Annotated in this window: 57 protein-coding genes and 5 tRNA genes (2 of these 62 running past the window's edge); 25 read left to right on the top strand and 37 right to left on the bottom strand. The window is 58.6% G+C overall.

All coding sequences use genetic code 11. The features are described 5' to 3' along the window. The 18 genes from V6S97_RS01995 to V6S97_RS01910 form a co-directional block, all read right to left on the bottom strand. Positions 1-1499 carry the 5' portion of an NADH-quinone oxidoreductase subunit M gene (locus tag V6S97_RS01995; protein WP_003502393.1) on the bottom strand. Its footprint begins 13 nt before the window's first position, so the window shows 1499 of its 1512 coding nt (coding positions 1-1499); the start codon lies at positions 1497-1499; the stop codon falls past the left edge of the window. Then, positions 1499-3496 (bottom strand): NADH-quinone oxidoreductase subunit L, encoded by a 1998-nt coding sequence (nuoL, locus tag V6S97_RS01990; RefSeq protein WP_003502391.1) that lies wholly within the window; start codon positions 3494-3496, stop codon positions 1499-1501. The genes V6S97_RS01995 and nuoL overlap by 1 nt, the downstream gene beginning before the upstream one ends. A 7-nt stretch (positions 3497-3503) precedes the next feature. Beyond that, complete coding sequence (nuoK, locus tag V6S97_RS01985) at positions 3504-3812, bottom strand: NADH-quinone oxidoreductase subunit NuoK (protein WP_003502389.1); 309 nt, start codon at positions 3810-3812, stop codon at positions 3504-3506. Between the two features lie 29 nt (positions 3813-3841). Then, positions 3842-4456: an NADH-quinone oxidoreductase subunit J gene (locus V6S97_RS01980; protein ID WP_003502387.1), complete on the bottom strand. Its 615-nt coding sequence runs from the start codon at positions 4454-4456 to the stop codon at positions 3842-3844. A gap of 136 nt (positions 4457-4592) precedes the next feature. Then, complete coding sequence (nuoI, locus tag V6S97_RS01975; RefSeq protein ID WP_003502385.1) at positions 4593-5084, bottom strand: NADH-quinone oxidoreductase subunit NuoI; 492 nt, start codon at positions 5082-5084, stop codon at positions 4593-4595. 36 nt (positions 5085-5120) lie between these two features. Further along, positions 5121-6167, bottom strand: coding sequence for an NADH-quinone oxidoreductase subunit NuoH (gene nuoH, locus V6S97_RS01970; RefSeq protein ID WP_209787982.1), 1047 nt, complete (start codon positions 6165-6167; stop codon positions 5121-5123). A 13-nt stretch (positions 6168-6180) separates the two neighbouring features. After that, on the bottom strand, positions 6181-8262 hold the full coding sequence (nuoG, locus tag V6S97_RS01965; protein WP_041694373.1) for an NADH-quinone oxidoreductase subunit NuoG: 2082 nt from the start codon (positions 8260-8262) through the stop codon (positions 6181-6183). A 156-nt stretch (positions 8263-8418) separates the two neighbouring features. Continuing rightward, the gene (nuoF, locus tag V6S97_RS01960; protein ID WP_003502381.1) at positions 8419-9723 is read right to left on the bottom strand and encodes an NADH-quinone oxidoreductase subunit NuoF; all 1305 of its coding nucleotides are present in this window, start codon (positions 9721-9723) and stop codon (positions 8419-8421) included. 10 nt (positions 9724-9733) lie between these two features. Next, the gene (locus V6S97_RS01955) at positions 9734-10831 is read right to left on the bottom strand and encodes an NADH-quinone oxidoreductase subunit E (protein ID WP_035212386.1); all 1098 of its coding nucleotides are present in this window, start codon (positions 10829-10831) and stop codon (positions 9734-9736) included. Between the two features lie 16 nt (positions 10832-10847). Then, positions 10848-11108, bottom strand: a complete 261-nt coding sequence (locus V6S97_RS01950) for a hypothetical protein (RefSeq protein WP_003502376.1) — start codon at positions 11106-11108, stop codon at positions 10848-10850. Continuing rightward, positions 11108-12298 (bottom strand): NADH-quinone oxidoreductase subunit D, encoded by a 1191-nt coding sequence (locus tag V6S97_RS01945; RefSeq protein WP_112355727.1) that lies wholly within the window; start codon positions 12296-12298, stop codon positions 11108-11110. Before V6S97_RS01945 ends, V6S97_RS01950 begins: the two co-directional genes overlap by 1 nt. Before the next feature lies 1 nt (position 12299). After that, entirely contained in the window at positions 12300-12728 is a 429-nt protein-coding gene (locus V6S97_RS01940) for a GFA family protein (RefSeq protein ID WP_003502373.1), read from the bottom strand. Next, the gene (locus V6S97_RS01935; RefSeq protein ID WP_020810740.1) at positions 12725-13327 is read right to left on the bottom strand and encodes an NADH-quinone oxidoreductase subunit C; all 603 of its coding nucleotides are present in this window, start codon (positions 13325-13327) and stop codon (positions 12725-12727) included. The genes V6S97_RS01940 and V6S97_RS01935 overlap by 4 nt, the downstream gene beginning before the upstream one ends. Before the next feature lie 21 nt (positions 13328-13348). Further along, positions 13349-13933, bottom strand: coding sequence for a NuoB/complex I 20 kDa subunit family protein (locus V6S97_RS01930; RefSeq protein WP_003521524.1), 585 nt, complete (start codon positions 13931-13933; stop codon positions 13349-13351). Beyond that, entirely contained in the window at positions 13924-14289 is a 366-nt protein-coding gene (locus V6S97_RS01925) for an NADH-quinone oxidoreductase subunit A (RefSeq protein WP_003496469.1), read from the bottom strand. The genes V6S97_RS01930 and V6S97_RS01925 overlap by 10 nt, the downstream gene beginning before the upstream one ends. Before the next feature lie 437 nt (positions 14290-14726). Further along, positions 14727-14803 (bottom strand) — tRNA-Asp (locus tag V6S97_RS01920). 41 nt (positions 14804-14844) lie between these two features. Next, positions 14845-14921: transfer RNA gene (locus V6S97_RS01915), tRNA-Asp, on the bottom strand. A gap of 99 nt (positions 14922-15020) precedes the next feature. Next, positions 15021-15326, bottom strand: a complete 306-nt coding sequence (locus V6S97_RS01910) for a hypothetical protein (RefSeq protein ID WP_162691269.1) — start codon at positions 15324-15326, stop codon at positions 15021-15023. Between the two features lie 41 nt (positions 15327-15367). Here V6S97_RS01910 and V6S97_RS01905 point away from each other — a divergent pair. Next, positions 15368-15443, top strand: a tRNA-Val gene (locus tag V6S97_RS01905). A 321-nt stretch (positions 15444-15764) separates the two neighbouring features. Further along, positions 15765-15902, top strand: coding sequence for a hypothetical protein (locus tag V6S97_RS01900; RefSeq protein ID WP_020012322.1), 138 nt, complete (start codon positions 15765-15767; stop codon positions 15900-15902). Between the two features lie 196 nt (positions 15903-16098). Here the strand turns inward: V6S97_RS01900 and V6S97_RS01895 are convergent, their stop codons facing one another. The 5 genes from V6S97_RS01895 to clpP all read right to left on the bottom strand — a co-directional run bounded on the left by V6S97_RS01895 (position 16099) and on the right by clpP (position 24248). Beyond that, on the bottom strand, positions 16099-18297 hold the full coding sequence (locus tag V6S97_RS01895) for an esterase-like activity of phytase family protein (RefSeq protein WP_334425992.1): 2199 nt from the start codon (positions 18295-18297) through the stop codon (positions 16099-16101). Positions 18298-18647: 350 nt separating this feature from the next. After that, positions 18648-18923, bottom strand: coding sequence for a DNA-binding protein HupB (gene hupB, locus V6S97_RS01890; protein ID WP_003502360.1), 276 nt, complete (start codon positions 18921-18923; stop codon positions 18648-18650). Positions 18924-19212: 289 nt separating this feature from the next. Then, entirely contained in the window at positions 19213-21630 is a 2418-nt protein-coding gene (gene lon / locus V6S97_RS01885; protein ID WP_003502358.1) for an endopeptidase La, read from the bottom strand. 414 nt (positions 21631-22044) lie between these two features. Next, complete coding sequence (clpX, locus tag V6S97_RS01880) at positions 22045-23322, bottom strand: ATP-dependent Clp protease ATP-binding subunit ClpX (protein WP_003496489.1); 1278 nt, start codon at positions 23320-23322, stop codon at positions 22045-22047. A 293-nt stretch (positions 23323-23615) separates the two neighbouring features. After that, a complete protein-coding gene (clpP, locus tag V6S97_RS01875; protein WP_003502355.1) occupies positions 23616-24248 on the bottom strand; it encodes an ATP-dependent Clp endopeptidase proteolytic subunit ClpP in 633 nt (210 codons plus the stop codon). A gap of 452 nt (positions 24249-24700) precedes the next feature. Here clpP and V6S97_RS01870 point away from each other — a divergent pair, with 452 nt between their 5' ends. Continuing rightward, on the top strand, positions 24701-25948 hold the full coding sequence (locus V6S97_RS01870; RefSeq protein WP_334425990.1) for a GGDEF domain-containing protein: 1248 nt from the start codon (positions 24701-24703) through the stop codon (positions 25946-25948). Positions 25949-26020: 72 nt separating this feature from the next. Continuing rightward, on the top strand, positions 26021-27274 hold the full coding sequence (locus tag V6S97_RS01865; RefSeq protein ID WP_334425989.1) for a cytochrome P450: 1254 nt from the start codon (positions 26021-26023) through the stop codon (positions 27272-27274). Positions 27275-27294: 20 nt separating this feature from the next. On the opposite strand, the gene V6S97_RS01860 is transcribed toward V6S97_RS01865, so the two are convergent. Continuing rightward, positions 27295-28065 (bottom strand): SDR family NAD(P)-dependent oxidoreductase, encoded by a 771-nt coding sequence (locus V6S97_RS01860; protein ID WP_162266694.1) that lies wholly within the window; start codon positions 28063-28065, stop codon positions 27295-27297. Positions 28066-28154: 89 nt separating this feature from the next. Here V6S97_RS01860 and V6S97_RS01855 point away from each other — a divergent pair, with 89 nt between their 5' ends. Continuing rightward, complete coding sequence (locus V6S97_RS01855) at positions 28155-28469, top strand: ArsR/SmtB family transcription factor (RefSeq protein WP_060724092.1); 315 nt, start codon at positions 28155-28157, stop codon at positions 28467-28469. A gap of 20 nt (positions 28470-28489) precedes the next feature. Here the strand turns inward: V6S97_RS01855 and V6S97_RS01850 are convergent, their stop codons facing one another. The 4 genes from V6S97_RS01850 to V6S97_RS01835 all read right to left on the bottom strand — a co-directional run bounded on the left by V6S97_RS01850 (position 28490) and on the right by V6S97_RS01835 (position 31573). Then, complete coding sequence (locus V6S97_RS01850) at positions 28490-28831, bottom strand: cupin domain-containing protein (RefSeq protein ID WP_003502345.1); 342 nt, start codon at positions 28829-28831, stop codon at positions 28490-28492. Between the two features lie 168 nt (positions 28832-28999). Then, positions 29000-29512, bottom strand: a complete 513-nt coding sequence (locus V6S97_RS01845; protein ID WP_060726152.1) for a hypothetical protein — start codon at positions 29510-29512, stop codon at positions 29000-29002. 269 nt (positions 29513-29781) lie between these two features. Beyond that, positions 29782-31065 (bottom strand): O-acetylhomoserine aminocarboxypropyltransferase, encoded by a 1284-nt coding sequence (locus V6S97_RS01840; protein WP_060726151.1) that lies wholly within the window; start codon positions 31063-31065, stop codon positions 29782-29784. A gap of 73 nt (positions 31066-31138) precedes the next feature. Continuing rightward, positions 31139-31573: a CoA-binding protein gene (locus V6S97_RS01835; protein ID WP_003502339.1), complete on the bottom strand. Its 435-nt coding sequence runs from the start codon at positions 31571-31573 to the stop codon at positions 31139-31141. A gap of 894 nt (positions 31574-32467) precedes the next feature. On the opposite strand from V6S97_RS01835, the gene V6S97_RS01830 reads away from it, so the two are divergent. The 6 genes from V6S97_RS01830 to V6S97_RS01805 all read left to right on the top strand — a co-directional run bounded on the left by V6S97_RS01830 (position 32468) and on the right by V6S97_RS01805 (position 37430). Further along, on the top strand, positions 32468-33304 hold the full coding sequence (locus tag V6S97_RS01830) for an EamA family transporter (RefSeq protein WP_111780868.1): 837 nt from the start codon (positions 32468-32470) through the stop codon (positions 33302-33304). Positions 33305-33556: 252 nt separating this feature from the next. Then, entirely contained in the window at positions 33557-34021 is a 465-nt protein-coding gene (gene rplM / locus V6S97_RS01825; RefSeq protein WP_003502335.1) for a 50S ribosomal protein L13, read from the top strand. Between the two features lie 2 nt (positions 34022-34023). Next, positions 34024-34491, top strand: coding sequence for a 30S ribosomal protein S9 (rpsI, locus tag V6S97_RS01820; protein ID WP_003496509.1), 468 nt, complete (start codon positions 34024-34026; stop codon positions 34489-34491). Positions 34492-34620: 129 nt separating this feature from the next. Next, positions 34621-35574, top strand: coding sequence for an agmatinase (gene speB / locus V6S97_RS01815; protein ID WP_334425987.1), 954 nt, complete (start codon positions 34621-34623; stop codon positions 35572-35574). 70 nt (positions 35575-35644) lie between these two features. Then, on the top strand, positions 35645-36577 hold the full coding sequence (gene argC / locus V6S97_RS01810) for an N-acetyl-gamma-glutamyl-phosphate reductase (RefSeq protein ID WP_003502330.1): 933 nt from the start codon (positions 35645-35647) through the stop codon (positions 36575-36577). A gap of 7 nt (positions 36578-36584) precedes the next feature. After that, the gene (locus V6S97_RS01805; protein WP_112277763.1) at positions 36585-37430 is read left to right on the top strand and encodes an aminoglycoside phosphotransferase family protein; all 846 of its coding nucleotides are present in this window, start codon (positions 36585-36587) and stop codon (positions 37428-37430) included. Positions 37431-37535: 105 nt separating this feature from the next. On the opposite strand, the gene V6S97_RS01800 is transcribed toward V6S97_RS01805, so the two are convergent. After that, positions 37536-38639 carry a COX15/CtaA family protein gene (locus V6S97_RS01800; RefSeq protein WP_035212501.1) on the bottom strand — a complete coding sequence of 368 codons (1104 nt, stop codon included), beginning with the start codon at positions 38637-38639 and terminating at the stop codon, positions 37536-37538. A gap of 142 nt (positions 38640-38781) precedes the next feature. On the opposite strand from V6S97_RS01800, the gene V6S97_RS01795 reads away from it, so the two are divergent. Both V6S97_RS01795 and uppA read left to right on the top strand, forming a co-directional pair. Then, the gene (locus V6S97_RS01795) at positions 38782-38994 is read left to right on the top strand and encodes a DUF2842 domain-containing protein (protein WP_003502315.1); all 213 of its coding nucleotides are present in this window, start codon (positions 38782-38784) and stop codon (positions 38992-38994) included. A gap of 97 nt (positions 38995-39091) precedes the next feature. Further along, positions 39092-40318: a polysaccharide biosynthesis GNAT family N-acetyltransferase UppA gene (gene uppA / locus V6S97_RS01790; RefSeq protein WP_111793913.1), complete on the top strand. Its 1227-nt coding sequence runs from the start codon at positions 39092-39094 to the stop codon at positions 40316-40318. 7 nt (positions 40319-40325) lie between these two features. Here uppA and uppB read toward each other — a convergent pair whose 3' ends face one another. Next, positions 40326-42593, bottom strand: a complete 2268-nt coding sequence (gene uppB / locus V6S97_RS01785) for a polysaccharide biosynthesis protein UppB (protein ID WP_334425984.1) — start codon at positions 42591-42593, stop codon at positions 40326-40328. A 210-nt stretch (positions 42594-42803) separates the two neighbouring features. Here uppB and uppC point away from each other — a divergent pair, with 210 nt between their 5' ends. From uppC to V6S97_RS01755, 6 genes are all read left to right on the top strand, one after another. Continuing rightward, positions 42804-43376 carry a polysaccharide export protein UppC gene (gene uppC, locus V6S97_RS01780; protein WP_020012300.1) on the top strand — a complete coding sequence of 191 codons (573 nt, stop codon included), beginning with the start codon at positions 42804-42806 and terminating at the stop codon, positions 43374-43376. Between the two features lie 16 nt (positions 43377-43392). Continuing rightward, a complete protein-coding gene (gene uppD, locus V6S97_RS01775) occupies positions 43393-44535 on the top strand; it encodes a polysaccharide biosynthesis type 4 glycosyltransferase UppD (RefSeq protein WP_020810813.1) in 1143 nt (380 codons plus the stop codon). Positions 44536-44756: 221 nt separating this feature from the next. Further along, complete coding sequence (uppE, locus tag V6S97_RS01770) at positions 44757-46310, top strand: polysaccharide biosynthesis glycosyltransferase UppE (protein WP_111792366.1); 1554 nt, start codon at positions 44757-44759, stop codon at positions 46308-46310. Then, a complete protein-coding gene (uppF, locus tag V6S97_RS01765; RefSeq protein WP_080866082.1) occupies positions 46307-47548 on the top strand; it encodes a polysaccharide biosynthesis O-antigen ligase family protein UppF in 1242 nt (413 codons plus the stop codon). The genes uppE and uppF overlap by 4 nt, the downstream gene beginning before the upstream one ends. Positions 47549-47626: 78 nt before the next feature. Then, positions 47627-47776, top strand: a complete 150-nt coding sequence (locus V6S97_RS01760) for a hypothetical protein (protein ID WP_003496532.1) — start codon at positions 47627-47629, stop codon at positions 47774-47776. Positions 47777-47948: 172 nt separating this feature from the next. Further along, positions 47949-48593 (top strand): hypothetical protein, encoded by a 645-nt coding sequence (locus V6S97_RS01755; RefSeq protein ID WP_099085481.1) that lies wholly within the window; start codon positions 47949-47951, stop codon positions 48591-48593. Positions 48594-48664: 71 nt separating this feature from the next. On the opposite strand, the gene V6S97_RS01750 is transcribed toward V6S97_RS01755, so the two are convergent. Next, positions 48665-49201: a DUF1269 domain-containing protein gene (locus V6S97_RS01750; RefSeq protein WP_020012295.1), complete on the bottom strand. Its 537-nt coding sequence runs from the start codon at positions 49199-49201 to the stop codon at positions 48665-48667. A 229-nt stretch (positions 49202-49430) separates the two neighbouring features. Here V6S97_RS01750 and V6S97_RS01745 point away from each other — a divergent pair. The 3 genes from V6S97_RS01745 to V6S97_RS01735 all read left to right on the top strand — a co-directional run bounded on the left by V6S97_RS01745 (position 49431) and on the right by V6S97_RS01735 (position 50336). Then, positions 49431-49507: transfer RNA gene (locus V6S97_RS01745), tRNA-Pro, on the top strand. 139 nt (positions 49508-49646) lie between these two features. After that, positions 49647-49907: a hypothetical protein gene (locus tag V6S97_RS01740; protein WP_003502300.1), complete on the top strand. Its 261-nt coding sequence runs from the start codon at positions 49647-49649 to the stop codon at positions 49905-49907. A gap of 225 nt (positions 49908-50132) precedes the next feature. Continuing rightward, positions 50133-50336, top strand: coding sequence for a hypothetical protein (locus V6S97_RS01735; RefSeq protein ID WP_334425982.1), 204 nt, complete (start codon positions 50133-50135; stop codon positions 50334-50336). A gap of 217 nt (positions 50337-50553) precedes the next feature. Here V6S97_RS01735 and V6S97_RS01730 read toward each other — a convergent pair whose 3' ends face one another. Next, complete coding sequence (locus V6S97_RS01730; protein ID WP_162686136.1) at positions 50554-51108, bottom strand: dual specificity protein phosphatase family protein; 555 nt, start codon at positions 51106-51108, stop codon at positions 50554-50556. Positions 51109-51246: 138 nt separating this feature from the next. Continuing rightward, entirely contained in the window at positions 51247-51834 is a 588-nt protein-coding gene (locus V6S97_RS01725) for a YqaA family protein (protein ID WP_003502297.1), read from the bottom strand. Positions 51835-52356: 522 nt separating this feature from the next. On the opposite strand from V6S97_RS01725, the gene V6S97_RS01720 reads away from it, so the two are divergent. Next, on the top strand, positions 52357-53001 hold the full coding sequence (locus V6S97_RS01720) for an exopolysaccharide biosynthesis protein (protein ID WP_020012290.1): 645 nt from the start codon (positions 52357-52359) through the stop codon (positions 52999-53001). Positions 53002-53004: 3 nt separating this feature from the next. Here the strand turns inward: V6S97_RS01720 and V6S97_RS01715 are convergent, their stop codons facing one another. After that, a complete protein-coding gene (locus V6S97_RS01715) occupies positions 53005-53283 on the bottom strand; it encodes a hypothetical protein (RefSeq protein ID WP_020810808.1) in 279 nt (92 codons plus the stop codon). 176 nt (positions 53284-53459) lie between these two features. On the opposite strand from V6S97_RS01715, the gene V6S97_RS01710 reads away from it, so the two are divergent. Continuing rightward, positions 53460-53534: transfer RNA gene (locus V6S97_RS01710), tRNA-Asn, on the top strand. 101 nt (positions 53535-53635) lie between these two features. Here V6S97_RS01710 and V6S97_RS01705 read toward each other — a convergent pair. Beyond that, entirely contained in the window at positions 53636-54040 is a 405-nt protein-coding gene (locus V6S97_RS01705; protein ID WP_111792640.1) for a DUF2934 domain-containing protein, read from the bottom strand. Positions 54041-54210: 170 nt separating this feature from the next. On the opposite strand from V6S97_RS01705, the gene V6S97_RS01700 reads away from it, so the two are divergent. Next, the gene (locus tag V6S97_RS01700) at positions 54211-54450 is read left to right on the top strand and encodes a hypothetical protein (RefSeq protein ID WP_003502291.1); all 240 of its coding nucleotides are present in this window, start codon (positions 54211-54213) and stop codon (positions 54448-54450) included. Between the two features lie 58 nt (positions 54451-54508). Here the strand turns inward: V6S97_RS01700 and V6S97_RS01695 are convergent, their stop codons facing one another. Together V6S97_RS01695 and V6S97_RS01690 are read right to left on the bottom strand one after the other, a co-directional pair. After that, positions 54509-54952, bottom strand: coding sequence for a TIGR02594 family protein (locus V6S97_RS01695; protein ID WP_020810805.1), 444 nt, complete (start codon positions 54950-54952; stop codon positions 54509-54511). A 113-nt stretch (positions 54953-55065) separates the two neighbouring features. Continuing rightward, positions 55066-55350: the 3' portion of a methylated-DNA--[protein]-cysteine S-methyltransferase gene (locus V6S97_RS01690; protein ID WP_003502287.1), read on the bottom strand. The gene runs 273 nt beyond the window's last position; the window shows 285 of its 558 coding nt (coding positions 274-558); the start codon falls outside the window, past its right edge — the gene reads right to left on this strand; it ends in the stop codon at positions 55066-55068.

Raw genomic sequence — 55350 nt, 5'->3', positions numbered from 1 at the left:
AGCGCAACATTTTGCGCCGCCTGCAGTGCAGCCGTATAGTTGTTTACCAGAAGATCGACCGATGCGGCGGTGGCATCGAAAACCGGAGCCGGATAGACGCCGAAGAAGATCGTCAGAGCAACCAGCGGGTAAAGGATGACCTTTTCGCGGGTCGACAGATCGAGCATCGATTTCAGGCTTTCCTTCTCGAGCGCACCGAAGATCACGCGGCGGTAGAGCCACAGCGCGTAGGCGGCCGAGAGGATGACACCGGTTGCCGCAAACAGCGCGACCAGCGTATTGGCGCGGAAGACACCGATCAGCGTCAGGAATTCACCGACAAAGCCTGACGTGCCGGGCAGACCGACATTGGCCATGGTGAAAATCATGAAGGCGACGGCATATTTCGGCATATTGTTCACGAGACCGCCATAGGCCGAAATCTCGCGGGTGTGCAGCCGGTCATAAACCACGCCGACGCAGAGGAAGAGTGCGCCAGACACGATACCGTGCGACAGCATCTGGAAGATCGCGCCCTGCACACCCTGCACGTTGGCGGCGAAGATGCCCATGGTCACGTAACCCATGTGGGCAACGGAAGAATAGGCGATCAGCTTCTTGATGTCGTCCTGCATCATCGCCACCAGCGAGGTGTAGATAATGGCGAGAACCGACAGCGTGAAGACGAAGGGAGCGAAATAGTCCGACGCCAAGGGGAACATCGACAGCGAGAAACGGATGAAACCGTAACCGCCAAGCTTCAGCATGACGCCTGCCAGAATGACGGAACCCGCGGTCGGCGCCTGCACGTGCGCATCCGGCAGCCAGGTGTGTACCGGCCACATCGGCATCTTGACCGAGAAGGCGGCGAAACAGGCAAGCCATAGCCAGGTCTGCATGCCGGCCGGGAAGCCGTACTTCAGAAGTTCGGTCATGTCGGTCGTACCCGCCTGCCAGTACATCGCCATGATGGCGAGCATGGTCAGAACCGAGCCGAGAAGCGTGTAGAGGAAGAACTTGTAGGATGCGTAGACGCGATCCTTGCCGCCCCAGACGCCGATGATGATGAACATCGGGATCAGCGTCGCTTCGAAGAAGACGTAGAAGAGAACCGTATCCAGCGCCACGAAGACGCCGATCATGACCACTTCCAGAAGCAGGAAGGCAATCATGTATTCCTTGATGCGCTTTTCGATCGAATCCCAGCTTGCCAGCACGCAGAAGGGCATGAGGAAGGTGGTGAGGATGACGAACAGCATGGAGATGCCGTCGACGCCAAGATGATAGGCGGCGATGTTGCCGAACCAGGCATGCTTCTCGACCATCTGGAAGCCGGGGTTCGAATTGTCGAAACCGATCCAGATGAACAGCGACACGATGAAGGTGAAGACGGTCGTCAGCAGCGAGACATTGAGAATGTTGCGGCGACCATAGGGGCCGTTCTCATTCGTCAGAAGCAGCAGCACCACGCCGACGAGCGGCAGAAAGGTGACCGTTGAAAGAATGGGCCAATCGGTCATCAGAGGGCACTCCCGAGCATCATCCAGGTGACAAGCGCCGCGATGCCGATCAGCATCGCAAAGGCATAGTGATAAAGGTAACCGGATTGCAGGCGGACCATGCGGTTGGTCACGTCAACCACACGCGCTGCAATGCCGTTCGGTCCATAGTGGTCGATGACGGCGACGTCGCCCTTCTTCCACAGGAAGCGGCCAAGCGCCTTTGCGGAGCGAACGAAGAGGAAGTCATAGAGTTCGTCGAAGTACCACTTGTTGAGAAGGAACTGGTAGAGGCCGCGATGGGTCTCGGCCAGACGCTTCGGCGTCTCCGGCGACTTGATGTACATGTACCATGCGGTCACGAAACCAAGCGCCATGGCGAAGAACGGGCTCCACTTCACCCAAAGCGGAACATGGTGGAACTCTTCGAGGATTTCATTTTCCGGAAGCGTGAACAGGGCGCCCTTCCAGAATTCAGCATATTCATGACCGAAGAAATAACCTTCGAAGGCCACACCGGCAAAGATCGCGCCAACGGTGAGGATGAAGAGCGGGATCAGCATGACCATCGGCGATTCATGCACATGGTGCATCACGTCGGCCGAAGCGCGCGGCTTGCCGAAGAAGGTCATGAAGGCCAGACGCCAGGAGTAGAAGCTGGTGAACAGCGCGGCGATGACCAGCAGCGTGAAGGCGACGCCCGAGAGAACCGAATGGGACGCGTAAGCGGATTCGATGATGACGTCCTTCGAGAAGAAGCCGGCAAAACCGATCATCGTGCCCGGGATCCCGACGCCGGTCAGCGCCAGCGTGCCAACGGTCATGGTCCAGAAGGTGATCGGGATGTGCTTGCGCAGGCCGCCCATGTAACGCATGTCCTGCTCGCCATCGACGGCGTGGATAACCGAACCGGCGCACAAGAACAGCAGGGCCTTGAAGAAGGCGTGTGTGAAGAGGTGGAACACGGCAGCACCATAAGCGCCGACGCCGAGCGCCACGAACATGTAACCAAGCTGCGAGCAGGTCGAATACGCAATCACGCGCTTGATATCGTTCTGTACGAGACCAACGGTCGCCGCGAAGAAGGCGGTGATCGCGCCAATCAGCGTCACGACGGTAAGCGCGTCATGCGACAGTTCGAACAGCGGCGACATGCGGGCGACGAGGAAGACACCGGCGGTAACCATGGTTGCGGCGTGAATGAGGGCAGACACCGGGGTCGGGCCTTCCATCGCGTCCGGCAGCCAGGTGTGCAGCAGGAACTGCGCCGATTTACCCATCGCGCCCATGAACAGCAGCAGGCAGACGCCCGTCATCGCATTGGCCTTGTCCAGCTGCATGCCGAACAGGTTGATGACCGTTTCCGTGGAAGCGGCACCTTCGGCCGGCAGATAGGTGCTGGCGGCAGCGAAGATGGTTTCGAGATTGATCGAGCCGAACAACACGAACACGCCGCCAATACCGAGGATGAAACCAAAGTCGCCGACGCGGTTGACGATGAAGGCCTTCATGGCCGCAGCCGAAGCGGAAGGCTTCTTGAACCAGAAGCCGATCAGCAGATAGGACGCCAGACCCACGCCTTCCCAGCCGAAGAACATCTGCAGCAGGTTGTCGGAGGTCACCAGCATCAGCATGGCGAAGGTGAAGAGCGACAGATAGGCGAAGAAGCGCGGACGATGCGGATCGTGGTGCATGTATCCGATCGAATAGAGGTGCACCAGCGTCGAGACCGTGTTGACGACGACGAACATGACGGCCGTCAGCGTATCGATGCGGAACGCCCATTCGACGTCGATGCCGCCGGACTGGATCCAGCGCAGCACGGTGACCTTGATCACCTCGCCCGGCTCGCCATGGGCAAGCGCGACACTGAAGAAGACGATCCATGACAGGATGGCGACCACGATCATCAGACCGGTGGTGACATATTCCGAGGCCTTGGCGCCGATCGACCGGCCAAACAGGCCGGCGATCAGGAAGCCGATCAGTGGAAGAAAGACGATAGCCTTGTAGATCATAGCCTTATCAGCCCTTCATCATATTGACGTCTTCGACGGCGATCGATCCGCGGTTGCGGTAGAAGACAACGAGTATTGCAAGACCGATGGCCGCTTCGGCGGCTGCGACGGTCAGAATGAAAAGTGCGAAGACCTGGCCGACGATGTCGTTCAGGAAAGCCGAGAACGCCACCATGTTGATGTTGACCGCCAACAGGATGAGCTCGATCGACATGAGGATGACGATGACGTTCTTCCGGTTGAGGAAGATGCCGAACACGCCGATCGTGAAGAGAATGGCGCTGACCGTCAGATAGTGGGAAAGACCGATTACCATATTGTGTTTCCTTGAATCCGTTCGCGCCTTCAGATGCCCTGACCCGGCTTGACCTTGACCGTGGTGACGGCGGTCTTCGGGTCACGGCCGACCTGCGTGGATACATCCTGCCGCTTGATGTCAGTGCGATGACGCAGCGTCAGCACGATGGCGCCGATCATGGCCACCAGCAGCACGAGACCGGCGAGCTGGAAGAAGTAGATGTAATTGGTATAGAGCACATCACCCAGCGCGGCCGTATTGGTGCGCTCGGTCACCGGCGGGATCGGCATGGTGATCGATTTCGCCGCCTGCGGGTTGAGCACGCTGCCGCCGACAACGACGATCAGCTCCGCCGCGAGGATGACGCCGATCAGCGCGCCGATCGGGGCGTATTGCAGCACGCCGGAGCGCAGCTCCGCAAAATCCACATCCAGCATCATGACGACGAAGAGGAAGAGCACCGCGACAGCGCCGACATAAACCACCAGCAGGATCATGCCGAGGAACTCGGCTCCCGTCAGCAGGAACAGCGCGGCTGCGTTGAAGAAGGTCAAAATCAGAAACAGCACCGAATGAACAGGGTTCTTCGATGCAATGACCATGAACGCAGACGCCACGGCGACGAAAGCGAATATATAAAAGAATACAGCGTGCAGACCCATCTTGGTGCCTTCTTGTCCTCATCGGGAGAAGATGGCCGAAAGCCCCCTCACCCGTTTCGTCCCCGCCGGCGAAAACCGCGCAGGCATTTTACTTTTCATCGCTTTCCGGAGGCTCCCCCGGAAAGACGGTTGCGCCTTAACGGTAAGGCGCATCCAGTGCGAGGTTGCGTGCGATTTCACGCTCCCAGCGGTCGCCATTGTCGAGAAGCTTCTGCTTGTCGAAATAAAGCTCCTCGCGGGTTTCCGTCGCGAATTCGAAGTTCGGGCCTTCGACGATGGCATCGACCGGGCAGGCTTCCTGGCAGAAGCCGCAATAGATGCACTTCACCATGTCGATGTCGTAACGCACCGTGCGGCGGGTGCCGTCGTTGCGGCGCGGGCCGGCTTCGATGGTGATCGCCTGAGCAGGACAGATAGCTTCACACAGCTTGCAGGCGATGCAGCGTTCTTCACCGTTGGGATAACGGCGCAGCGCATGTTCGCCGCGAAAGCGCGGAGAGACCGGGCCCTTTTCAAAGGGATAGTTCACCGTCGCCTTCTGTTTGAAGAAGTGGCGCATCGTCAGGAAGATCGCACCGACGAACTCCTTGAGGAACAGTGAATTGACGGCTTGGGAAAGGCTTGCCATCTTAAACTCCAGATTTCTGAGCGAGGCGTACGGACATCAACCGGCCCACCCCGTCAGCTTCAATACGAATGCAACAATAACGACCATGGCGAGCGACAGCGGCAGGAACACCTTCCAGCCGAGGCGCATGAGCTGGTCATAACGATAACGCGGAACGAAAGCCTTGGTCAGCGCGATCATGAAGAAGACCATGCAGCCCTTGAGCGCGAACCAGACAATGCCCGGAACCCAGTTCAGGAACCACACATCCACGATCGGCAGCCAGCCGCCCATGAACAGGATCGTCGTCAGGCAGCAGATCAGAACGATCGCAGCATATTCGCCGAGCATGAACATCATGTAAGGCGTCGAGCCATATTCGACCATGTGACCGGCCACCAGTTCCGATTCCGCTTCCGGAAGGTCGAAGGGCGGACGGTTGGTTTCGGCAAGGCCCGAGATGAAGAACACGATGAACATCGGGAACAGCGACAGCCAGTGCCAGTCGAGGAACGAGGCCGGCAGACCGATCATCGTGCCGAGGCCGGTGCGCTGCGCCAGAACGATATCCGTGAGGTTGAGCGAGCCGACGCACAGAAGCACGGTGACGATGACGAGGCCGATCGACACTTCGTAGGACACCATCTGCGCCGCCGAACGAAGCGCGCCGAGGAACGGGTACTTCGAGTTCGAAGCCCAGCCGCCCATGATGATGCCGTACACTTCAAGCGAGGAAATCGCGAAAATGTAGAGAATGCCGACATTGATATTGGCAACGACCCAGCCATCGGCAAAGGGGATGACCGCGTAGGTGGCGAGCGCCAGCGTTACGGCAACCAGCGGCGCCAGAAGGAAGACCGCCTTGTTGGCGCCCGCCGGAATGACGGGCTCCTTCAGGATGAATTTCAAAAGGTCAGCGAAGGACTGGAACAGACCAAAGGGGCCGACGACGTTGGGACCACGGCGCAACTGCACGGCTGCCCAGACCTTACGGTCGGCAAGCAGAAGGAAGGCGATGGCCACCAGAAGGCAAACGAGAAGCAGCAGGGACTGGCCGACCATGATCAGCGCGGGCCAGACGTAGCTCCAGAAAAACTGTTCCATAAATCCCCTACCCTTACTCTGCCGCAGCCTGGAAATTGTTGCGGGCCAATGCGGAACACTCGGCCATGACGGCGGATGCGCGCGCAATCGGGTTCGTCAAATAAAAGTCTTTTACCGGCGAGGCAAACGCAGACTTATTGAGGCTGCCCGCGCGAGCGGCAAGTGCCTCGACATCCGCGCCGTTGCCGGCAACGATCTCATCGGTTTCCGCCAGATGCGGATGCGCGACATAAAGCTGGCCGCGCAGCGCCGACAGCGAATCGAACGGCAGCTTCTTGCCGAGCACGTCGGAAAGCGCACGCAGGATCGCCCAGTCTTCACGGGCCTCGCCCGGTGCGAAACCGGCGCGGTTGCCCACCTGAACGCGGCCTTCGGTGTTGACCCAGATACCGGATTTTTCGGTATAGGCCGCACCCGGAAGGATGACGTCGGCGTTCATCGCGCCATGATCGCCGTGGCTGCCGATGTAGACGGTGAACTTGGCGCCCTTGTTCGACAGGTCGATTTCATCGGCGCCGAGCAGGAAGAGAACGTCCATGGACGTTACCATTTCGGCAGCAGCAACACCGCCCTCGCCCGGCACGAAGCCGATGTCGAGACCACCGACGCGGGCAGCGGCGGTGTGAAGCACCGAGAAACCGTTCCACTCTTCGCTGATTGCGCCAACCGAAACGGCAAGCTTCGCAGCGGCCGCGAGAACGGCTGCACCATCGGCGCGTGCCAGAGCGCCCTGGCCGATGATGATCAGCGGGTTCTTGGCGGACTTCAGCTTCTCAACGAAGCTGTGAGAGCCATTGGCGAGATCGGAAAGCGTTTCCGCGCCGGAGCCTAGATATTCGTAGTTGTAGCGCAGCTCACCGGCTTCGCCGATCACGCCGATCGGGAAACCACCGCGACGCCAGCGCTTGCGGATACGTGCATTGAGCACGGCCGCTTCATAACGCGGGTTGGCGCCGACGATCAGAAGTGCATCCGCGTGCTCGATGCCTTCGATTGTGGAATTGAACAGGTAGCTGGCGCGACCCAAAGACGGATCAAGCGCTGCGCCATCCTGACGGCAATCGACATTGGCCGAGCCGAGCGACGCCAGAAGCGACTTCAGCGCGAACATTTCCTCGACGGAAGCAAGGTCACCGGCAATCGCGCCGATCTTGCTGCCGCTGGTTGCGGCAACCGCCTGCTTGATAGCGCCGAAGGCTTCGCCCCAGCTTGCGGGCTGCAAGCGGCCATCCTTGCGGACGTAAGGGCGGTCGAGACGCTGCGTCTTCAGGCCGTCCCAGATGAAGCGGCTCTTGTCGGAAATCCACTCTTCGTTGATTGCCTCGTTGACACGCGGCATGACGCGCATGACTTCGCGGCCACGGGTATCGACGCGGATCGCCGAACCGAGAGCGTCCATCACGTCGATGGTTTCGGTCTTGTTCAGTTCCCACGGGCGGGCAGTGAAAGCGAAAGGCTTGGAGGTGAGCGCACCGACCGGGCAAAGATCGACGACGTTGCCCTGAAGCTCGGAGGTCATCGCCTGCTCGAGATAGGTGGTGATTTCAGCGTCCTCGCCGCGGCCGATGAGGCCGAGTTCGGCGATGCCGGCAACTTCCGTGGTGAAACGGACGCACCGCGTGCAGTGGATGCAGCGGTTCATCACCGTCTTGACGAGCGGGCCGATATATTTGTCTTCAACCGCACGCTTGTTTTCCGCGTAACGCGAACCGGCGATACCGAAGGCCATGGCCTGGTCCTGCAGGTCGCATTCGCCGCCCTGGTCGCAGATCGGGCAATCGAGCGGGTGGTTGATGAGAAGGAACTCCATCACGCCTTCGCGGGCCTTCTTGACCATCGGCGTGTTGGTGAAAACTTCAGGCAATTCGCCATTCGGGCCGCCGCGAACGTCGCGCACGCCCATGGCGCAGGATGCGGCGGGCTTGGGCGGTCCGCCCTTCACCTCAATGAGACACATGCGGCAGTTACCCGCGACCGACAAGCGCTCATGAAAACAAAAGCGCGGAACTTCAGCACCAGCCTCCTCGCACGCCTGCAACAGCGTGAAATGATCCGGAACCTCGATCTCTTTACCGTCAACCTTGAGCTTTGCCATGGTTCTACTTACGTCCTGTTGCCTGTTCGTCCCGTGTCTCTCACACGGTCCGCAACAAATCCTTAATCGCGCCCGACACTTCATCTCGTCGGTCAGGCGCTTCATGGTTTTCCGGCGCCGGGATCATCCCCGCGCCGCATGCAAACTGCGAAAAGCTTATTCGGCAGCTTCCAGAACAGCGCCATCATCCATGGCCCTGTAGGTGTATTGGTCGATGCGCTTTTCGATTTCCGGACGGAAATTGCGGATCAGCGCCTGTACCGGCCATGCGGCGGCGTCGCCGAGCGCACAGATGGTGTGGCCTTCAATCTGCTTCGTCACTTCGAACAGCATGTCGATTTCGCGCTTCTGCGCGTTGCCCTTCACCATGCGTTCCAGCACGCGCCACATCCAGCCGGTGCCTTCACGGCACGGCGTGCACTGGCCGCAGCTTTCATGCTTGAAGAACGCCGCGATGCGGGCGATCGCCTTGATGACGTCGGTGGACTTGTCCATGACGATCATGCCGCCGGTGCCGAAGGACGACTTCACTTCGCGCATGCCGTCGAAGTCCATGATGGCGTCCTTCATGTCCTCACCGCGCACGATGGGGCAGGATGCGCCGCCGGGGATGACGCCAAGCAGATTGTCCCAGCCGCCGCGAATGCCACCGCAATGGTGTTCGATCAGTTCACGGAAGGACAGGCCCAGCGCATCTTCGAAGGTGCATGGACGCTCGACATGGCCGGAGACCATGAACAGCTTGGTGCCGACATTGTTCGGACGGCCGATAGACGAGAACCATGCCGCACCTCGGCGCAGAATGGTCGGAGCAACGGCGATGGATTCGACGTTGTTGACGGTCGTCGGGCAACCGTAAAGACCCATATTGGCCGGGAACGGCGGCTTCAGGCGCGGCTGGCCCTTCTTGCCCTCGAGGCTTTCAAGCAGTGCCGTCTCTTCGCCGCAGATATAGGCACCTGCGCCGTGATGGACGTAGATGTCGAAATCCCAGCCGTTCTTGTTGTTCTTGCCGAGCAGGCCTGCATCGTAACATTCGTCGATGGCGGCCTGAAGCGCCTCACGTTCGCGCATATATTCGCCGCGCACGTAGATATAGGCGGTGTGCGCACCCATGGCGAAACCGGCGATAACGCAGCCTTCGATCAGCGTATGCGGATCGTTGCGCAGGATTTCGCGGTCCTTGCAGGTGCCGGGCTCGGATTCGTCGGCGTTGACCACGAGATAATGCGGACGGCCGTCGCTTTCCTTGGGCATGAAGGACCACTTGAGACCCGTCGGGAAGCCTGCGCCGCCGCGACCGCGAAGGCCGGAAGCCTTCATCTCGTTGATGATCCAGTCACGACCCTTTTCGATGATCTGTTTGGTGCCATCCCAATGGCCGCGCGCCATCACGCCCTTCAGGGACTTGTCCTTGAGGCCGTAGAGATTGGTAAAGATGCGATCCTGATCTTTTAACATGCTTCACCCTTTACCGCGGCTTCTTGCCGAAGACCTTGATATACTCGGCTTCGCCACCCTTGGCGAGCGCCTCGGCCTGCTTGATCCACTCATCGCGTTCGATGCGGCCCTTGAAATTCAGATAACCATCCACCCAGTCGCATTCGGCCTTTTTCCAGCCGGCAATCTGCGCGTAGGTGAAGATGCCGAGCTCATGCAGCGTGCCTTCGATCTTCGGACCGACGCCGGAAATCAGCTTCAGGTCGTCGGGCGTTGCGGGCTTTTCGATGCCGGCCGGACGATCCTTGGAATCGAGTGACGGCTTCGCAGATCCCGAAGCTTCCTTTTCGGCGGCCTTGACGTTGGCTTCGGCAGCCTTCGGCGCGGTCGCCGGCGTCTTCAGCTTCGGATCGGTTTCCGGCGCGTCCGTCTTCGGCTTGGCGGCATTGGCCGGCGGAACCGGTGCGGCATCAGCCACGACTTCGGCAGGCTTGTCGAGATTGGAACGATCCGGCTTGATCTCTTCCGTCAGGGTCGTCAGACCACCGACCGGGACCGACTCGTGACGGTCGATCTGCGGGCCGGTCTTGACCGTGTCGCCCTTGCCTGCCTCGAACGTGTCGATGATCTCTTCCAGACGCTCGGGCGTCAGGTCCTCATAGGCATCCTTGAAGATGATGACCATCGGCGCGTTGACACAGGCGCCCTGACATTCCACTTCTTCCCAGGAGAGCGTGCCGCTCTCATTGGTATGCAGCGGATCGTGATGGATCTTCTTGCGGCAGACGTCCATCAGCGCTTCCGAGCCGCGCAGCATGCAGGGCGTGGTGCCGCAGACCTGAACGTGGGCGCGCGTGCCAACCGGCTTCAGCTGGAACTGCGTATAGAAGGTCGCCACTTCCATGACGCGGATATAGGCCATATCCAGCATGTCGGCGATTTTCTCGATGGCGGCGCGGGTAACCCAGCCGTCCTGCTCCTGCGCACGCATGAGCAGCGGGATGACCGCCGATTGCTGGCGTCCCTCGGGATATTTCAGAATCGTCTTTTCCGCCCATGCGGTATTTTCCGCATTGAAGGCAAATGCCATGGGCTGGAACTGATCTTCGGCTAGTCGACGAACGGACATACTTCCTCACGCCTTTTCAGTTTAACGTCTCACAACGCGATCTCGCCACCGTGACGAATTCGCAGGCGTAAGCCGCCTTGTCTTTCTGCATGAACACGATGAACTTGCTGCCATTGGGAACCGAGGCCTTGATCTCGTATCCCGATGACAGAAGCTGCTTGATGGTCGAAGAGCCGCCGCTCGACAGCGATACCTCAGGCTCGCTCGTCGCCGTCTGGGCGAGAACGGGTGCCGACATCGCAGCGAGAAAAGCCGGTATAGCCAGCGGCAGACGCATCAGCGGTCGACCTCCCCGAACACGATGTCGAGGGAGCCGAGCACGGCTGTAACGTCAGCAAGCTGATGGCCCTTGCACAGGAAATCCATGGCCTGCAGGTGTGCGTAGCCCGGAGCGCGGATCTTGCAGCGGTAGGGCTTGTTGGAACCATCGGCGACCACATAGACGCCGAATTCGCCCTTCGGCGCTTCGACAGCGGCGTAAACTTCGCCGGCCGGTACGTGATAACCTTCGGTGTAGAGCTTGAAGTGGTGGATCAGCGCTTCCATCGAACGCTTCATCTCGCCACGCTTCGGCGGAACCACCTTGCCGTCAAGCGAGGAGACCGGGCCGATGCGATGCTTGCCGGACAGAAGCTCGACGCACTGCTTCATGATCTTCACCGATTCGCGCATTTCCTGCATGCGGATCAGGTAACGGTCATAGCAGTCGCCGTTCTTGCCGACGGGGATGTCGAATTCCAGATCGGAATAGCACTCGTAGGGCTGCGCGCGGCGCAGATCCCAGGCAGCGCCCGAACCGCGCACCATCACGCCGGTGAAACCCCAGGCGAAGGCGTCTTCAAGCGAGACCACGCCGATATCCACGTTACGCTGCTTGTAGATGCGGTTGTCGGTCAACAGACCTTCGATATTGTCGAGTACGGTCAGGAACGGATCGCACCACTTGCCGATATCATCGACCAGTTCCGGCGGCAGGTCCTGATGAACACCGCCCGGACGGACATAGGCCGAGTGCATGCGGGCGCCGCAGGCGCGCTCATAGAACACCATCAGCTTTTCGCGCTCTTCGAAGCCCCAGACCGGCGGCGTCATCGCGCCGACGTCCATTGCCTGCGTCGTCACGTTCATGATGTGCGACAGGATGCGGCCGATTTCAGAATAAAGCACGCGGATCAGCTGGCCGCGCATCGGGATTTCGAGGCCCAGCAGCTTTTCGACGGCGAGCGCAAAAGCATGTTCCTGGTTCATCGGCGCGACGTAGTCGAGACGGTCGAAATAGGGAACGGCCTGCAGATAGGTCTTGGTCTCGATCAGCTTTTCGGTGCCGCGATGCAGAAGACCGATATGCGGATCGACGCGCTCGACGATTTCGCCGTCCAGTTCCAGAACCAGACGCAGCACGCCGTGCGCGGACGGATGTTCCGGACCGAAGTTGATCGTGAAATTGCGGACGTTATGCTCAGTCATTCTAGTGCTCCGCCGAGGTGATCATGGCGATGAATTCGGGGCCGGTCATGTTCTGCGTGGTTTCGGCGAAAGAATAGCTCGAAGGCTTTTCATCCGTGAAAATCTGCGACGCGAACTTGAAGTTGGAAGGGTTTTCGAAAGCCTGCAGCGAAACGGCAAAATGCTTGCCATCCTTGGAACGCCACATCAGCGTGCTGCCGCAATTCTTGCAGAAGCAGCGCTCACCCCACTCAGACGAGGAATAGACGCCGAGGTTCTCTTCGTTTTCGACGGAGATATCAGCGCATTCGACAGCCAGAAACGCACCGCCGGACCAGCGGCGGCACATGGAGCAATGGCAGACGCCGAATTCGCGGGCACCGATCGCGGCCTTGAGGCCGACGGCACCGCAAAGACATTGGGCACGCTCTGTCGCAGGGGCTTCGCTCATTGCTTGGCCTTTTCGTCACCCGGGAGAACATATTCAGTCCCCTCCCAAGGAGAGAGGAAATCGAAATTGCGGAATTCCTGCTTCAGTTCGACCGGTTCATAAAGAACCCGTTTCAGCACGTCATCGTAACGTACTTCCACAAAGCCGGTAACCGGAAAATCCTTGCGCAGCGGGTGGCCTTCGAAACCGTAGTCGGTGAGAATACGGCGAAGGTCCTTATGGCCTTCGAACGGGATGCCATACATGTCCCAGGCTTCGCGCTCGAACCATTCCGCGCCCATATAAACGGGGGTCGAAGACGGAACACCCTCGTCTTCCGCCACTTGCAGCTTGACGCGCACGCGCAGGTTCTGGCGCGGCGACAGCAGGTGATAGACGACATCAAAACGCTTCTCGCGCTGCGGCCAGTCGACACCGCAGATATCGATGATGTTGACGAAACCGCACTGCACATCGTCACGCAGGAAGGTCAAAAGCGCGATCACGCTTTCAGGCGTCGTGTTCAGCGTCAGTTCGCCATAGGCGATATCAGCCGACACTACGAGGGAACCGCGCGCTTCCTTAACGTAAGCAGCAAGATCGTTGAGAGCTTCGCTCATTACTTAATCCGTCCTTTGCCCTTAGCGCTCGATCGTACCGGTACGCCGGATCTTCTTCTGCAGCAGAAGTACGCCGTAAAGCAGCGCCTCCGCCGTGGGGGGACAGCCCGGAACGTAGATATCCACCGGCACGACGCGGTCGCAACCGCGCACGACAGCGTAGGAATAGTGGTAATAGCCGCCGCCATTGGCGCAGGAGCCCATGGAGATGACGTAACGGGGCTCAGGCATCTGGTCATAGACCTTGCGCAGAGCGGGCGCCATCTTGTTGGTCAGCGTGCCGGCGACGATCATGACGTCCGACTGGCGCGGTGAGGCGCGCGGGGCAACGCCGAAGCGCTCCATGTCGTAACGCGGGCCGGAAGCCTGCATCAGGCCTTCAACGGCGCAGCAGGCAAGACCGAACTGCATCCACATCAGGGAGCCGGTACGCGCCCAGGTGATCAGCTCGTCGGTCGAGGTAACGAGAAAGCCCTTATCGGCCAGCTCGTCGTTGATTTCCGTGAAGTAGGCGTCGTTGCTGCCAACCGGCTTGCCGGTCGAGGGATCGATGATCCCCTTCGGCTGCGGCGCAACGAGCGTGGTGTTGTTCTGGCTCATGCCCATTCCAGCGCTCCCTTCTTCCACTCATAGATAAAGCCGATGGTGAGGACGAGAAGGAACACCATCATCGACCAGAAACCGAACCAGCCCATCTCGCCGAAAGACACCGCCCAGGGGAACAGGAAGGCGACTTCCAGATCGAAGATGATGAACAGAATCGACACCAGATAAAAGCGGATATCGAACTTCATGCGGGCATCGTCGAAGGCGTTGAAACCGCACTCGAAAGCGGAGAGCTTTTCCGGGTCCGGCGCCTTGTAGGCGACCGCAAAGGGCGCAATGAGAAGCGCCAGGCCGATGACGAGAGCGATACCGATGAAGATTGCGATCGGAATGTAGGAACTGAGGAGTTCAGTCATGGTCTCTTCCCTGTCCGGCCGGGTGCCGGACCTGCCTTTGTGACCTTAAGTCTCAAAGAGCGGACAAATATGTTGCAACGCCAAAGTGGTTAGCGCAGCCGCGCCCTCTCTGCAAGAGTTTAGGCACCATTTCAAGACACCTGCCGCATTGATTGGCAACAATATTGCCGGAATTGACGCAAATTTGGGCCACAATTCCGACCTAAGCCCCTCAAATACAATAATAATCGATTGAACGACGCAACCGCAAAAAAGTCACACGAATTTTACGTCGAAACGGCGGTGAAGTGACGATATCCCGATATCGAAACTTGACTAAAAAAAGCAGGAAAAATCGCGTTTGAAACGGCCGGAATCAAGCATCGGAATCGTCAAAAATCGAGGCGTGCAAACAGCGCGTCGATCTGGTTTTGAGGAGACATTTCAAGAGAAAGAAATGGCGCGAGTGACGGGGCTCGAACCCGCGACCTCCGGCGTGACAGGCCGGCACTCTAACCGACTGAGCTACACCCGCGCTCCACAGACATTCATCTGCGTTTTTTCCGAGGAACAGGATGGCGCGAGTGACGGGGCTCGAACCCGCGACCTCCGGCGTGACAGGCCGGCACTCTAACCAACTGAGCTACACCCGCTTATCCTGACGGACAGGACCTTGTCCCGCCGTACGAACCAGCCTCGGCTGTTCGTTGAGCGGCTAACTACGGCGTTCGTGCGGGGGTGTCAAGCAGGTTTCACGACAAAAGAATAAGCTTTTTGATTTTGATCGGGAAAAACCCTGGGGCCTTTGATCGGCGTTCCAGCAAACGCCCTGTTTTGCGGGCTTTTCCCAACGAAAACAAAAAACTTGTCCACAGCGAGCGGCTTCCCCGACGGCATTTCCCCAGGGCCATCAAGGCGTCATTGGTTTCTGATTTCACCAAAAAGCCCGCAGTTCCCGGCTTTTTGCCCCTCCCCTTCGACGGAGGGAAAAGCCGCTCCGAAAAAAAACAAAAAAACTTCACAAAAGCCCTTGCGGTTTTTTTCCGATCCGAATACATCACGGCCACCGACGCGGCGGACATGATCCGCAGGACGCGAAGGGCGATTAGCTCAGTTGGTAGAGCGCCTCGTTTACACCGAGGATGTCGGGAGTTCGAGTCTCTCATCGCCCACCATTTTCCAAGCTTCTCAAATCCATATGTTATGAGCTGAATGTTTGTCAGCTGATGCGATCTTTTGTCCTGCATTTTCCGCAGCTGGAATCAGCCGGCCCTGCCCCGCATCTCGTCGCTGGGCGTATCAATCCGAGCCCGGAACCACGGGAATCGTTTTTCCGGCCCTCATCTATTCCATATCGATACGCCTGTTCCGGATTCCGACAGCTTCACCGAATCCCTGTGTCACTGCGTAACATACCGAAAAATAAGCAGATTCAGACTTTTTAAAGAGATTTCGGGCATTGTTTGCGCACCGTTTCATGATGAACGGTTGAACTAATGGATGAAACCATGTCGATCGACGCGTTTGTAACACTCGCGCTTATTGCGCTGCCTGTTTATATTTTTTTCCGCTGGGTACAGCAGGACTCAGAAAAACAAGATACTCCCGAAAGCAAAAATTCCATGGGGCGTTGATCCGTTACGGTCAACCCGCAGTATTTTCCTGGACGGTCTCCAGACGAAATCCTCCACGATCAGATACCCAAGCGGCAATGCTGATTTCAACAGCTTGCATCGCCAGAATCGGGCATCCCGGCCTTGGGGTTCCCTCGCCGCACAAAAAAGCCGGGCATAGCCCGGCTTTTCTCATTTGCAGCGCCTTTCGGCTCGATCAGTTGATCGCCTTCATGTTGATGGTGAAGAACAGCGTTTCGCCGGAAGAATCGTCCACGCCGTCATTGTCGGTCACGGCATAGGCCGTTCCAGCCTTGTCGAAGGTGAAGCCTTCCAGCTTGTCAACGACGTAGCCGTTGGTCTGGGCCTTGAGGTCGGGCAGGAAGTCATGGGCTTCCTGCTTGGCCACCAGCGGCAGTTCGCCGCCGATCTTGCCCGGCTTCAGGTCCGCGATCGCAACGCGGTAGAGCTTCTTGATCTTGGCCTTGTCGCCGATCTGGTTGTCGCGCTCGACGATATAGACATAGTCGCCCTGCGCGGTGATTTCGGAAAGGCCAATCCAGCCTGCCTCGGTCTTGTCGAGCGGATAACGCACGGCGCCCCACTCCTTGGACTTCGGATTATAGGAGACGAGCTTGACGAAACCCTTCTCATCCGTGCCCCATTCGCGCTGCACGGCCATCCACAGCGTGGCGTCGTCGCCCTTGCCAATCATGGTCACGCCTTCGAAACCGAAGCGGGTATCGCCGGAAAGGAGTTCCTTCGGCAGAGCGATCTCGGCCTTGATTTCGCCCTTGGCATTGACGTTATAGAGTGCGTGCGGAACAAGCTTGGCGCTGTCGCCTTCAGAGGCCAGCCAGAAACCGCCCTTGCCATCAAGCGTGATGCCTTCGATGTCGAGCTTCTGAGCAGCAATGCCGTCACGCTTGACGCGCAGCACGCTGGTGATGGTGGCAGGCTTCTTCGTGGCGTCGATGGTGAAGATCGACGGCTGGTTGCCATAGACCGAGTCGGAAACGGCATAGAGAATGCCGGGCTTCTCGGCATCGCCGACCAGGCCGGAAAGAGCGCCCCAGCCGATCGGCGCCCCGTCGACGGTGGCGGAAACGAGCTGCGGATAGGCAGGCTGGCCTTCAGTGCGCTCATAAAGCATGACATGCGAGCGGACACCGCCGTCTTCGATCAGATCGACCTCATTGGCCGTGGCAAGGAGATTGCGCGACGGAATGGCGACGGCGCCTTCCGGCGAGACGCCCGAAGGCAGGAGCTGTGTCAGCTGCGGCTCCGCACCGGTATCCTTGTAGACGGCGACCACCGAAGCGCGCTCGGCAAGCACGAAGAAATACTTCTGGCCATCGAAGGTCGCCGCTTCCAGACCTTCGGGCTCAATGCCCTTGGCCTTGGAGCGCTTTTCCGGATAGTGGCCGATGGCGGCAACCGCGCGCTCGAGCGAAGCACCGGCTTCATAAACAAGCTTGCCGGTCTTGTCGAAAATGGTGAAGCCGCGCGAACCGCCCTGCCAGTCGCCTTCATTGGCGATGACGATACGGTCATTGTCCAGCCACTTTACAGCGTCCGGCTCGCGCTTGCGGCCTTCCTGCTTGTCGGTGAATTTCAGCTGACCGTCGGTCTTCGTGTCGACGCCTTCCAGATCAACCTTGCCGGCGGAGAAATGCGTCTTCACCGTGCCGGTCTTGCCATCGATGATGACGATATGGTTGTTTTCCTGCAGCGTCAGAGCGATCTCGCCATTGGCGTTGATCGAGACGAATTCCGGCTCCGGATCCTCAGGGGAAATTTCGGCGAGACCGGTAACGTCAATCTTCTTCAGCGTCGCGCAGTCGGCCACGCCGTCCTTCAGGCCGACCGTTACCAGATAGCCGGCGGGCATCTGCGGCAGTGCGCCTTCGTTCACATCTTCATCACGCTCGTTTTCGATCGCGATGGCGGCAAAGGTTTTATCAGGGGAAACGGCGACGGAATCGGGCTGGCCGCCGAGATCACAGCTTGCCTCGATCTTCTTCGTGGCAATATCGACCGTCACCAGCTTGCCGGACGGGTTGGCGCGGTTTTCCGACGTATTGACGCCGGCCAGAACCTTGAGGCCAGCAACGGCAACAGAGGTCGGCTCGCCTTCCAGCAGCAATGCGCCGCCGGCCTTGGGGGCCTTCGCGTCGGTGATGTCGATGAAACCGATGCCGCCAAGCGGGCTGTCCGAATAGATCAGCGTCTTGCCGTCTTCACTGGCGGTGATGATTTCAGCCGAGGTGACGGACTTGGCGTCCTTGTCCGCGGGAAGGTTTTTCGCCACCGGGAAAGACGCGATGCGGTTGAAAACCGGCTCGGCAGCGGCCGGCAAGGCCACGGACGTGAGCAGAGCAGCGGTCAAGGCCATTTGAGAAAATCGGAACGCCATTTTAATCCCCCTTGGGTCCAGAAATACCCCATGGCTTCTGCGTCAAAGACATGACAGTGGCATGACATTTCCTGTCGGGAATCAAAAAGCCCGGCCATGGAGACCGGGCTTTCTTGTTTCTGCGCACATTCCGCGTATCGGAGCACCGTGTGACCGGATGGAGGCTGCACAGGCGCGCTCCCTACTTTCGTTTACATCCTGCCGGATTGAGAACCGGGCTGTCCGAAAAGCATTTCGAAAAACCGCCCGGTTTTGAGCCGGCATGAAGGCGTCAGCGCGTCAAAACATGTTTCCTCGTGAACCTGAAAAGCCGCCCGCCCGCCGCCGGGCGTTGCGGCTTTCCGGAAACCTTACGAGTTGACGGCGTCCTTCAGGCCCTTGCCTGCGGAAAACTTCGGTACGTTGCGAGCCGGGATATCGACTTCAGCACCCGTAGAAGGGTTACGGCCCTTGGAGGCTTCACGGCGGCTAACGGAGAAGCTGCCGAAGCCAGCGAGGCGAATGTCGCCACCGTTCTTCAGTTCGCTCTGTACGGTTTCGAATACGGCATCAACAGCGGAAGCAGCATCTGCCTTCGTGAGACCAGCCTTTTCGGCAACAGCAGAGACGAGCTCGTTCTTGTTCATGTTTCCACCCCTTTCAATGGTTTGAAACGACTCAAATTAAGCCGGCGCAGAATACGTTTGCATCCGCGCGCAGCAACCCAAAAGCGCTGGAATCGCCTGAAAAACAAGGGGTCTGCGATTTTTTTCACAAAAAAGGCCGACATTTCTGCCGGCCTTCCACATATTCGTGCCAAATTCGCATCACTTGCCCGGAGCTGAGCGCAGAATGCGCCTTCCGACACCTAACATATTGAATCTATGCAGCACCCGTCGCGAAAGGCGATTCCCGCCCCTCGCGACGAAGCATGTATCAATGTGCGATGGTCTGGCTGCCGTCGTCGACGCCTTCGACCGTAGCGATAACAGGCGTCTCGATGCTGCCGTCCCACTCGATGGGCTCCGGCTGGCGCAGAAGGGCGTGCCTGATAACCTCGCCCATGCGCGATACCGGGATGATCTCCATCTCGTTCTTCACATTATCTGGAATCTCCGCCAGATCCTTGGCGTTTTCTTCCGGGATCAGCACCTTCTTGATGCCGCCGCGAAGGGCCGCAAGCAGCTTTTCCTTCAGGCCGCCGATCGGCAGCACGCGACCACGAAGCGTGATCTCGCCCGTCATCGCCACATCCTTGGAGACCGGAATGCCGGTCATGATGGAGACGATGGCGGTTGCCATGGCAACACCGGCGGACGGTCCGTCCTTCGGGGTTGCGCCTTCCGGAACGTGGACGTGGATGTCGCTCTTGTCGAAGCGCGGCGGTTCGATGCCGAAATCCACGGCGCGCGAGCGGACGTAAGATGCCGCTGCCGAAATGGATTCCTTCATCACTTCCTTGAGGTTGCCGGTGACCGTCATGCGGCCCTTGCCCGGCATCATCACGCCTTCGATGGTGAGCAGCTCACCGCCGACTTCCGTCCAGGCCAGACCCGTGACGACGCCAACCTGATCCTCGCGCTCGGCCTCGCCGTGGCGGAACCGCGGAACGCCCAGATAATCCGGAACATTGGCAGCGGTGACTTCCACGGACTTGACCTTGCCCTTGATGATCTCGGTGACGGCCTTGCGCGCCAGCTTCATCAGCTCGCGCTCGAAGCTGCGCACGCCCGCCTCGCGGGTGTACTGCTGGATCACGATCATCAGAGCGTCATCGCTGACCGAGAACTCTTCCGGACGCAGGGCATGTTCCTTGATCGCCTTCGGCAACAGGTGACGCTTGGCGATTTCGCGCTTTTCGTCTTCGGTGTAGCCGGCGATGCGGATCACTTCCATACGGTCCATCAGGGGACCCGGAATGTTCAGCGTGTTGGCCGTGGTCACGAACATCACGTCGGACAGGTCATATTCCACTTCAAGGTAGTGGTCCATGAAGGTGGAGTTCTGTTCCGGATCGAGAACCTCCAGCAGTGCGGAAGACGGATCGCCACGGAAATCCATGCCCATCTTGTCGATCTCGTCGAGCAGGAAGAGCGGATTGGACTTCTTGGCCTTCTTCATCGACTGGACGATCTTGCCAGGCATGGAGCCGATATAGGTACGGCGGTGACCGCGGATTTCCGCCTCGTCACGCACGCCGCCAAGCGCCATGCGCACATATTCGCGGCCGGTCGCCTTGGCGATCGACTTGGCGAGCGAGGTCTTGCCGACGCCGGGAGGGCCGACGAGGCACAGGATGGGACCGCGAATCTTCGACGCGCGCGCCTGCACGGCCAGATATTCGACGATGCGTTCCTTGACCTTGTCGAGACCGAAATGATCCTGATCGAGGATTTTCTCTGCGGCGTTGAGGTCGGCCTTGATCTTCGACTTCTTGCCCCAGGGCAGACCGAGCAGCCAGTCCAGATAGTTGCGCACGACGGTCGCTTCCGCGGACATCGGGCTCATCTGGCGAAGCTTCTTCATTTCCGCTTCGGCCTTTTCCTTGGCCTCCTTGGAAAGCTTGGTCTTGGCGATGCGCTCTTCCAGTTCGGCCATCTCGTCACGGCCGTCCTCGCCGTCGCCGAGTTCCTTCTGGATCGCCTTCATCTGTTCGTTCAGATAATATTCGCGCTGCGTCTTCTCCATCTGGCGCTTGACGCGCGAGCGGATACGCTTCTCGACCTGAAGCACGGAAATTTCGCCTTCCATGAAGCCGAGCGCTTTTTCAAGCCGCTGCTTCACGCTGACGGTTTCCAGCATTTCCTGCTTTTCGGTGATCTTGATCGACAGGTGCGAAGCAACCGTGTCGGCCAGCTTCGAATAATCGTCGATCTGGCCGGCAGCACCGACAACCTCGGGCGAAATCTTCTTGTTGAGCTTCACATAGCTCTCGAATTCCGAAACGACCGAACGCGACAGCGCCTCGATCTCGACCGGATCTTCGGCAGGCTCCTGCAACGGCGTCGCAGTGGCTTCATAGAAGTCTTCACGGCCGGTGTAGCTGTCGATCTGGGCGCGGCCCTTGCCTTCCACCAGCACCTTCACGGTGCCGTCGGGAAGCTTCAGAAGCTGCAGGACATTTGCGACCGTGCCGACCTTGTGGATGGCTTCGGGAGCCGGATCGTCATCGCTGGCGTTGATCTGGGTGACAAGCATGATCTGCTTGTCCGAACCCATGACTTCCTCGAGCGCACGAATGGATTTTTCCCGCCCGACGAACAGGGGAACGATCATATGCGGGAAAACGACAATGTCGCGCAGGGGAAGTACCGGATAGGTACCACCAGATGCCGCAGACGTGATGTTCGTCATATCATTTCCTTTCATGGTCCCTTTCGGGACACTTTGCCGGACAGCTTGGGGCATCCGGCACATTCATTTCTCGAGACTGAAAATGGAGTTTCGAAACACCGATTTCAAGTCGCCGGAACAGGCGATCCCGCTGAGCGGCAAGACCGTGAAATTCAACAAAACCCAGCGCCGGCTAGTACTCCCGACATTTCCGGTTATCCTTGAAGGTCAGGAACCGGGTCGCCGACGGGAATTCACATTTCCGTCATATCGCGCTGCAAATCAGTTGTAAGACTTTATCAGCAAAGCGCAATCCGCTCCAAACGCAAAATCGGGCTTCGCCAAGTTAGGCGCAAGTTTCACACCCGGCCACAACAGAAAAGGCCCGCACGGGATGCGGGCCTTTTGATTTCATCAAAGTACCGGACCGGTCGATCAGGCCGAAACGTTGGTCTTTTCTTCCTGACGATCCGCATAGATGTAGAGCGGACGGGCGACGCCGCTGACGACGTCGTTGGAAATGACCACTTCGCGTACGCCTTCCAGCGTCGGCAGTTCGAACATGGTATCCAGCAGGATCTTCTCCATGATCGAGCGCAGGCCGCGGGCGCCGGTCTTGCGGGTGATCGCCTTGCGGGCGATTTCGCGCAGAGCGTCCTCGTGGAAGGTCAGTTCCACGTCTTCCATCTCGAACAGACGCTGATACTGCTTGACCAGCGCGTTCTTCGGCTCGGACAGGATCTGGATCAGCGCATCCTCGTCGAGGTCCTCCAGCGTCGCCAGAACCGGCAGACGGCCGATGAATTCCGGGATGAGGCCGAACTTCACCAGGTCTTCGGGCTCCAGTTCGCGCAGAACCTCGCCAACGCGGCGATCGTCTTCCGCCTTGACGGTCGCACCAAAGCCGATCGAGGTCTTTTCACCACGGGCCGAGATGATCTTGTCGAGGCCGGCAAACGCGCCGCCGCAGATGAACAGGATGTTGGTCGTATCCACCTGCAGGAATTCCTGCTGCGGATGCTTGCGGCCGCCCTGCGGCGGAACGGAAGCGACCGTGCCTTCCATGATCTTCAGAAGCGCCTGCTGAACGCCCTCGCCCGACACGTCGCGCGTGATGGACGGGTTGTCAGACTTGCGGGAAATCTTGTCGACTTCGTCGATATAGACGATGCCGCGCTGGGCGCGTTCGACGTTGTAATCCGCAGACTGCAACAGCTTCAGGATGATGTTTTCCACGTCCTCGCCGACATAACCGGCTTCGGTCAGCGTCGTTGCGTCCGCCATGGTGAAGGGAACGTCGATGATGCGGGCGAGCGTCTGGGCAAGATAGGTCTTGCCGCAACCCGTCGGACCGACGAGCATGATGTTCGACTTCGCAAGCTCGACATCGCCGTTCTTGGAGGCGTGCGCGAGGCGCTTGTAGTGGTTGTGAACGGCCACCGACAGGATTTTCTTCGCCTGCTTCTGGCCGATGACATATTCGTCGAGAATCTTGATGATGTCCTGCGGGGTGGGAACACCCTCGCGCGACTTCACCATCGACGTCTTGTTCTCTTCACGGATGATGTCCATGCACAATTCGACGCATTCATCGCAGATGAATACCGTCGGTCCGGCAATGAGTTTCCGGACTTCGTGCTGGCTCTTGCCGCAGAATGAACAATAGAGTGTATTCTTAGAGTCGCCGCCGTTGCTGCCGCTGACTTTGCTCATATCTCTTTCCTTCCAGCACGCCGCAGGTCCGCCAAACGGATCGCGGTCAACTTACCGCCCGCCGATACGGCAGCCCTTGGGGTGCATCGCCGTATCCGCCTCGTTTCCCGGGGTACTAACCGGTATCAGATACATGAGCTGACAACCGGCTGCAACGAATTCCCCATCAAACCAAAGGCCACGTCATAAAAATTCAACATAGCCTTTATATATACTAATATCGCTTTCTGTTGCGGTTGAAAGCCCCGAAATTACTTTTGCGGGTTCAAACAAACGTCAAAAAGCGGCGCGCCTCAATTCGCGGCGGCGCCTTCGATTTCCTGGCGCGAGGTCAGGATCTTGTCGATCACGCCCCATTCCTTCGCCTCGTCTGCATCCATGAAATGGTCGCGATCAAGGGTTTTTTCAACCTCTTCGAGCGTGCGGCCAGTATGCTTCACGTAGACTTCATTCAGGCGACGCTTCATCTTGATGATGTCACGGGCGTGGCGCTCGATATCCGATGCCTGGCCCTGGAAACCGCCGGACGGCTGGTGAACCATGATGCGGGCGTTCGGGGTGGCGAAACGCATTCCCTTTTCACCGGCAGCCAGAAGCAGCGAGCCCATGGACGCGGCCTGACCGACGCAGAGCGTGGAAACCGCAGGGCGGATGAACTGCATCGTATCGTAGATCGCCATGCCGGCGGTCACGACGCCACCCGGCGAATTGATGTAGAGCGCGATTTCCTTCTTCGGGTTTTCAGCCTCGAGGAAAAGCAGCTGCGCGCAGACGAGCGACGCCATCTGGTCTTCCACCGGGCCGGTGAGGAAAATGATGCGTTCCTTGAGAAGACGGGAAAATATGTCGTAGGAGCGTTCGCCGCGATTGGTCTGCTCTACGACCATCGGCACCAGAGCCATGGCGGTATCAACTGGATTTTTCATGTCCGTCCTTTGTCAAACTCTGCCCTTCGCGGAAAACCGCTCCGGAATCACTTCTAACCTTCATACTCCCTACATAGAGTGTCCCTGCCCCGTACTTCAAGACACGAAGCCGCATATCCTTAACGGCTCAACAGCGTTTGCAGGCCGCCGGGCCCCGGCTTGGCAAGGGTTTCGAACCGGGCGGGGCCGGCCGGGCGTCTTTCCCTCACCGCCACCAATTTTTTACTATGGCGCGCGACGGGGGCAAAAATCGCCCGCCATGCACAGATATAACTTCTCACCGGCAAGAACTCGTTAGTATTTGCTGCTGATACTGGCCAGCGAATTTCCGGTTCCCGTTGGGGAATGGGCCCATCCGGGCGAAATGGCAGCTCAACAATTCCAGCGGGCATAACGCACCTTGTGCGAGAGGGCCCGCTTTTACCGCATGATGGCGCAGATAGGATTTTGCAATGCTGGATGCAAAGACGAGCACGCTACTATGGGCGGCGGAAACGTTCACCCTTGCCGTGCTTTTGGGAACGCTGTGGCTGCACCGCCCTTCCCGCCGGCATAATCTCTATTTCGCCGCCGGTTTCCTCGCCACAGGCATCGGCACTGTCATGGTGGCGTTTCGCGGCGATATTTCCAGTTTTCTGTCCATTCAGGTCGGCAACATGCTGGCGCTTTCCGCCTTCGGTTTCTGGCTGGCTGGCCTGCTCTGCTTCGAGCAGCGCAAACTCGGCGGCTGGGTTGCTATTCCGGCCCTGCTGTGGATCGCCGGAATGTTCGTGCCGCCCGTGCGCGAAGACATGGTCGCCCGCATCCTGCTTTATCATGCCAGCGCGGCCACGGGCTATTTAATGCTCGCGGGCGTGCTTCTGGCCAGCAGGGCGCGCGCATCTCGCAGCCGAAAGGTTCTGGCCACGATCCTGATCCTGCAGGCTTTTGCCGGAGCGATCGTCGCATCCATCGTCATCCCGGCCAATGCCGCAATCCCCAATGCCATTCCCATGACATCGGCGCTCTCCATTTCCGGCATGCTCGGCTTCACGGCGATCATCATGATAAGCGCCAAGATCATCATGGAAGACACGGAGATTCGTCTCCACCGCCTCGCCATGACCGATCATCTGACCGGCGTTCTCAACCGGCGCGGTCTGCTGGAGGAGTTCGAGCGCATCAAGAAAAGGTCGCCGGCCTCCAGCCGTTATGTGGCGCTGGTGCTGTTCGACATCGACCATTTCAAGAAGATCAACGACAGATACGGCCATCAGTCCGGCGATGCGGTCCTCGTGCATTTCTGCAATATCGCCCAGCGTGTGATCGGCGATCGCGGCCTTTTCGTCAGAATGGGAGGCGAGGAATTCGCGCTGGTCGCCGAAGTCGAAAGCCCTTCCAGCACAGCGACGCTTGCGGAAGCCATCCGCAGCAATCTGCGCCTGTCGAAGATCAGTTCGCGTGGTGAAAGCATCGAGGTGACCACCAGCGTCGGCATCGCCGAAGCCATGATCAGGGATGCCGACCTCAACACCATGATGACGGAAGCCGACCGTGCGCTCTATGCCGCCAAGAAGGCCGGGCGCAACCGGACCGTCATCCACGTCAATTCGGCCAATGTCGTCGTGCCCGCCTCGGACCGCGACGAAAACCCGATGGACAACAATGCCGACCGCCAGGTTGCGGCGCTGAACCGGATATCCGCCATCGCCAGTCGATGACGATGTAACCATCCAGTGACAGACGGAGGGGAGTTCCCCTCCCTTCCCAAAGCGCCACGCGCGGAATAAACCATGGGCATGACAGCGACATTTCCCTTTCTCAAAATCGATCCCGCCACCCGCCGCGTTTCACTCGACGCCCGCGACCCGGCCTTCTACAACGATCCGAACCCGGTTTATGCCGCCCTGCATGCGCAATGTCCCACCTTTTACTGGGAGGAGCAGCGGCAATGGTTCTTCACCGGTTACGACCATGTCAGCGCACTTCTGCGCGACCGCCGCTTCGGACGGCAGATCCTGCATGTGGCTAGCCGCGAGGAAATCGGCCTGCCGCAACCGCTGGAACATGTGAAGCATTTCGACGCCGCCGAGCAGCATTCGCTTCTGGAGCTGGAGCCGCCGGAACACACGCGGCTGCGCACGCTCATCAACCGCGCCTTCGTTTCCCGGCATGTCGACAAGATGAAACCGGAAATCGAGGAACTCGCCAACCGCCTGATCGATGCCTTCGAGAGCAAGGGCGAAACCGAGCTGCTCTCCTCTTATGCCGATATCATCCCGGTGACGATGATCGCCCGCATGATCGGCATTCCCGAAGAGATGGGGCCGCAGCTTCTGAAATGGTCGCATGCCTATGTCGGCATGTACATGTTCAAGCGCACGCCCGAGGACGAGCTTCTGGCCGACAGGGCCGCGCATGAATTTTCAGACTATGTGCGCAGCGTGATCGCCGAGCGGCGGGCGGAGCCGAAGGATGACCTGCTGAGCCACATGATCCATACGGAGCACAAGGGCCAATACCTGACCGACGACGAGCTCATCTCCACCACCATCGTGCTGCTGAATGCCGGGCACGAGGCGACCGTGCACCAGATCGGCAATTCCGTGCGCATCATTCTGGAAAGCGGCATTTCTCCGGAGACCCTGTTCCACGACGAGGCCGCCACGGAACGCACGGTGGAAGAAACCCTGCGCATCTGCGCCCCGGTTCATATTTTCCAGCGCTGGGTTCTGGAACCGGTCGAAATCGACGGCGTCGCATTCAAGCGCGGCGACAAGGTCAGCCTTATCCTGGCAGCCGCCAATCTCGACCCGGCAAAATTTTCCAATCCGCTGACCTTCCAGCCGGACCGGAACGAGGGCGCCAACGTCTCTTTCGGCGCCGGCATCCATTTCTGCATCGGCGCGCCGCTTGCACGGCTGGAGCTTAATCTCGCCCTGCCCCTGCTTTTCAAACGCCTGCCGGGCCTGAAGATTGCCGAGCCGCCCAAGGTCAAGGATGTCTATCATTTCCATGGCCTGGAGCGGCTCGATCTCAGCTGGTAAGGCAGAGGGAGGATTCGGCCTTAAATCTGGGCCAGACCGCCATCAACCGAGAGCTCGACGCCGGTGATATAGCTGGCCTTGGAAGATGCCAGAAACAACACCGCCTCGGCGATTTCGTCGGGGTCGGCCATACGGCCGATCGGTGCCGCATCCTTCAGATAGACCTTGAAACCGGCGATCTTCTCATCGTCCATCTTCAGGCCATTTTCCATGATCGGCGTGCGGGTAACGCCCGGGCTCACCGTATTGACGCGGATTTCCCGCGCTTTCAGATCATTGGCAAAACTGCGGGCGAATGAGCGAACTGCCGCTTTCGAAGCATTGTAAGCGCTCAGTTTTTCCATGCCCTTGTTGCCGACGATCGACCCCGTCAATACGATCGAACCGCCGTCCTTCAGCACCGGCAACAACGTCTGCACCGTGTAAAACACGCCCTTCACGTTGATGTCAAAAATCCGGTCGTAAAGCGCCTCATGGGTTGCACCAAGATCGTTGTTTTCGGCGATGCCGGCATTGGCGACCAGCACATCCACCTTTCGCCCGTCGGCTTCTATGCGGGCCTTGAGCTGTTCCAGATCCGAAAGCTTGGCAACATCGGAAACGAAGCCGATTGCCCGCTCCCCGAGCTTGGCGACGGCGGCATCGAGATTGGCTGAATTGCGGCCCGTCACATAGACCGCAGAGGCGCCGCCCTCCAGAAACAACCTGGCGACTGAAAAGCCGATGCCTGTCGATCCGCCCGTGACGACGACCACCTGTCCGCTGAATAGTCCAGACATTGCAAACTCCATGAATATCGTAATTTCCGAATTACCATAATTCGGTATTTCGGTTTTATTGAAATATTGAAGCTTGTCAATCCATATGCTACAGGCGGTCCATGGTTCAGTTTTTTCATCCCGCTCGCGAGGACATATCGCTTACCGCCGTGCTGTCCGCCCTTGGCGAGCCCGCGCGCATGGGCATCATCCGCAAATTATGGGTGTCGGAGACCGGGCAAAATTGCGGTGCGGCAGCCCCCTGTCAGGATATGCCGCGCTCCACCCTGTCCAGCCATATGCGAATCCTGCGTGAGGCAGGATTGATCCGCACCCATAAACAGGGCGTCGAAAATATCAGCGTTGTGCGCATTGAGGACATGGAAGCCCGCTTTCCCGGACTCCTTCCATCGATTCTCAAATTCGATGAGCAGTAAGCACCAAACCGCATCCGGCCTCACAGCCGGATGACGTAATCCTTGCGCGTCGTTTCCACGACCTCCCACGTGCCGGCAAAGCCCGGACGCAGGATAACGCGGTCACCGGGTTTCAGATCGCGCGGCGCACCGCCATCTTCGGTCAGGATGGAATGACCTTCGAGAATGTTGAAATATTCCCATTCGTCATAAACAACCCGCCATTTGCCGGGGGTGGACTGCCAGATGCCGGCATAGATGCCGCCGGGAGCCTCCTCGATATTCCATGTGGTGAATCTCGGATCGCCGGAGATCAGCCTTTCCGGCGCAGGCGCGCCATGCTCCACCTCGGTAACATCATCAAAGGACAGAAAATTCGCCATGACATCCGGATCCATCAAATGTGGTTGGTAAAATAGCTTTGCTCATTTGTGAGCGCTTCGTCAAACGTCTTCAACTTCAAATACAACTTAAAATTGATTTCATGGGCAGCGAACGCTTGCTCGTTGCCCCGTTTCCCGTTGCGGCCTTGCAGCGGGAGAAGATGCCGTTCACTCCATCCTCGTCCAGCCAAAAACCAGCCAGGTATATTTCGACTTCTTGTCGGGTTCGGCGGTGTAGGTCATCTGTATATCGCCGTCCTTCGCATAAATATCGAGCCTGGGCGCCGTATCCAGCTTCAGCCAAAGCGAACTCTTGTTGAAAGACCATGTTCCGCACCAGACACATGAACCCGAGGGATCACCGGCCTGATGGAAATTATAACGACCGTCCGCCGTGATCTCCAGATAGTCGAACGCCGAGTAAAATGTCGTTACCGTCTCCTGGAACAGTGTCGCATCCGCTTCCTGCTGGGCGGTGGGCGCGGTCTTCATATCGCGCGGCGGGCGGCTGGTCGCACCGCTGAGTTTCCACTTTCCGACAAAATCCTTCTGAGTCGGGAAATATTCCGCCTCCGCCTTTGCCGGCGAAATCGAAGCGACGACAGGTATATCAGCCATACCCGCGACCCCGATCGCAAGGAGAAGGGTGACGATGCGGAGCATTCCGGTTCGGTTTTTCATATGGCCTATCTTTCGCAATGGGAGTGCAAGGGCCTGTTCTAGGCAGATTCGATGCTTTGAGTAAGATGGTAACCGATGAACGGAAGCGGCGCGCCAATCGTCCGCCTGGCTCACCAACTGCCTTCCGGCACTGACACCAAAGGTTTATCCACAAACCGAGGTGACAACCTCAGTTTTCCGCTGATTTCACCCGCGCAATGAACGGGAATATCACCGCAGGAAATTCGAAGGGGAGTCACACGAGTACCAAACTCGCGTGACCAACCACGTCACAGCTTGGAAAGCGATTGTTCGAGATCGGCGATGATGTCCTTGACGTCCTCGATGCCGATCGACAGGCGAACCACATCCGGCCCTGCACCGGCGGCCGTCTGCTGTTCCGGTGTCAATTGCGCATGCGTGGTGGAGGCCGGGTGGATGACGAGGGAGCGCGTGTCGCCGATATTGGCGAGATGGGAGAAGAGCTGCAGCCCTTCCACCAGCGCCTTGCCGGCCGCATAACCACCCTTGACGCCGAAAGTGAAGACGGAGCCTGCGCCCTTTGGCGAATATCGCTGCTGGAGGGCGTAGTTGTCGCTGTCCTCCAGCCCGGCATAATGCACCCAGCTGACCTTGGGATGCGCCTTCAGCCATTTGGCGACGGCGAGCGCATTGTCGGAATGGCGCTGAACGCGCAGCGGCAGTGTCTCGATGCCCGTCAGGATGAGGAAGGCGTTGAAGGGCGAAATGGCCGGTCCGAGGTCACGCAATCCCAGAACGCGGCAAGCGATGGCGAAGGCGAAATTGCCGAAGGTCTGGTGCAGCACGACGCCGGAATACTCCGGCCGGGGCTGCGACAGCGCCGGATATCTATCCGTCGCCGACCAGTCGAAGGTCCCGCCGTCAACGATGATGCCGCCCATGGAATTGCCGTGCCCCCCAAGGAATTTCGTCAGCGAATGCAGTACGATGTCAGCGCCGTGTTCCAGCGGCCGCAGCAGATAGGGGCTCGCCATGGTGTTGTCGACTATCAGCGGCAGGCCGTGCCGGTGGGCGACATCGGCAATCGCGGCTATATCCACGAAAGTACCGCCGGGATTGGCAAGGCTTTCGATGAAGACGGCGCGTGTGCGGTCGTCGATCTGCGCCTCGAAGCTGGCCGGATCGGTGGCGTCAGCCCAGCGCACCTGCCAGTCGAAGCCCTTGAAGGCGTGACCAAACTGGTTGATCGAGCCGCCATAAAGCTGACGAGCGGCGACGAAATTGTCGCCGGGCTGCAGGAGCGTATGGAAGACCAACAATTGCGCGGCATGGCCGGACGCCACGGCAAGCGCCGCCGTGCCGCCTTCCAGCGCCGCCACGCGCTCTTCCAGAACAGCCTGGGTGGGGTTCATGATTCGCGTGTAGATATTGCCGAACTCTTTCAATCCGAACAGGGCGGCGGCGTGATCGGCGTCGCGGAAAGCAAAGGCCGTCGTCTGATAAATGGGTGTCGCACGTGCGCCGGTGGTCGGATCAGGTTGTGCGCCCGCGTGGACGGCCAGCGTTGAAAACCCGGGGTTGCTGCTCGGCATAATGTTTCCTCCAATGGAATTTTGAAGGGATCATAATGCCTTGCGGCCAAATGATAAGTCCGATCCGTACCAACTATCGCACAATATTGAGACGCGGATACTCAATTGCAGGGCAACGGTCCATCACAACCTCTATGCCATAGGCTTCCGCCTTGGCGGCGGCATTGTCATCGCGAACGGAAAGCTGGCCCCAGATCACCGATGGTCGCTCGGGCAGCAATATCGCCTCTTCGACGATTGCCGATAAGTATTCCGGCGCGCGAAAAACATCGATCATGTCCACCGGCTCGGGAACATCGGCGAGCCTGGCGTAGACCTTCTGTCCCAATATCTCCTTGCCTGCCTGGCCGGGATTGACCGGAAACACGCGGTAACCCTTGGACAGCAGGAAGCGCATGACGCCGTGGCTCGGCCTGTCCGGGTTGGGCGAAGCGCCGAGCAGCGCGATGGTTTTGACGTCAGTCAGAATTCTCCTGAGGTAGTCGGGCTCGTAACTATCATGCTGCATGTCAACTTATCCCTCTTGGAACGTCACATGGTTTGAAGAATACCAATGCAGATGCGCCATTTGAAAGCTGCGCGAGCATAGCCTCGTCTGCATAATTCCACCGACGCATTCCTGACACTGCCGAATGCGCCTGCCCTTCCCATCTAGGAAGCTTCCCTGCTGTCTTGAACCCCTGCCCGGCCGAAAATCGCTACCACGACAGACCTATCGTGGCGCAGTGGCACGTTTTCGTCCACGCAAAATGATTTCACCAAAATACCAGAATCCCGGTTGTATTGACTAATTTGTCCAGTTTTCAAAATGGCGCAAACCGGCACAAAAGCGGCCCAAACAACATTAGCGTGCAAGTTATGCGCCCTTCGTCTCCTGTTTGTTTTCATTCCGTTCGCAGGTGAATTAGAGCTATCTAATTTTCAGAAAGTTATTCTGTAAATCAATCTATAAACAAATCTGCAACGTTATAGTAAGCCGTTCATAGCAGATATGAAATTTATTTTCATGCGCATCTCATCCAATTGATACACCTTCCGACCGAAGCACCCAGCGGAGCTATTTGACAAGACAGGTAGTATTATGGGCCAAAACACGCTCCGAATCGAAACCACAAGCTGTGCGCCCAGCGCTCATGCCACCATCTGACGGATGAAATCCTGAGCAGAATACCATATCGCGCCGGAGCAAAATCATTCCGCGCGCGCCTGACATGCACAAAGCAAGAATTTTACGCGTGTTGCAATATCAGCCGCTGGCACATGTCGTTTGTGGGCGGTTCCACCGGCGCAAAACGCTCACTCGAACAATTCGCAGGGGCGCGTCGCCCTCACCGAAAATCGATTCCGGTTTTCAGGCCAATGCTGTAGGTTGCCCAAAGTAGCCCGCGAGCGAGTCTCTATTGTGACATTTGACATTCTTCTTCTGGTGCTCCTGGGCGCGATGCTGCATGCCGGATGGAATGCGCTGGTCAAATCCGGATCCGACAAATCACTGGACGCCTCACTGATTGCGGCGGGAGCTGCGGCCTGTTCACTGCCGTTTCTGCCTTTCCTGCCCTTCCCCACGCCGGTCGCCATTCCCTTCCTGATCGCTTCGGCCGTTCTGCAATTCGCCTATTTCCGCCTTGTCGCCGCCGCCTATACGATCGGCGATATCGGCCTTGTTTATCCCGTCATGCGCGGTGTGGCTCCCTTGATCGTCGCGGCGACGAGCAGCCTGTTCCTGAGCGAGGTTTTGAGCCCGCTGGCCCTTGCCGGGATCGCGATCATCTCCGGCGGCATCCTGACACTCGTATTCGAGGCAAGGCGTGGCGGCGGAAAGGCTATTCTAGTCGCGCTGCTCAACGCCTTCGTGATCGCGTCCTACACCTTCGTCGACGGTGTGGGCGCAAGACTTTCCGGCAACGCCATCTCCTATACGCTGTGGATGTCGCTTCTGCCGCCGGTGCTGCTTTTCGGTTTTGCCTTTTTCCAGCGCGGCGTCAGCCCTGTCGTTCAGCATGTCCGACGCAACTGGTGGCGCGGCCTGATCGGCGGCGGCGGCTCCATTCTGTCCTACGGACTTGCGCTTTATGCCATGACCAAGGCGCCCGTCGCCGTCGTCGCGGCGCTGCGGGAAACCTCCATTCTTTTCGCGCTGGTAATCTCCGTGGTGATCCTCAAAGAACGCGCCAGCATCTGGCGTTATCTTGCCGGAGGCATCATTGCAGCGGGCGTTCTGGTGATGCGACTGGGGTAAAACGGGTTCGTTTGGTGAGGTAAAATAATACCCCATTATCAAGTCATTGTTTTTACTATATTATTTTTACGACCTCCAAAATCCGTCATATTGACGCTTTCGCTCGCGCACCGTATAAGCGCGCCAGATCGGATTCCAGCCGGAATAGGGTCATTTGCGGTTGTCCTTGATGGCAACCAAACCAAGCAACAAGAAACGCCCGTATGCTCTTTCATGAAGAGGATGACGGGTCCACGTTAGAAAGTGAAATCTATGTCTACTTTCGTTCAGAAGCCCGCTGAGGTGGAGAAGAAGTGGGTCATCATCGACGCCGAAGGCCTCGTTGTTGGTCGCCTCGCCACCATCGTTGCAACCCGCCTGCGCGGCAAGCACAAGGCTACCTACACCCCCCACGTTGATGATGGCGACAACGTCATCGTTATCAACGCTGAAAAGGTTGCCTTCACCGGCAACAAGTACTCCGACAAGAAGTACTACTGGCACACCGGTCACCCGGGTGGCATCAAGGAGCGTACGGCTCGCCAGATCATCGAAGGCCGCTTCCCGGAGCGCGTCGTTGAAAAGGCCATCGAGCGCATGATCCCGCGCGGCCCGCTCGGCCGTCGCCAGATGAAGAACCTGCGCGTTTACGCCGGCTCGAACCATCCGCACGAAGCACAGCAGCCCACCGTTCTCGACGTGGCCGCGCTTAACAAGAAGAACGTAAGGAGCGCCTGATAATGGCCGATCTTTCCTCTCTGAAAGACCTCGCCCCGGCATCGGAAGCTTCGGCTCCCGTGCACGTCCGCAAGGTTGATACCCTCGGCCGCTCCTACGCGACCGGCAAGCGCAAGAACGCCGTAGCCCGCGTATGGGTGAAGGCCGGTTCTGGCAAGATCATCATCAACGGCCGCGATTTCACCACGTATTTCGCACGTCCGGTTCTGCAGATGATCCTCCAGCAGCCGCTGGTCGCAGCTGCCCGCTCCGGTCAGTTCGACATCATTGCAACGGTTGCAGGCGGCGGTCTTTCCGGCCAGGCCGGCGCCGTACGTCACGGTGTTTCCAAGGCGCTCACCTACTTCGAACCGGGCCTGCGCTCCGTTCTGAAGAAGGGTGGCTTCCTGACCCGCGACAGCCGCGTTGTCGAGCGTAAGAAGTACGGTAAGGCCAAGGCCCGCCGTTCGTTCCAGTTCTCCAAGCGCTAATCGCTTCTCGGAACGGTTCGTTCAGAACTTCGAAAGGCGGGGCTTCGGCTCCGCCTTTTTTCATGTCTCCTCCCTTGTTTTTTCGGCGGGAAGACAGCACCTTCAGCGCAAAACGCGATGGGGTGACATATGCCGGCCAAAACAATCGACCATGCCTTTTCCGCCACGACGCTGACATCTGCCGCCACCGACCCGACCCACGCGGGTGCGCTCTCCTTCATGCGGCGCAAATATACAAAGAACCTCAAGGGCGTATCGACTGCCATCTGGGGCATTCCCTTCGATGCAGCAACCTCCAACCGGCCGGGCGCGCGCTTCGGGCCGCAGGCGATCCGCCGGGCTTCGGCGATTTTCGACAACGACCCGCAATATCCCTTCGCGCGCGATCTCTTCGCCCATATGCCCACCATCGATTACGGCGACTGTCTGCTCGACTATGGCAACCACTGGAAAACGCCTGATACGATCGAAAAGGAAGCGCGCCGGATCATCTCCAAGACGGATTATCTGCTGACGCTCGGCGGCGATCATTTCATTACCTGGCCGCTTCTGAAGGCGCATGTCGCCAAGCATGGGCCGCTGGCGCTGGTGCAGCTCGATGCGCACCAGGACACCTGGTTCGATGACGGCAAGCGCATCGACCACGGCTCCTTCGTGGCGCGCGCCGTGCGCGATGGCCTGATCGATCCCGACCGTTCGATCCAGATCGGCATCCGCACCCATGCGCCTGACGATTTTGGCATTCGCATTCTCCATGGTTACGAGGTGGAGGAAATGCGGGCGAGTGATATCGCCTCGCTGATCGTCAAGCACACGGCCGGCATGCCCACCTATCTGACCTTCGATATCGATTGCCTCGATCCAGCCTTTGCGCCGGGAACCGGCACGCCTGTCGCCGGCGGGCCGACCAGTGCGAAAATTCTCTCCGTTCTGCGCGGGCTTGGCCAGCTGGATATTCGCGGTTCCGATGTCGTGGAAGTCGCCCCCGCTTACGACCATGCTGATATTACCGCCATTGCCGGAGCCACCGTTGCAATGTATATGCTTGGCCTGCGTGCCGAACGGCTGGCGAAGGCCGGCTGACAAAGAAAACGGCGCTTACCGAACTGATTCCGAATACCCTCGCAACCCTTTGAAAAGTCAGGACAAGGACATGACAGCGAAGATCTTCATCGATGGCGAACACGGCACCACGGGTCTGCAGATCCGCACGCGCCTTGCCGGTCGCCGCGATATCGAGCTGCTGTCCATACCCGAAGCCGAGCGCCGCAATGCGGCGATGCGCGAGGACATGCTCAACAACGCCGACATTTCGATCCTCTGCCTGCCCGACGATGCCTCGAAAGAAGCCGTCTCCATGGTGGCCGGCAACAATAATGTCCGTATCATCGATACCTCGACCGCCTATCGCGTCCATCAGGACTGGGCTTATGGCTTTGCCGAAATGGATAAGGAACAGGGCGAAAAGGTTCGTTCCGCCCGCCTCGTCGCCAATCCGGGCTGCTACCCGACCGGCGCGATCGCCCTTCTGCGCCCGCTGCGCGCCGCAGGCCTCCTGCCGGACGGTTATCCGGTCAGCGTCAATGCGGTTTCCGGCTACACCGGCGGCGGCAAGCAGATGATCGCACAGATGGAAGACCAGAGCCGCGATGACTCAATCAGCGCCAATAATTTCCTTTATGGCCTGACGCTCAAGCACAAGCATGTGCCGGAGATGACCATTCACGGTCAGCTCGACCGTGCACCGCTGTTTTCGCCCTCCGTCGGTCGTTTCCCGCAGGGCATGATCGTGCAGGTGCCGCTGTTTGCCGCTGACCTGAAGGAAGGCGCGACCATCGAAACGATCCATGCGGCGCTGAGCGCCCACTACGCGGGACAGGACATCGTCAGCGTCGTGCCGCTGGCCGAAAGCAAGGGCCTCGCGCGCATTGACGCCGAAGAACTGGCGGGCAAGGACACGATGAAGCTCTTCGTTTTCGGCACGCCGGGCGGCGAGCATATCAATCTCGTCGCGCTGCTCGACAATCTCGGAAAGGGTGCGTCTGGCGCGGCCGTCCAGAACATGGAACTGATGCTTTCCGCATGAGACTTGCATGAACAGCACCACGCCATCTTTTCCGGCCTCGTGGAATATCGAGGCCGCAAAACGCATCGCCGATACACCAGCCGGCATCGTTTACGAACTGACGCGCAAGGACGGTTCCCTTGCCGTTGCCAAGGTCCTGAAAAAGAAAGTGCTGAAAGACAGCCTTCGCGGTGCGGATTTCATCGCATGGCGCGCAGGTGTCGGCTGCGTGGAGCTGCTCGACCGCTCGGACGACATTCTGCTGATGGAGCATGCCGGAAGCGAGACGCTGCGCGATGTGCTGTTCCGCGACGGTGACGACGATGCCACCACGGAAATCGCCGCTAACGTTCTGCTGGAATATCATCAGCCATCGCAGCAGACGCCGCCCTCAAGCCTGCTGACGCTGCCGCTCTATTTCGAAAGCCTGTTCCGCAAGGCCGAACAGGACCGCACTGACGGCGTGGAAAGCCCCTATATCGAGGCGGCCACGCTTGCGCAGGAACTGATCGGCAAGCAGCGGGATATCAAGCCGCTGCACGGCGATCTGCACCATGAGAACATCATGCGCAGTGAACGCGGCTGGATCATCATCGACCCGTCAGGCCTGATCGGCGATGCGGCATTCGACGTCGCCAACATGTTCTCCAATCCGCTGGACCGTTTCGACCTCACCCGTAGCGAGGCGCGCATCGCCTCCATGGCGGCGATTTTCGCGAAGACGCTGCAACGGGATGAACGGCTGTTGCTGCAATATGCCTTCGCCTATGGCTGCCTTTCGGCCACGTGGCACGAAGAGGACGAGAATGCGGAAGAGCGCGATAACGAACTCGCCGTCGCGGCAACCATCAAGGCCGTCCTGAAACAGTTCTGAGCAGGCTCAGAGTTTGTCAGGGAAAAGTGGAACCCGGTTTTCCCGAAAAGACAAACGAAAACAAAAGAATCTAGAGTATGCAGGTTCAGAATGAACCTGCATACTCTAGTCCCTGATTTCGACCGAAACCGGCGCAGGATATTCGCCGATGAACCCGCGCCAGTGGGCGACGGAAAAACCAAGCACGATCAGCGCCATGCCCTGATGAGCAAGCGCGACATGAATATCCACATGCATCAAAAGCGTGGTGATGCCGAGCGCCGCCTGAATGGAAACCAGCACGAAGAACAGTACGGCGCGGCGGGCGTGTGGCGTATTCGGCAGCGCGCGCGCCATCGACACCATATGCCACAGCGTGGCGGCAAACAGCGTATAGGCGCCGAGGCGGTGGATGAACTGCACCGTCTTGGGGTTTTCGAAGAGGTTGATCCACCAGGGCTGTTGCAGGAAGAGATCGCCCGGCACCAGCGAGCCGTCCATCAGCGGCCAGGTATTATAGGAAAGGCCGGCATTCAGCCCCGCAACCAATGCGCCGAGATAGATCTGGAACAGACAGAGCACCGTCAGCAACGCAGCAAAGCCCCTGCCCGTCTTTTCGTCGGCGGCGTCGGGCGAATGATGCGACAGGCCGCGCAATATCCACATGCAGCCCGCGAAGATGAGGCAGGCGATGGTCAGATGCGTGGCAAGGCGATATTGCGAGACATCCGTGCGGTTGACGAGGCCTGACGATACCATCCACCAGCCGATGAAGCCCTGAAAGCCGCCAAGCGCCAGAAGGCCGACCAGCGGCAGGCGCAGACGCTTTTCGATGCGGCCGGTCAGCCAGAAGAAGGCGAGCGGCAGTGCGAAGATGATGCCGATGGTGCGGGCAAGCAGGCGATGCGCCCATTCCCACCAGAAAATCGTCTTGAACTCGTCAAGCGACATGCCCTTGTTGATTTCCTGATATTGGGGAATGCGCTTGTAGAGCTGGAACTCTTCTTCCCATTCAGCAACGGAAAGCGGCGGGATGGCGCCATGGATCGGCTTCCATTCGGTAATCGACAGGCCGGATTCGGTAAGCCGCGTGGCGCCGCCGACGAGGACCAGACAGACGAGCGTGAAAAGCACGACGCGCAGCCAGATGCGCAGCAGGCGGCGGTCCTTCTCCTGTTTCTGCAGGGCAGCCTCCACCACCATTTCCGCAGAACCATTTGCCATCGTCATGCCGCTCGAACGCATCTTTCAGGTCTCCCTCATACAGTCATGTTGATTAGCCCCAACCGGCACCACAAAACAAGACCTCAGGGTTTGCGGCATGCGGTCGCGGCGGTATAGTCGCAACAGCTGTTCAATCACGGAAGATTTCATGCATCCTCGCCTCAGATCGCTCATCGGCACCGTCGTCATCATCTGCCTCGTCGTCGTTTACGCCGTGGTGGCGACGGCCATTGCATCGGCGACTCTGGCGCAATCGCCCTGGTGGGTGCATCTCGCTTATTTCGTGTTCACCGGAATTTTGTGGATTTTGCCGGCGATGCTGATCATCAAATGGATGGCCGGACCTAAAAAACAGGGCTGAGCGCCAGCCGTTGTATAACATCCACAGGTCGCAATATTATAAACCGATTGTTTGCCGCTGAACGATATAGTCCGACCGAAACAACCGGAGAGAGTGGATGGCGGCTGAGGGGCCGGTCTTTATCAGCGACAAGCAAGCGCCGACCGCCGTGCAAAACGAGCGGCGGAGTGCTGATCGTCTGTTGATCGATCTCGTCGATGACGCCGCAACCATCCGCTCCGACTGGGAGCAGCTGGAAGGCGACCCACTCAATTCGCTGCATCAGGGTTTTGGCTGGTGCTCCATCTGGGCGCAAACGCAGGACAGCGCGCTCCTGACACTTCGCGGCCGGCAGGGCGGCAAGACGATCTTCCTGCTGCCGCTCGAAATCGTGCTGGAAGGCGGCATCCGCAAGGCACGTTTTCCCGGCGGCCGTTTCAACAATATCAATACGGGGCTTTTCGACCCCTCCTTTGCCGAACAGGCCGGACAGGAAATCGCGGCGGCAATTGCCCGCGAGGCGCGGAAGCTGCTGCATGGCCGGGCCGATATTCTGGCTTTGCAGAACATACCGCTAACGTGGCGCGGCAGGACCAATCCCCTCTCGCATCTTGCTTCCGTCGAAAACCAGAATCCGGCCTTCCAGCTTCCCCTGCTCGAGAGCTTCGAGGCCACGCTTCGGCAGGTCAATGCCAAGAGGCGACGGAAGAAATTCCGCATCCAGAGCCGAAGGGCCGAGGAAATGGGCGGTTACAGCCATGTGATCGCGCGTTCGCCACAGGAAAGATGCGAATTGTTGCAGGCGTTTTTCCGCCAGAAGGCCGCCCGTTTCGCCTCGCAGGGCATTCCGGATGTCTTTCGCAATCAATCTGTGAAGGATTTCTTCTACGATCTCGCCAATTTTCCCGAGACGGGCACAGGCAGCCTGCTGGAACTGCATGCCATTCGCCTGCATGGGGAAAACGAGGGCGTCATTGCCGCGATAGCCGGCCTTTCGCGCAAGCAGGATCACATCATCTGCCAGTTCGGCTCGATCGACGAGTCCGTTTCGGAACTCAGCCCCGGCGAATTGCTGTTCTGGCTGATGATCGAAAGGGCGTGTCGCGAGAAGGCGGCGATCTTCGATTTCGGCGTGGGCGACCAACTCTACAAGCGCAGCTGGTGCCCGCTTTTCACCGTGCAGCACGATATATTCCTACCGGTGACATTGAAGGGTCGCGCAGCGGCCTCGGTCTATGTCGCCATTGCCCGGACGAAGAGCCTGATCAAATCCAATCCGGCGCTTTATGCGTTGATTCAGCGTTTTCGTGCCGGACGGCCGAAGACGGACACCGCTGCCGACTGAGCGCAGATCACGCCGCGCTCAGACGGTCCGGCTTGCGCATACCGGTCATCGGCAATGCCTGTTCATAGCCTTGGGCAACCAGTTCACCGAGCGTCTTTTCCAGAAGTTCGCTATCCTTGCCGGGAACCGAGACGATGATTTCCGCCGGCAGGTTGCGCAGCATTTTCCCAAGGCTCGAAATCTGCACCGCGCCGCATTCGACGAGAACCGTATCATAGGCGTCGGAGAGCGCGCCGAGGATCATCGTCAGGCGATCTATCGCGCGCATGGCCTCGCGCGGCTGCGCATTGCCGCGCGGCACGATATGGGCGTCGGACAGGCGGTCACTGTGAATGGTTTCACCGAAGGCGGCCGCACCCGCCAGAAGGTCCATGACACCGGGAAGCCCGGCTTCCGGCGCCATCAGCCGCGTCGGACAGGCAGACGCCGTCATGTCAACGAGAACGACCGAACGGCCCATCTCGGACAAAGCGCGCGCCAGCATGACGGTCGTTGTCGAACCGCTATCACCAGCCGGAGATACAATGGCGGCAACCGGTTTGGCAAGACGGCTGGCCAGGAAACTTGCGACAGCATCGATCGAGAAATCGTCAGAAGTGTCAACGTCCTCTTCCACTGCCTCTTCCTTCGCAGCCGCGACAGCTTCCACCGGCGGGGCCAGCGTGGCGGCAGCGGCTACAGCCGGCAGGTGCCGTTTCTCCTCTTCGGCAGCGGGCTGGTATGCCGCAACCGGCATGGCCCGCGCAGCAGACGGTATGGTCTCATGGTGCACGGCAACAGGCTGTTCCGGCACATCCGTTGCCTTGTCCTGATCGGCTGGAGCACGTGTAGGGGAAGGCGGATCGGAGAGCGGTGGAACCTGCTTCCGGCCCATCGGCTTCAAGGCCCGGCCGGTGAAAAGCTCCACCAGCATGACCACGATGCAGGACAGCAGAAAGGCCACCAGAGTAACGACGATGGTAATGGCGCCGGTCTTCGGGAAATAGGGTTCGCGCGGCTCCACCGCCGTCGAAATGACACGCGCATCGGCCGGCGTGGAATCCACCGAGCCGGCGCGCGACGTCGCTTCCCGATAACGAGCAAGATAGGTTTCCAGAAGTTGCCTCTGCGCCGAAGCTTCCCGCTCCAGATCGTTGAGGCCGACCTGCTGTTCACCCGCACGCACGCTTTCCGATTTCAGCATGTTCAGTTGCTGGATCAGCTGCCGTTCCCGCAGACGCGAAACATTGGCCTCGTTTTCGAGACTTGCCAGCACCTTGCGGGTTTCCTCCTGAATCTGCCGCTGTATGCCGTCGAGCTGGTTGCGCAGCGCCCGGATGCGCGGATGGCCTTCCAGCATTGAAGACGAGAGATCGGAAATCTGGCTGCGGATCGTGGTTTCGTTTTCCTTCAGCCTCTGGATCGTCGGGGAACCGACGACATCGGGGAAAGTATCAAGCGGACGGCCGGTAGCAAGCGCGTTGCGCACGCCTTCCGCCCGCGCCTCCGCATTGGCGCGCTCTCCGCGGATACGGCCAAGTTCGGTGGAGATATCGCTGAGCTGGCGGGTGGCGAGGGTTTCGCCCTGCCCCGCCGAGAGAAGATCGGACGAAGCGCGGTAATCTGCGACCTTCCTGTCGGCGTCGCGCACCTTTTCGCGCAGACTGGCGATTTCCGGTTCCAGCCAGCGCGCCGCTTCCGTGCTTGTATCCAGTTTCGCGCCGCTCTGCAGGGCGATATAGGCCTTCATCATCTCATTGGGGATGGCGGCGGCAAGCTTGGGGTCCTGCGAAGAGAACTCGACGGTGATGACGCGCGAGCTTTCGACCTGATAGACCTGCAGCTTCTCCCGGAAGGCCTTTAGCACCCGTTCTTCGGGCAGCACCTGAAGCGGGTCCTTCTTGACGCCGACGGCGACCAGCAGCTGCGAAATGAGCGAAGGATGGGCTTCGGGATCGAACTCATCCAGCTCATAGAGCTTCATGTCTTTGGCGACCTGCTTGATGAGATCGACCGACTGCAGTATCTGCACCTGGCTGGAAACGGTCAATTCATCGAGCACGGGCTCGGCGGGCGCATTGGACTGCTGCGAAGCGCCGAAGGAGGCGGTGCGGGATTCGATGAGCACGCGCGCCTCGCCCTTGTAGGCGGACGACATCATGCTTGATATCACGAAGGCGGAGCCTCCGGCCAGAAGCGTGATCGCCGCGATCCGTCCCTTGCGCTGCCATATGGCTGCGACAAGCTGCGCAAGATCGATATCCACATCCCTGTCGTCAATGCGATCGCCGTTCATGCAGGCTCCGTAACCGAGACAAACCTCGGGCGCTCAAATATAGATGGCCAATTTTCGCGAAGCTTAAGTCTTGCCGGTAACACAACAGTTAATCTCGGAGAATCCGACGAAATAAAGCTGATATTACCATCGCTCGCCCGGGTTGTTTACCGCACATTAACCCTAACAGAACGATAAGAATGATCAAAGATCGACTCGGAGCCAGATCAGATGCCGCTCGCCGGATCACGACATGTCACCGCACTGACGCTTGCCGTTCTGACGGCCCTTTCCGGCTGCGCGGCATATCAACCCGCGCCGAGGTCCTTCAATGAGACCGCCCTGCAACCCTATCATGTCGATAGCGGCGACAGGCTGCGCATCAACGTCTTCGAGCAGGCCGGGCTGACCAATACCTATACGGTCGATCAGGCCGGCTATGTCGCCTTCCCGCTGGTCGGCCAGGTTCCTGCCCGCGGCAAGACGCTGCCGCAGCTCGAAGCGGCCATCGCCGCCAAGCTGCGCCAGGGCTATCTGCGCGATCCCGACGTGACCATCGAAATTGACCGTTATCGCCCCGTCTTCATCATGGGCGAAGTCGGTCGTCCCGGCCAATATTCCTATGTGCCTGGTATGACGGTGCAAAACGCCATCGCCATTGCCGGCGGCTTCACCCCGCGCGCCAACCAGGCCGATGTCGACATCACCCGCAAGATCAATGCCGAGGTGATGACCGGCCGGATCGGGATTACCGCGCCCATTCTGGCGGGTGATACCGTCTATGTACGCGAACGCTTCTTCTGAAAACGGAGCGGCGAACGTGTCGGATGACCGCCCACCCCTGCGCATCATTCACTGCTTCCGCTCCCCGGTGGGCGGCGTTTTCCGCCATGTGCGCGACCTTATCGAGGAACATGTCAAACAGGGCCACAAGGTTGGCATCGTCTGCGACAGTTCCACCGGCGGTGCGCATGAGGAACGGCTTTTCGCACAGATCACCCCGATGCTGGAACTTGGCCTCACCCGCCTGCCCATCCGGCGGTCCATCAGCCCCGGCGACCTCATGGCGCTGTGGAAATCCTACAAGCACATCAAAAGTTTGCGGCCGGACATTCTGCACGGGCACAGCGCCAAGGGTGGCGCTCTTGCCCGGCTGATCGGCTCACTCCTGCGGGCGAACAGGTATCGCGTAGCCCGCCTCTATTCCCCGCATGGCGGCAGCCTGCATTATGCCAGAAACAGCCTGAAGGGGCAGCTCTTCCTGCGGCTGGAGCGGTTTCAGGAGCATTTCACCGATGCGCTCTGTTTCGTCTGCAATTTCGAGCAGACGACTTACGAAGCCAAGGTCGGCAAGCCGCGCACCCACACCGCGATGATTTATAACGGCGTGCAGGAAAGCGAGTTCGAAACCGTCCCCGCCCGCGATGATACGGCCCGTTTCCTCTACATCGGCATGCTCCGTGATCTCAAGGGACCGGATGTCTTCATCAGGGCATTCGCGAAAATGGAACGCAGCCTCGGCCAGCCCATGTCCGGCGTGATCGTCGGCGATGGACCGGACAGGGACAAATATGCCGCGATGATCGACAAGGCCGGGCTTTCCCGGCGGATTTCCATGCATGCGGCCATGCCCGCCAGACAGGCTTTCGAACTGGCGACGACGGTGGTGGTGCCTTCGCGCGCCGAAGCCATGCCCTATATCGTGCTGGAAGCGCTTGCGGCGGGAAAGACGGTCATTGCCTCGCATGTCGGCGGCATTCCCGAAATCCTCGGAGAAGACAGCGAGGCGCTCGTCCCGGCCGGCGATGCCGATGCGCTGGCGCGGATCATGGTCAAGGATGCCGAGGATGCCGACTGGGCGCAGCGGGTCATGCCGCACCCCGACAGCTTCAAGGCGAAATTTTCAACCCCTGTTATGGCCGATGAGATGATGAAGCTCTATCGCGACCTGCTGACGAGCTAAAGTTATTTTAAAAACACGATTTTTAATTGTATATTCCAGCCGTCCTGTAGAAACTGATCATAAACGTTTCTTAGCATGTTTCGGCTAGTTTTCTGCTCGTAGAGCGCGGCCATCCACCCGGATGCACAAAGGGCGCTCTACCACTTTGAGGTTGCGTATCGTTCCGGTTGAAAATCTGTGCGGTTTTCAGGTCGATGCGCTGGAGGGTGCGGACCAAAGCAATGACCAAGACTGACAAGGACAGACTGCAATTCGATCTGGCGTCATTGCGCAAGAAAATCTCCGAGCGTCAAACCGGAGAATCCTCCGCATCCGAACCCGTCGTTCTCAATCCGCTTGCTCGGCAGATCGCCAACCAGCTTCGCGCCGGCAATCATTCGCCCAATATGGTGATCGGGCAATTGCGGCTTCTCGAATTCACGATGCTCGTGGTCATCGCCGCCATCGTCAACGGCATCGCAGCCGATCGCGGTCTCGAAACATTTCTGGCGGTGTTCGGCGGTGGCGTGCTGGGGGCGGCGCTCTGCGTCTTTCTTCTGCAGGCGGGTGATTGTTATCAGCTTCCGACACTGCGCACGCCGCTGAAGATGTTCGCCCGCATCCAGGGCGCCGTCTGTCTCTCCTTCGTGGGAATTGGCTGTTTCCTTCTCCTCTTCTTTCCCGATGCGCTGCACTCCTGGCAAGCCTTCGGCATCTGGTACGCAACGGGTGCGATCGTGATCTTCGCCGGTCGACTGATCCTCGGTTTTGCCATTCGCCACTGGGGCCGCAACGGCGTCATGGAGCGCCGCGCCGTCATCGTCGGCGGTGGCGATACCGCTAAGGACCTTATCCGCTCGCTGGAGCAGCAATCCGATAACGATATCCGCATCTGCGGTATCTTTGACGACCGGAAAAGCGCCCGCTCTCCCGAAGTTGTCGCCGGTTATCCCAAACTTGGCACCTTTGCTGAACTGGTGGAGTTTGCCCGTCTGACGAAGCTTGACATGCTGATCATCGCCCTGCCGCTCAGTGCCGAGGCGCGCATTCTCCAGCTCCTGCACAAGCTCTGGATACTGCCAGTCGATATCCGCATCGCGGCGCATGCCAATAAATTGCGTTTCCGTCCCCGCGCCTATTCCCATGTGGGCAAGGTGCCGATGCTCGATGTGTTCGACAAGCCGATCCGTGACTGGGATTCGGTGGCGAAACGGGTGTTCGACATTACTTTCAGCCTCATCGGTATCGCCATTTTGTGGCCGGTGATGCTGGGGGCGGGAATTGCGGTGAAAACGACCTCGAAAGGCCCTGTTCTCTTCAAGCAGAAGCGCCACGGCTTCAACAACGAAACGATCAACGTCTGGAAGTTCCGTTCCATGTATACGGAACTCAGCGACCCGACCGCCAAAAAGGCCGTGACGAAGAACGACCCCCGCGTCACACCCGTCGGCCGCTTCCTGCGCAAATCCTCGATGGACGAGCTGCCGCAGCTCTTCAACGTTCTCTATGGCGATCTTTCGCTGGTTGGGCCGCGCCCGCACGCCGTTCATGCCCAGACGGGCGATCTGAAATATACCGAGGTGGTGGAGCATTATTTCGCGCGCCACAAGGTGAAGCCCGGCGTTACCGGCTGGGCGCAGATCAACGGCTGGCGCGGCGAGATCGACCACGGCGACAAGATCAAGTTCCGCACCGAATATGATCTCTATTACATTGAGAACTGGTCACTGTTCCTCGATCTGAAGATCCTGTTCCTCACGCCGATACGGCTGCTCAAATCGGAAAACGCCTATTGACCCACACCGGTTACCAGCACGCGGCGAATTTCGACGCACCGTTGGCCACCATGCGGCTCATCGGATCGTTCTTCATCGCCTTCGGCGTGTTCCTTTCCGGCTTCGTCATCTCCGAACCGGCCCCTTATGAATTGATGATGGTAGGACAGGTGGCCGTGTGGTTCCTGCTTGGCCTTCGCCTTTCGCGCACCGTCGTCCTGCTTCTGTGCCTGCTGCTTGCCTTTAATGTCGGCGGTTATCTTTCGCTCACCACCATGGCCGATCTGGATGAGGGACCGCTCTATCTCGCCGTCTCGACCTTCCTGGCGCTGACCTCGGTTTTTTATGCGGCGATCGTGGAGGACAAGTACCAGCGGCTGCTTTTGATTTTCCGGGCCTGGCTTACGGCAGCGCTGATCACAGCGCTGCTCGGCATCATCGGATATTTCCACGCCATTCCGGGTTTTGAGGTCTTCACTCTTTACGACCGCGCAAAAGGCGCCTTTCAGGACCCGAACGTCTTCGGTCCCTTTCTGGTGACGCCCTCGCTTTACCTGATCTACGGCCTTCTCACCGGCAAGGCGATGCATGCGCCCTGGCGGATCGCCGGGCTGCTCATCCTGTCGCTTGGCGTGTTCCTGTCGTTCTCGCGCGCGGCCTGGGGCCTGTTTCTGTTCGCCACCATCCTCCTCGTCTTCGTCATGCTGCTGAAGGAACGGACGGCTGCGTTTCGTCTGAAAATCCTCGTGCTGTTTCTCGTCGCCGCCGGGCTGATGGTTGCGGCGGTCATCATCGCGCTGCAGTTCAAGCAGGTGGCGGATCTATTCTCCAGCCGCGCTTCGGCGGTGCAATCTTATGATGGCGGCCATCTCGGGCGTTTTGCACGCCACTATCTCGGCTTCCTGCTCGCCATGGAACACCCGCTCGGCATCGGCCCCATGGTGTTCGACAATATCTTCCCCGCCGCCGAACATAATATCTGGCTGAAGAGCCTGACCACGCATGGCTGGTTCGGTTTCGTCATCTATCTGGTCCTGATCTGCTGGACCATTGCCGCAGGTTTCAGGCATCTGCTGCGGCCACGCCCGTGGCAGCCGTTCCTGATCATTTCCTGGGTGACCTTCGTCGGACACGTAATGATCGGCGCCGTCATTGATACCGACCACTGGCGGCATTTCTTCCTGCTGCTGGGCATATTGTGGGGATGCATGGCGCTTGAGAAGCGCGAAAGCCTGCGCCGCCGCGCGCGGGCCGCCTAAAACGCTTCACCTTACGGAACCTTACGCCATTTCATGAGTTTAGCCCCCGATTCTGACTGTCAAACGGGGAGACATCTTATGACGCAGACCAATAATCTCTATCTCATCATCGGCGCACTCCTGGTGGTCCTTGTTGGCCTTGGGGCTTATGTCTGGCACGAGGAAAGCAAGCCGAAGGGGATCGAGATGAATATCGGCCCGAACGGCGTTTCCGTTCAGGAGAATTGATCCGCAAGCGTCGCGCAAAGTCCGGCCATTAAGACCGGGTGCATCCCACGCCGAACACGGCCGGGATGTACCCGGTCTTCTTATGAGAGAGGACGAAAGGCGGGATCGATGCCCGCTGCGCCGGTTCGGTACGAATGATCCGTATCGCCCGATCAAGGAAACAGCTAGCGCAATGGTCTCCTCCATCGACCTGTCCACACGCCTCACCGCCACCAGGCTCGCCCTCAAGGCCATCAAGGAGCAGGAAGACAATTCCCCTGCCACATCCTCCTCGACGCGGGCGGCTCTCATCGATTCCTACGGGCTCGACACCTCATCTTCTTCCACCAATACGCGCCTCACCCAGCTTCTGGCGCAATATTCCCAGACCTCGAGCGAAGACACGCAGACCGACGATACCGATACGCAGCTTTCTTCCGGCGATATTAGCAAGGCCGATTTCATGAAGGAGCTGAAGGAGATGCTGGAAGAACTGACCAGGGACCCGGACAAGGCTTCGCAGGCCAAGGCCATGCTGGAGGCTTTGACAACAGGCACGCTGACGGTCTCCGATCCCGCCGAGGGCGCCCAAATCAAGGCGTGGGACGTGGCCTCCGATACAAAAACCACCTCCAAGCCGACGACGGAGATCACCACGACGGGATGGAGCGACTTTCTGAAAGACCATCTCAAACGCGACGGCTCGGCTTATGCCAGAAGCGAGACCGGCGCCTATGTCGACACTGTTTCCGGCGACAACGCGTTTTTCGGCAGCGTCGGCAGCCGTTATTATTATCTCACCTGGCCACAGGCGAAAAACGGCACCCTGACCGTATAAAGCCAGATTTCCCGAGGACTGAACGGATCGCTGCGACATGGAACATGCCGCAGCGTCGCTTTTTCGTCTGCTCAGACGGCAGGCGCGGTGGCCGGTTCGGCTCCGCCAGAGAGCGCCTTTTGCAGTTGCGCTTCCTGCGCCGGCGACAGCGAGGTCTTGATGACCCGCCCGCGCAGGCCTTCGAATTCTGCCAGCACCTTTTCCGGCTGCACCTTGCGGATCAGCACGAACAGCGCCGAAGAACCATTGGGAATGGTCTCGCCGAGTGATTTGATGAAATCATCGTCGATACCGAAATCCGTCAGCGAACCCGCAAGGGCGCCCGTGCCGGCGCCAATCGCGCCGCCGATGGCAAATCCCGCCAGCGGATTAAGGAACAGCAGGCCGACAAGGCCGCCCCACAGACCGCCAGACAGGAAACCGGAGCTTGCGCCGATTGCCGTCAGATTGACGCTCTGCTTCAGATGCACCTTGCCGTCTTCATCGCGAACGACGACCACGGCATCTTCCAGATCAACCAGATATTCCTTTTTCAGGCCTGCAAGCTTCAGAAGCACCCTGTCGGCCACTTCCGTTCCGTCAAAACCAACAACGACGAGTTCGGACATAGTTCGTCTCCCTGAGTTTCAATTCCGCTGCGATTGAACGCCGAAGAACGCAGCTTGTTCCGGCAATGATGGAAAGAGGATGTGTCACGCGTTTGACGGTCGCCCATGCCGGGAAGCATCACCCTGCCCCGGCCCTTTCTTGCCGTCCACACCCTTTGTTCCTTTTTTTATGAAAAGACCATTTTCCGCTTGCACCCTAACAGGCTTATATATAAACGGCTTTCAGGTTCGGAGCGTAGCGCAGCCCGGTAGCGCACTTGACTGGGGGTCAAGGGGTCGTGGGTTCGAATCCCGCCGCTCCGACCATTAAAATCAGATAGATAGCCAGTTCCCCCAGAGCTGGCTATATTTGTTTTAGCTCTCTAGTAATGAGCGCTATGCGCGAGTTTAAAAGACCCTGTTCGGGTGTGCATTTATCCAAGCCTTGAGAACGAAGTGTGCTGAGATGGCAAAAAAACCGAAAATAGAACACTCAGAATTCTCGGGCGAGTTTGAAGACGAGGGCATCACCGTCCTTGTTGATATCTACCGGCCCGCTGGTACCCAGCAGGATTGGACGCTCGAGGTTATCAGCGAGCACGACGATGTCACCACCTGGGACGAACCTTTCGCCACCGATAAAGACGCCTGGGAAGAATTCCTGGCCACTTGTGAGAAAGATGGGATTCGCAGCTTCCTTGATGGCGACGATCCGTCAGTTCATTAACGTTTGATTCTGCGGCACCAAGCCGTAGGGGTTTTGGGCCAGAATTCCGTGCTCCGACCGTTGTCTTCTCGATCCCCATTTTTGATCGAGAGCGTTCTCCGGTTAAATTCCCGACAATATAAGCTCAGGTGTAAAGCCGCTAGCCGTAGAAGGACAGCGCGCATTGCCTTGTTGACTCTCCGCTAAAATTAGAACATTTAGTGAACAAAAGAGAGGTCATCCACTATGCCCGACGCTGAAAAAATCACCCCTGCACGGCCCGACGACATAGCGGGATATGTCATCCAGTGTCATGACGGCGATGCGAAGGCGGCTGTCGAAGCGCTTCTCGGCGAAATCGAGCATTTGCAGGAACAGCTCTCCCTTGCAGTCGCCATCATGGGAAATGGATATACCCGCGGGTGGAAGCCCGACGCGGGGCGGGATTAGAATCGTCTCCGCCACAGTCTTTTGGGCGCGATGACACACCAGCAAGCCTGATGAGCGATTGAGCCTTGGACAAAAATCCTCCGCCATATCGGCTGCCGGGGCGATGGGATAAGTTTAAGGCTGCGTGGTAGTCCGCTGTGTGGGCGTAGCCGGCAAGGTGTCCCGACGAAGGGCGGTGCCGGCATCTGTTGCCTACACCGCCTGCCCCAGGCCATCTTCAATATTCGTTGGACGCGATCGCGAAATCGTCGATGACAGGCATCTTTTCCGCGTTTTCCCACGTCCGGTCCATGGCGTAGGTTTGCGACAGATAGGGAATGCCGATATGGCCGAAGCGGAAGGAAAGCTGGCTTTCCGCCTGTTCCTCATCAAACCGTGCGACGCGACTGAGATAGAGAGCGGTGGCAAGACCTGTCCTGTCCGCACCGGCCTTGCAATGAATGAGAATGGGTTTCGGCGCATCGCGCATGATCGCGACCAGCTCGTTGACCCTGTTCATGTCAAGCTCCTGGCTGGCCGACATGCCGAAATCGATGTGATTCAATCCGAGCTCGCGGGAGGTCTCGACCTCATCCCTGTACCAGGCCTTGGCTTCATTCGCACCGCGCAGATTGATGACCGTCCTGATACCATGGTCCTTGGTATAGCGGACGAGCTGCTCATTGCTCGGCTGGTTGGAGCGATAAAGCTGCCCCGCGACTACCTCGTGAAAATTGCCGAGGAGCTGAATGGCGTAGAGATAACCGCCTGTGGCAAGCACAGCAATACCCATGCCCCAAAAGGAGCACTTCCAGAATCTTCGCATAATAAAACGGTTCCCTCATTCGACGAGAGAACCGATACAGGTGGATTCTGACAGTAAGCTGAAAGTTCTGCGACAGTATTGTAAGAGTAGAAAATTTGCGCTTGATCAACGCACAAAAACGTAGACCGCATAGACCGCAATGAGTGCGGCCGCCGCCGCCGCGGTGATGGCGCCAAGACGTTTCTCGATGAAATGGCGTACCGGTTCACCGTATTTCTGCAGCAACCCGGCCAGGATGAAAAAGCGCGCACCGCGCGTGACGACAGCCGAAAGAATGAAGAGGCCGAGGCTGATATTGGCAGCACCGGAGAGAATTGTGACGACCTTGATCGGCGGCAGATGCGCGAGCCCCGATGTCACCAGCAGGAGAACGATTGTCTCGTAATCCACCGAGTTCTTCAGATGCTCGAAGCTGTCGAGCTTGCCGTAAAATTCGAGAATGGGCCGGGCAAGGCTCTCAAAAGCATAATGACCGAGGAACCAGCCGGCGATGCCGCCGAGAACCGAGGCGACGGTTGCAACGAGTGCATAAAACATCGCCTTTTTCGGCTTGGCCAGCACCATGGGCAGGAAAAGCACATCCGCAGGTACGACGAAGACGGAGCTTTCCACGAAAGCCACGATCGCCAGCCACCATACGGCGGTTTTGCGCGCAGCGAGCGCCATCGTCCAGGCATAGATGTTTTTCAGCATTTCATGTCCCCGGGGAAGAGTGTTGCGGAGTGAAGACAGGCAGGAGCCAGGGTAGGCCGGCGGTGATTCATGTGGTTTGCCGACGGCGGCCGGCGGGCCGGAGAGACCGAACCCGAATGAGAATTAGAGACAACGCAAGAGAATGGCAAATGTTGGAAAATTTATTTTTGCATCGCAAAAAATCATAATGACAAGCATTTCCCGCCCATACCGAGAGCCGGTTGCTGCAATGCAAAATTTCACCCTGTGGTAGATAAGTTCGCCTTTTTGCTGTAGAATGAAGGCGGACGGAAGAGGAGGAAGTTATCATGGAATATGTAAGCTTCGTTACATCGATCAATCCGGTCATACTTGTCATTCTGCTGGTGGTTCTTCTTGCAGGGGCTTACAGCAGCTGGGTTTCGCACTGAGCAGGACGGAACCACTCGACCAAATGTGAAAGGCTCCGTTTCTATCAACGATAGGCATTGGGCCGGATGAATGTTATCAAGCCCGGAGTTAAAACAACTCCCGGGAAGCCGTATGACGAACGAATTCGCATTCACTGATACGTCTGAAAAGCTCAGCACGACGCTTGAGAAGCTAATAGGAAAGCTGCAGGGTCAGACGATCACGTTGCGCGAGTTGATGGAAGCAATCGGCGAACAGGGCCTGTTGCTCATCTGCGCGATCGCCTCTCTACCTTTTCTCATTCCGGTTTCCATTCCCGGCGTCAGCACGGTCTTTGGCGCAGCGATCATCCTTGTCAGTCTGGCAATCACCCTCAATCGCCTGCCATGGTTGCCGGCAAAAATTCTTGACCGGCAGATGGAAACGGCAAAGCTTGTTCCCGCCCTTCAAAAAGGCGTCGCCATTGTCTCCAAGCTCGATGGTTTCATCCGTCCGCGCATTCCCGCGCTGACGACGGGCATCATCGCCAACCGGATAAACGGGCTTGCGCTGATGACGGCGGGCGTATTGCTGATGATGCCGCTCGGCTTCATTCCCTTCTCCAACACCCTTCCGGGTGTCGCGATCCTGCTTTTTTCAGCCGGGATGATTCAGCGGGATGGCGTCACCGTGCTCGGCGGCTATCTCTTCCTGGGTCTGACGACGATTTATTTCGCAGCGCTCGCCTATGCGGCTTTCTGGGCCGGCCAGGGCATCAGCAGCTCCATCGGCGCTTAAGACCTATCGCCGGCCGCCATTACGGCTGTCGCGGCCGTTCTGCCGCGACGCCCACCAGACCGCCAGCCGTCGCCGCTGGCGGCGAACCACGGGCAGATCGTGGGAAAGCACGATGAGACCAAGCGGAATCATCCAGAAACCAAGGACGGGCAGGAAACCCAGCGTTCCGCCCACCACCAGAGCCGAGCCCGTCGCGATCCTGCCGACGCGCGAACGCGGCATGGCAAGGCTCCATTTTCCGACATGGAGACGATGCGTTCTGTGGTCGATACCGAATTTCATTCCATCCTGCCCTTTTTCATCTGGCCTGTGGATAATTTTTTCACCGTCGATAAGCCCGGAAAATCGGGACTCTGGAGGGATAAAACAAGAGGAATGCGTTTTTTTTGAAAAAACCGCTTGGCAAATCGGAAAAGCATTTGTATTACCCCGCTCACACCGCGCCAAGCGGTGCACGTTCCCTGGTAGCTCAGCGGTAGAGCATTCGACTGTTAATCGACAGGTCGCCGGTTCGAATCCGGCCCGGGGAGCCATCTCTCTCAAAAACATGTTTTGAAGAGCGAAGTGCCGCTGCAATTCGCCCGATTTGGATCGGCGATTTTCCTGAATTCCCGGTTATTCAGCCGTCAAACGGTCAGGTCTTCTTGACCACCCGTTTCGTCGCCCTTGTGGCGTTGGTCAGTGCCGGCGGATCACTTGCCGGAAAACTCTCCTCAAGGCTCTCGGTCAAATCGTCGTCCTTGTTCCTGACCGCAGATTTCTGCTCCTTCTCAAGCGATTTTACCGCCGGGGATTTGGCCTTTGCCGAGGCTGCCTTTTTCGCTGGCATTTTCTTCGCAGGCGCCTTCTCCGCTGACGCCTTCGCGGCAGCTGGCTTCTTCACGCCATTCCCGCTTTTGGACTTTGCCGCTTCCGCATCTGCGGAAAGTTCCCGTTCTGCCTCGATCCAGTGTCTTTCATGATGCCCGTCGGGTCTTCCTTCCCTCTCCCATATTGCGCGCGCTTTTTCACGGATTACGGCTTCGCGGTCATGGCTCATAACGGACCTCCCTCTTCGTGTTGCACCGGTTTTGATTGTGCCACTGAAAAAACAAAAAAAGCCAGAGTTTGTTCCGCGCGGTTTCGTCGCGGGTGAGCATTTCCGCGTGAAAGGGAACCGTTGTCGACCGCGGATCGTTTGCCCTGCAGAAACCCGCAGGAGACCATTTCATGAACACCCCGCAAAAGCCGAAAACCGAACCGCTTGATATTCGCGACGAGGATGTCGCGCGTTTCGAAACCGACAGCGAGCTGAAAGCAAAGGACGGCGAGATTTACCCGGACGAGAGCATGAGCCTGCGTGCACGCCGGCAGGCGGCAAGGCAGCATGAGGACGCCTTCATCGTCGCCACGGACCTTGAGGACGATGACCAGCGCGAGGCGGCGCCGGGCACCAGAGAGCAGCCATAGGCCGAAAATGGAAAAGGCGGGTCAAAGCCCGCCTTTATCAAAGGAATGCCTGGAGATTTTATCGACGGACCGACACGATGGCCTTGCGATTGAAGTTCGACACCTGCACCCGGCCGGACTGATTGCCGCCGAGGATCTGGGCGGTCTTGCCGCTCATGCTTTTCAAAATGCCGGCGTGATAACCGCGGCCGTTGCGAATGACAACGACATCGCCCGGCTTGGCCTGGCCCACCGGAACGGCATAACCGAAGGATGTCCAGGACTTCGCAAATCCATAGGATTTGGGAGACTGCCGGCCGGCCTTGCTGGCGACAGCATGCAGGAAAAGGCCGCACCATGGGGTGCTGCGGGGATTTGCGCCAAGAATATTCTTGAGGCTCTTGTTGTTCTTGGACTCGTGCAGCCCGGTGTATTTTTCCGCCTGGTTCAGCATGCCGGCCGAGGCCGATGCAACGACTGTAAAAGACAAGGCAACGGATAGAATTAACGCGGATACTCTCAAACGTCTCGCCCTTATGTTAGAGGGCGCCCGTGTATTGTGACAATTTAGCGACAATTTGACGAGAAATGGGCAGAAATCAGACACCTATTCATGTGCGCTGATCTGTCATTGCTTCAGAACAGGCTGCCCTGCGCCTCATCGGCGCGGCTGCGGCCGGCATTTTCGAGATCCAGCATGCGCAATTTGGTGGTGGTTCCGCCCGGTGCGGAGAAGCCGCCAAGCCTGCCGCCGGCAGCGAGAACCCGGTGGCAGGGAATGATCAGCGGTACCGGATTTTTCGCCATGGCCTGACCAACATCGCGGGCCTTTTCCATGCCAAGGCCAAGCGTCTTTACGATGCCGCCATAGGTCGTGGTGTCGCCCCAGCCGATCTGCCGCGCAACGGCGTAAACATCGAG

This window comes from Agrobacterium sp. CCNWLW155, from assembly GCF_036888815.1.
GTDB lineage: Bacteria > Pseudomonadota > Alphaproteobacteria > Rhizobiales > Rhizobiaceae > Agrobacterium > Agrobacterium radiobacter.
Note: the sequence above shows the minus strand (reverse complement) of the source record. Positions and strands in the feature narration are given on the sequence as shown.

What these genes read in the sequence shown, in the direction of transcription:
- V6S97_RS01865 (WP_334425989.1), top strand. Translation starts at nt 26,021, where the DNA reads ATGGGCATGACAGCGACATTTCCCTTTCTCAAAATCGATCCCGCCACC.
- V6S97_RS01795 (WP_003502315.1), top strand. Translation starts at nt 38,782, where the DNA reads ATGCATCCTCGCCTCAGATCGCTCATCGGCACCGTCGTCATCATCTGC.
- V6S97_RS01805 (WP_112277763.1), top strand. Translation starts at nt 36,585, where the DNA reads ATGAACAGCACCACGCCATCTTTTCCGGCCTCGTGGAATATCGAGGCC.
- V6S97_RS01800 (WP_035212501.1), bottom strand. Translation starts at nt 38,639, where the DNA reads ATGACGATGGCAAATGGTTCTGCGGAAATGGTGGTGGAGGCTGCCCTG.
- V6S97_RS01935 (WP_020810740.1), bottom strand. Translation starts at nt 13,327, where the DNA reads ATGAGCGAAGCTCTCAACGATCTTGCTGCTTACGTTAAGGAAGCGCGC.
- V6S97_RS01750 (WP_020012295.1), bottom strand. Translation starts at nt 49,201, where the DNA reads ATGTCCGAACTCGTCGTTGTTGGTTTTGACGGAACGGAAGTGGCCGAC.
- V6S97_RS01705 (WP_111792640.1), bottom strand. Translation starts at nt 54,040, where the DNA reads ATGAGCCATGACCGCGAAGCCGTAATCCGTGAAAAAGCGCGCGCAATA.
- clpX (WP_003496489.1), bottom strand. Translation starts at nt 23,322, where the DNA reads ATGAGCAAAGTCAGCGGCAGCAACGGCGGCGACTCTAAGAATACACTC.
- nuoG (WP_041694373.1), bottom strand. Translation starts at nt 8,262, where the DNA reads ATGGCAAAGCTCAAGGTTGACGGTAAAGAGATCGAGGTTCCGGATCAT.
- hupB (WP_003502360.1), bottom strand. Translation starts at nt 18,923, where the DNA reads ATGAACAAGAACGAGCTCGTCTCTGCTGTTGCCGAAAAGGCTGGTCTC.
- V6S97_RS01760 (WP_003496532.1), top strand. Translation starts at nt 47,627, where the DNA reads ATGACGCAGACCAATAATCTCTATCTCATCATCGGCGCACTCCTGGTG.
- nuoK (WP_003502389.1), bottom strand. Translation starts at nt 3,812, where the DNA reads ATGGTAATCGGTCTTTCCCACTATCTGACGGTCAGCGCCATTCTCTTC.
- uppC (WP_020012300.1), top strand. Translation starts at nt 42,804, where the DNA reads ATGCCGCTCGCCGGATCACGACATGTCACCGCACTGACGCTTGCCGTT.
- V6S97_RS01755 (WP_099085481.1), top strand. Translation starts at nt 47,949, where the DNA reads ATGGTCTCCTCCATCGACCTGTCCACACGCCTCACCGCCACCAGGCTC.
- uppA (WP_111793913.1), top strand. Translation starts at nt 39,092, where the DNA reads ATGGCGGCTGAGGGGCCGGTCTTTATCAGCGACAAGCAAGCGCCGACC.
- V6S97_RS01725 (WP_003502297.1), bottom strand. Translation starts at nt 51,834, where the DNA reads ATGCTGAAAAACATCTATGCCTGGACGATGGCGCTCGCTGCGCGCAAA.
- V6S97_RS01840 (WP_060726151.1), bottom strand. Translation starts at nt 31,065, where the DNA reads ATGCCGAGCAGCAACCCCGGGTTTTCAACGCTGGCCGTCCACGCGGGC.
- V6S97_RS01895 (WP_334425992.1), bottom strand. Translation starts at nt 18,297, where the DNA reads ATGGCGTTCCGATTTTCTCAAATGGCCTTGACCGCTGCTCTGCTCACG.
- nuoF (WP_003502381.1), bottom strand. Translation starts at nt 9,723, where the DNA reads ATGTTAAAAGATCAGGATCGCATCTTTACCAATCTCTACGGCCTCAAG.
- V6S97_RS01700 (WP_003502291.1), top strand. Translation starts at nt 54,211, where the DNA reads ATGAACACCCCGCAAAAGCCGAAAACCGAACCGCTTGATATTCGCGAC.
- rplM (WP_003502335.1), top strand. Translation starts at nt 33,557, where the DNA reads ATGTCTACTTTCGTTCAGAAGCCCGCTGAGGTGGAGAAGAAGTGGGTC.
- V6S97_RS01715 (WP_020810808.1), bottom strand. Translation starts at nt 53,283, where the DNA reads ATGAAATTCGGTATCGACCACAGAACGCATCGTCTCCATGTCGGAAAA.
- V6S97_RS01870 (WP_334425990.1), top strand. Translation starts at nt 24,701, where the DNA reads ATGCTGGATGCAAAGACGAGCACGCTACTATGGGCGGCGGAAACGTTC.
- V6S97_RS01900 (WP_020012322.1), top strand. Translation starts at nt 15,765, where the DNA reads ATGGATGAAACCATGTCGATCGACGCGTTTGTAACACTCGCGCTTATT.
- V6S97_RS01850 (WP_003502345.1), bottom strand. Translation starts at nt 28,831, where the DNA reads ATGGCGAATTTTCTGTCCTTTGATGATGTTACCGAGGTGGAGCATGGC.
- speB (WP_334425987.1), top strand. Translation starts at nt 34,621, where the DNA reads ATGCCGGCCAAAACAATCGACCATGCCTTTTCCGCCACGACGCTGACA.
- V6S97_RS01940 (WP_003502373.1), bottom strand. Translation starts at nt 12,728, where the DNA reads ATGAGCGAAGCCCCTGCGACAGAGCGTGCCCAATGTCTTTGCGGTGCC.
- V6S97_RS01720 (WP_020012290.1), top strand. Translation starts at nt 52,357, where the DNA reads ATGACGAACGAATTCGCATTCACTGATACGTCTGAAAAGCTCAGCACG.
- V6S97_RS01740 (WP_003502300.1), top strand. Translation starts at nt 49,647, where the DNA reads ATGGCAAAAAAACCGAAAATAGAACACTCAGAATTCTCGGGCGAGTTT.
- V6S97_RS01910 (WP_162691269.1), bottom strand. Translation starts at nt 15,326, where the DNA reads ATGTATTCGGATCGGAAAAAAACCGCAAGGGCTTTTGTGAAGTTTTTT.
- V6S97_RS01835 (WP_003502339.1), bottom strand. Translation starts at nt 31,573, where the DNA reads ATGCAGCATGATAGTTACGAGCCCGACTACCTCAGGAGAATTCTGACT.
- V6S97_RS01855 (WP_060724092.1), top strand. Translation starts at nt 28,155, where the DNA reads ATGGTTCAGTTTTTTCATCCCGCTCGCGAGGACATATCGCTTACCGCC.
- clpP (WP_003502355.1), bottom strand. Translation starts at nt 24,248, where the DNA reads ATGAAAAATCCAGTTGATACCGCCATGGCTCTGGTGCCGATGGTCGTA.
- V6S97_RS01735 (WP_334425982.1), top strand. Translation starts at nt 50,133, where the DNA reads ATGCCCGACGCTGAAAAAATCACCCCTGCACGGCCCGACGACATAGCG.
- V6S97_RS01730 (WP_162686136.1), bottom strand. Translation starts at nt 51,108, where the DNA reads ATGGGTATTGCTGTGCTTGCCACAGGCGGTTATCTCTACGCCATTCAG.
- V6S97_RS01925 (WP_003496469.1), bottom strand. Translation starts at nt 14,289, where the DNA reads ATGACTGAACTCCTCAGTTCCTACATTCCGATCGCAATCTTCATCGGT.
- V6S97_RS01980 (WP_003502387.1), bottom strand. Translation starts at nt 4,456, where the DNA reads ATGGGTCTGCACGCTGTATTCTTTTATATATTCGCTTTCGTCGCCGTG.
- V6S97_RS01845 (WP_060726152.1), bottom strand. Translation starts at nt 29,512, where the DNA reads ATGAAAAACCGAACCGGAATGCTCCGCATCGTCACCCTTCTCCTTGCG.
- argC (WP_003502330.1), top strand. Translation starts at nt 35,645, where the DNA reads ATGACAGCGAAGATCTTCATCGATGGCGAACACGGCACCACGGGTCTG.
- V6S97_RS01945 (WP_112355727.1), bottom strand. Translation starts at nt 12,298, where the DNA reads ATGACTGAGCATAACGTCCGCAATTTCACGATCAACTTCGGTCCGGAA.
- V6S97_RS01860 (WP_162266694.1), bottom strand. Translation starts at nt 28,065, where the DNA reads ATGGAGTTTGCAATGTCTGGACTATTCAGCGGACAGGTGGTCGTCGTC.
- V6S97_RS01930 (WP_003521524.1), bottom strand. Translation starts at nt 13,933, where the DNA reads ATGGGCATGAGCCAGAACAACACCACGCTCGTTGCGCCGCAGCCGAAG.
- rpsI (WP_003496509.1), top strand. Translation starts at nt 34,024, where the DNA reads ATGGCCGATCTTTCCTCTCTGAAAGACCTCGCCCCGGCATCGGAAGCT.
- uppB (WP_334425984.1), bottom strand. Translation starts at nt 42,593, where the DNA reads ATGAACGGCGATCGCATTGACGACAGGGATGTGGATATCGATCTTGCG.
- V6S97_RS01955 (WP_035212386.1), bottom strand. Translation starts at nt 10,831, where the DNA reads ATGTCCGTTCGTCGACTAGCCGAAGATCAGTTCCAGCCCATGGCATTT.
- nuoH (WP_209787982.1), bottom strand. Translation starts at nt 6,167, where the DNA reads ATGGAACAGTTTTTCTGGAGCTACGTCTGGCCCGCGCTGATCATGGTC.
- nuoL (WP_003502391.1), bottom strand. Translation starts at nt 3,496, where the DNA reads ATGATCTACAAGGCTATCGTCTTTCTTCCACTGATCGGCTTCCTGATC.
- lon (WP_003502358.1), bottom strand. Translation starts at nt 21,630, where the DNA reads ATGACGAACATCACGTCTGCGGCATCTGGTGGTACCTATCCGGTACTT.
- uppE (WP_111792366.1), top strand. Translation starts at nt 44,757, where the DNA reads ATGACCAAGACTGACAAGGACAGACTGCAATTCGATCTGGCGTCATTG.
- nuoI (WP_003502385.1), bottom strand. Translation starts at nt 5,084, where the DNA reads ATGGCAAGCCTTTCCCAAGCCGTCAATTCACTGTTCCTCAAGGAGTTC.
- V6S97_RS01950 (WP_003502376.1), bottom strand. Translation starts at nt 11,108, where the DNA reads ATGCGTCTGCCGCTGGCTATACCGGCTTTTCTCGCTGCGATGTCGGCA.